51 protein-coding genes and 2 tRNA genes (1 of these 53 cut by a window edge) are annotated in these 55768 nt (G+C 61.6%); 21 read left to right on the forward strand and 32 right to left on the reverse strand.

Annotated elements, in window-relative coordinates; all coding sequences use genetic code 11:
* Positions 1–747: 747 nt before the first annotated feature.
* Both RG836_RS14420 and RG836_RS14425 read right to left on the reverse strand, forming a co-directional pair.
* Positions 748–2370, reverse strand: a complete 1623-nt coding sequence (locus tag RG836_RS14420; protein WP_310846562.1) for an MFS transporter — start codon at positions 2368–2370, stop codon at positions 748–750.
* A 105-nt stretch (positions 2371–2475) separates the two neighbouring features.
* On the reverse strand, positions 2476–4122 hold the full coding sequence (locus tag RG836_RS14425; protein ID WP_310846563.1) for a GMC family oxidoreductase: 1647 nt from the start codon (positions 4120–4122) through the stop codon (positions 2476–2478).
* Between the two features lie 136 nt (positions 4123–4258).
* On the opposite strand from RG836_RS14425, the gene RG836_RS14430 reads away from it, so the two are divergent.
* Complete coding sequence (locus tag RG836_RS14430) at positions 4259–5146, forward strand: LysR family transcriptional regulator (protein WP_310846566.1); 888 nt, start codon at positions 4259–4261, stop codon at positions 5144–5146.
* Here the strand turns inward: RG836_RS14430 and RG836_RS14435 are convergent, their stop codons facing one another.
* The gene (locus tag RG836_RS14435; protein ID WP_310846567.1) at positions 5147–6244 is read right to left on the reverse strand and encodes a DNA alkylation repair protein; all 1098 of its coding nucleotides are present in this window, start codon (positions 6242–6244) and stop codon (positions 5147–5149) included.
* A complete protein-coding gene (locus RG836_RS14440) occupies positions 6241–8046 on the reverse strand; it encodes a monovalent cation:proton antiporter-2 (CPA2) family protein (protein ID WP_310846570.1) in 1806 nt (601 codons plus the stop codon). The genes RG836_RS14435 and RG836_RS14440 overlap by 4 nt, the downstream gene beginning before the upstream one ends.
* Before the next feature lie 157 nt (positions 8047–8203).
* On the opposite strand from RG836_RS14440, the gene RG836_RS14445 reads away from it, so the two are divergent.
* Positions 8204–9121: a LysR family transcriptional regulator gene (locus tag RG836_RS14445; RefSeq protein WP_310846573.1), complete on the forward strand. Its 918-nt coding sequence runs from the start codon at positions 8204–8206 to the stop codon at positions 9119–9121.
* On the opposite strand, the gene RG836_RS14450 is transcribed toward RG836_RS14445, so the two are convergent.
* Together RG836_RS14450 and tcuC are read right to left on the reverse strand one after the other, a co-directional pair.
* A complete protein-coding gene (locus RG836_RS14450; RefSeq protein ID WP_310846576.1) occupies positions 9111–9881 on the reverse strand; it encodes a substrate-binding domain-containing protein in 771 nt (256 codons plus the stop codon). The genes RG836_RS14445 and RG836_RS14450 overlap by 11 nt on opposite strands.
* Before the next feature lie 22 nt (positions 9882–9903).
* Positions 9904–11205, reverse strand: coding sequence for an MFS transporter (gene tcuC / locus RG836_RS14455; protein WP_310846578.1), 1302 nt, complete (start codon positions 11203–11205; stop codon positions 9904–9906).
* Positions 11206–11427: 222 nt separating this feature from the next.
* Here tcuC and RG836_RS14460 point away from each other — a divergent pair, with 222 nt between their 5' ends.
* From RG836_RS14460 to RG836_RS14470, 3 genes are all read left to right on the forward strand, one after another.
* A complete protein-coding gene (locus RG836_RS14460) occupies positions 11428–11736 on the forward strand; it encodes an RcnB family protein (protein ID WP_310846580.1) in 309 nt (102 codons plus the stop codon).
* Between the two features lie 82 nt (positions 11737–11818).
* Positions 11819–12157: an FKBP-type peptidyl-prolyl cis-trans isomerase gene (locus RG836_RS14465; protein ID WP_310846583.1), complete on the forward strand. Its 339-nt coding sequence runs from the start codon at positions 11819–11821 to the stop codon at positions 12155–12157.
* Between the two features lie 608 nt (positions 12158–12765).
* Complete coding sequence (locus RG836_RS14470; RefSeq protein ID WP_310846586.1) at positions 12766–14214, forward strand: catalase; 1449 nt, start codon at positions 12766–12768, stop codon at positions 14212–14214.
* A gap of 72 nt (positions 14215–14286) precedes the next feature.
* On the opposite strand, the gene RG836_RS14475 is transcribed toward RG836_RS14470, so the two are convergent.
* On the reverse strand, positions 14287–14928 hold the full coding sequence (locus RG836_RS14475) for a paraquat-inducible protein A (RefSeq protein WP_310846588.1): 642 nt from the start codon (positions 14926–14928) through the stop codon (positions 14287–14289).
* Positions 14929–15274: 346 nt separating this feature from the next.
* On the opposite strand from RG836_RS14475, the gene RG836_RS14480 reads away from it, so the two are divergent.
* From RG836_RS14480 to RG836_RS14495, 4 genes are all read left to right on the forward strand, one after another.
* Complete coding sequence (locus tag RG836_RS14480) at positions 15275–16426, forward strand: epoxide hydrolase family protein (protein WP_310846589.1); 1152 nt, start codon at positions 15275–15277, stop codon at positions 16424–16426.
* A gap of 117 nt (positions 16427–16543) precedes the next feature.
* Complete coding sequence (locus RG836_RS14485) at positions 16544–17389, forward strand: methylenetetrahydrofolate reductase (protein WP_310846590.1); 846 nt, start codon at positions 16544–16546, stop codon at positions 17387–17389.
* 122 nt (positions 17390–17511) lie between these two features.
* Positions 17512–18885, forward strand: coding sequence for an iron-containing redox enzyme family protein (locus RG836_RS14490; RefSeq protein ID WP_310846592.1), 1374 nt, complete (start codon positions 17512–17514; stop codon positions 18883–18885).
* An 11-nt stretch (positions 18886–18896) separates the two neighbouring features.
* Positions 18897–19850 (forward strand): class I SAM-dependent methyltransferase, encoded by a 954-nt coding sequence (locus RG836_RS14495; protein WP_310846595.1) that lies wholly within the window; start codon positions 18897–18899, stop codon positions 19848–19850.
* A gap of 55 nt (positions 19851–19905) precedes the next feature.
* On the opposite strand, the gene RG836_RS14500 is transcribed toward RG836_RS14495, so the two are convergent.
* The 4 genes from RG836_RS14500 to RG836_RS14515 form a co-directional block, all read right to left on the reverse strand.
* Entirely contained in the window at positions 19906–21306 is a 1401-nt protein-coding gene (locus RG836_RS14500) for a heavy metal sensor histidine kinase (protein WP_310846596.1), read from the reverse strand.
* A complete protein-coding gene (locus RG836_RS14505; RefSeq protein ID WP_310846599.1) occupies positions 21303–21974 on the reverse strand; it encodes a heavy metal response regulator transcription factor in 672 nt (223 codons plus the stop codon). Before RG836_RS14505 ends, RG836_RS14500 begins: the two co-directional genes overlap by 4 nt.
* Before the next feature lie 53 nt (positions 21975–22027).
* Positions 22028–22285 carry a DUF2790 domain-containing protein gene (locus RG836_RS14510; RefSeq protein ID WP_310846601.1) on the reverse strand — a complete coding sequence of 86 codons (258 nt, stop codon included), beginning with the start codon at positions 22283–22285 and terminating at the stop codon, positions 22028–22030.
* A gap of 132 nt (positions 22286–22417) precedes the next feature.
* Positions 22418–23188: an alpha/beta hydrolase gene (locus RG836_RS14515; RefSeq protein ID WP_310846604.1), complete on the reverse strand. Its 771-nt coding sequence runs from the start codon at positions 23186–23188 to the stop codon at positions 22418–22420.
* A gap of 628 nt (positions 23189–23816) precedes the next feature.
* On the opposite strand from RG836_RS14515, the gene RG836_RS14520 reads away from it, so the two are divergent.
* Positions 23817–25040: a methyl-accepting chemotaxis protein gene (locus RG836_RS14520; protein WP_409078087.1), complete on the forward strand. Its 1224-nt coding sequence runs from the start codon at positions 23817–23819 to the stop codon at positions 25038–25040.
* A gap of 54 nt (positions 25041–25094) precedes the next feature.
* Here RG836_RS14520 and RG836_RS14525 read toward each other — a convergent pair whose 3' ends face one another.
* From RG836_RS14525 to RG836_RS14535, 3 genes are all read right to left on the reverse strand, one after another.
* Positions 25095–25337: a DUF2789 domain-containing protein gene (locus tag RG836_RS14525; RefSeq protein ID WP_310846607.1), complete on the reverse strand. Its 243-nt coding sequence runs from the start codon at positions 25335–25337 to the stop codon at positions 25095–25097.
* An 89-nt stretch (positions 25338–25426) separates the two neighbouring features.
* Complete coding sequence (locus RG836_RS14530) at positions 25427–25657, reverse strand: hypothetical protein (RefSeq protein WP_310846608.1); 231 nt, start codon at positions 25655–25657, stop codon at positions 25427–25429.
* 319 nt (positions 25658–25976) lie between these two features.
* Positions 25977–26183, reverse strand: a complete 207-nt coding sequence (locus tag RG836_RS14535) for a hypothetical protein (RefSeq protein WP_310846610.1) — start codon at positions 26181–26183, stop codon at positions 25977–25979.
* Between RG836_RS14535 and RG836_RS14540 the strand changes: the two genes are divergently transcribed.
* Together RG836_RS14540 and RG836_RS14545 are read left to right on the forward strand one after the other, a co-directional pair.
* Positions 26178–26627 carry a hypothetical protein gene (locus RG836_RS14540; protein ID WP_310846611.1) on the forward strand — a complete coding sequence of 150 codons (450 nt, stop codon included), beginning with the start codon at positions 26178–26180 and terminating at the stop codon, positions 26625–26627. The two genes, RG836_RS14535 and RG836_RS14540, sit on opposite strands and share 6 nt — an antisense overlap.
* A 164-nt stretch (positions 26628–26791) precedes the next feature.
* Positions 26792–27808, forward strand: coding sequence for an ABC transporter substrate-binding protein (locus tag RG836_RS14545; protein ID WP_310846613.1), 1017 nt, complete (start codon positions 26792–26794; stop codon positions 27806–27808).
* A 157-nt stretch (positions 27809–27965) separates the two neighbouring features.
* On the opposite strand, the gene RG836_RS14550 is transcribed toward RG836_RS14545, so the two are convergent.
* Both RG836_RS14550 and RG836_RS14555 read right to left on the reverse strand, forming a co-directional pair.
* Entirely contained in the window at positions 27966–29234 is a 1269-nt protein-coding gene (locus RG836_RS14550) for an OprD family porin (protein WP_310846925.1), read from the reverse strand.
* 154 nt (positions 29235–29388) lie between these two features.
* Positions 29389–30102: a murein L,D-transpeptidase catalytic domain family protein gene (locus RG836_RS14555; RefSeq protein WP_310846615.1), complete on the reverse strand. Its 714-nt coding sequence runs from the start codon at positions 30100–30102 to the stop codon at positions 29389–29391.
* Positions 30103–30247: 145 nt separating this feature from the next.
* Between RG836_RS14555 and RG836_RS14560 the strand changes: the two genes are divergently transcribed.
* Complete coding sequence (locus RG836_RS14560) at positions 30248–31819, forward strand: L,D-transpeptidase family protein (protein ID WP_310846617.1); 1572 nt, start codon at positions 30248–30250, stop codon at positions 31817–31819.
* Between the two features lie 612 nt (positions 31820–32431).
* Here RG836_RS14560 and RG836_RS14565 read toward each other — a convergent pair.
* Positions 32432–33283 carry a CAP domain-containing protein gene (locus tag RG836_RS14565; protein WP_310846620.1) on the reverse strand — a complete coding sequence of 284 codons (852 nt, stop codon included), beginning with the start codon at positions 33281–33283 and terminating at the stop codon, positions 32432–32434.
* 109 nt (positions 33284–33392) lie between these two features.
* Between RG836_RS14565 and RG836_RS14570 the strand changes: the two genes are divergently transcribed.
* Complete coding sequence (locus RG836_RS14570) at positions 33393–34049, forward strand: cell wall hydrolase (protein ID WP_310846622.1); 657 nt, start codon at positions 33393–33395, stop codon at positions 34047–34049.
* Between the two features lie 83 nt (positions 34050–34132).
* Here the strand turns inward: RG836_RS14570 and RG836_RS14575 are convergent, their stop codons facing one another.
* The 4 genes from RG836_RS14575 to RG836_RS14590 form a co-directional block, all read right to left on the reverse strand.
* Positions 34133–34756, reverse strand: coding sequence for a glutathione S-transferase family protein (locus tag RG836_RS14575; RefSeq protein ID WP_310846623.1), 624 nt, complete (start codon positions 34754–34756; stop codon positions 34133–34135).
* Between the two features lie 41 nt (positions 34757–34797).
* Positions 34798–35313 (reverse strand): HvfX family Cu-binding RiPP maturation protein, encoded by a 516-nt coding sequence (locus RG836_RS14580; RefSeq protein WP_310846625.1) that lies wholly within the window; start codon positions 35311–35313, stop codon positions 34798–34800.
* An 85-nt stretch (positions 35314–35398) separates the two neighbouring features.
* Positions 35399–35614 carry an HvfA family oxazolone/thioamide-modified RiPP metallophore gene (locus tag RG836_RS14585; RefSeq protein WP_310846628.1) on the reverse strand — a complete coding sequence of 72 codons (216 nt, stop codon included), beginning with the start codon at positions 35612–35614 and terminating at the stop codon, positions 35399–35401.
* A 310-nt stretch (positions 35615–35924) separates the two neighbouring features.
* Positions 35925–36863, reverse strand: a complete 939-nt coding sequence (locus tag RG836_RS14590; protein ID WP_310846631.1) for a class I SAM-dependent methyltransferase — start codon at positions 36861–36863, stop codon at positions 35925–35927.
* Between the two features lie 301 nt (positions 36864–37164).
* Here RG836_RS14590 and RG836_RS14595 point away from each other — a divergent pair, with 301 nt between their 5' ends.
* A complete protein-coding gene (locus tag RG836_RS14595) occupies positions 37165–38427 on the forward strand; it encodes a 2-aminoadipate transaminase (RefSeq protein WP_310846633.1) in 1263 nt (420 codons plus the stop codon).
* Positions 38428–38561: 134 nt separating this feature from the next.
* Here the strand turns inward: RG836_RS14595 and RG836_RS14600 are convergent, their stop codons facing one another.
* Positions 38562–39128 (reverse strand): RrF2 family transcriptional regulator, encoded by a 567-nt coding sequence (locus RG836_RS14600; RefSeq protein ID WP_310846635.1) that lies wholly within the window; start codon positions 39126–39128, stop codon positions 38562–38564.
* Between the two features lie 335 nt (positions 39129–39463).
* On the opposite strand from RG836_RS14600, the gene RG836_RS14605 reads away from it, so the two are divergent.
* Positions 39464–40666, forward strand: a complete 1203-nt coding sequence (locus tag RG836_RS14605) for an NAD(P)/FAD-dependent oxidoreductase (RefSeq protein WP_310846637.1) — start codon at positions 39464–39466, stop codon at positions 40664–40666.
* 62 nt (positions 40667–40728) lie between these two features.
* On the opposite strand, the gene RG836_RS14610 is transcribed toward RG836_RS14605, so the two are convergent.
* The 7 genes from RG836_RS14610 to gcvA form a co-directional block, all read right to left on the reverse strand.
* Positions 40729–41928 carry a CaiB/BaiF CoA transferase family protein gene (locus RG836_RS14610; RefSeq protein ID WP_310846639.1) on the reverse strand — a complete coding sequence of 400 codons (1200 nt, stop codon included), beginning with the start codon at positions 41926–41928 and terminating at the stop codon, positions 40729–40731.
* A gap of 72 nt (positions 41929–42000) precedes the next feature.
* Positions 42001–42807, reverse strand: a complete 807-nt coding sequence (locus RG836_RS14615; RefSeq protein ID WP_310846642.1) for an enoyl-CoA hydratase/isomerase family protein — start codon at positions 42805–42807, stop codon at positions 42001–42003.
* A gap of 10 nt (positions 42808–42817) precedes the next feature.
* Positions 42818–43582: an SDR family NAD(P)-dependent oxidoreductase gene (locus RG836_RS14620; protein WP_310846645.1), complete on the reverse strand. Its 765-nt coding sequence runs from the start codon at positions 43580–43582 to the stop codon at positions 42818–42820.
* A gap of 2 nt (positions 43583–43584) precedes the next feature.
* Positions 43585–44730: a thiolase family protein gene (locus RG836_RS14625; protein ID WP_310846648.1), complete on the reverse strand. Its 1146-nt coding sequence runs from the start codon at positions 44728–44730 to the stop codon at positions 43585–43587.
* Positions 44727–45086 (reverse strand): Zn-ribbon domain-containing OB-fold protein, encoded by a 360-nt coding sequence (locus tag RG836_RS14630; RefSeq protein WP_310846650.1) that lies wholly within the window; start codon positions 45084–45086, stop codon positions 44727–44729. Before RG836_RS14630 ends, RG836_RS14625 begins: the two co-directional genes overlap by 4 nt.
* A 167-nt stretch (positions 45087–45253) precedes the next feature.
* Positions 45254–46165 (reverse strand): NAD(P)-dependent oxidoreductase, encoded by a 912-nt coding sequence (locus RG836_RS14635; RefSeq protein ID WP_310846652.1) that lies wholly within the window; start codon positions 46163–46165, stop codon positions 45254–45256.
* A 95-nt stretch (positions 46166–46260) separates the two neighbouring features.
* Positions 46261–47166, reverse strand: a complete 906-nt coding sequence (gcvA, locus tag RG836_RS14640; protein WP_310846655.1) for a transcriptional regulator GcvA — start codon at positions 47164–47166, stop codon at positions 46261–46263.
* Between the two features lie 196 nt (positions 47167–47362).
* On the opposite strand from gcvA, the gene RG836_RS14645 reads away from it, so the two are divergent.
* A complete protein-coding gene (locus RG836_RS14645; RefSeq protein WP_310846658.1) occupies positions 47363–48649 on the forward strand; it encodes an OprD family porin in 1287 nt (428 codons plus the stop codon).
* A 252-nt stretch (positions 48650–48901) separates the two neighbouring features.
* On the opposite strand, the gene RG836_RS14650 is transcribed toward RG836_RS14645, so the two are convergent.
* The gene (locus RG836_RS14650) at positions 48902–50335 is read right to left on the reverse strand and encodes an aldehyde dehydrogenase family protein (protein ID WP_310846661.1); all 1434 of its coding nucleotides are present in this window, start codon (positions 50333–50335) and stop codon (positions 48902–48904) included.
* Positions 50336–50625: 290 nt separating this feature from the next.
* Between RG836_RS14650 and RG836_RS14655 the strand changes: the two genes are divergently transcribed.
* Positions 50626–51969 carry an MFS transporter gene (locus RG836_RS14655; protein WP_310846664.1) on the forward strand — a complete coding sequence of 448 codons (1344 nt, stop codon included), beginning with the start codon at positions 50626–50628 and terminating at the stop codon, positions 51967–51969.
* Between the two features lie 53 nt (positions 51970–52022).
* Here RG836_RS14655 and RG836_RS14660 read toward each other — a convergent pair whose 3' ends face one another.
* Complete coding sequence (locus RG836_RS14660; protein ID WP_310846667.1) at positions 52023–53195, reverse strand: MFS transporter; 1173 nt, start codon at positions 53193–53195, stop codon at positions 52023–52025.
* Between the two features lie 353 nt (positions 53196–53548).
* On the opposite strand from RG836_RS14660, the gene RG836_RS14665 reads away from it, so the two are divergent.
* Both RG836_RS14665 and RG836_RS14670 read left to right on the forward strand, forming a co-directional pair.
* Positions 53549–53622, forward strand: a tRNA-Cys gene (locus RG836_RS14665).
* Between the two features lie 314 nt (positions 53623–53936).
* Positions 53937–54023, forward strand: a tRNA-Leu gene (locus tag RG836_RS14670).
* Positions 54024–54117: 94 nt separating this feature from the next.
* On the opposite strand, the gene RG836_RS14675 is transcribed toward RG836_RS14670, so the two are convergent.
* Positions 54118–55542: an aminotransferase-like domain-containing protein gene (locus RG836_RS14675; protein ID WP_310846670.1), complete on the reverse strand. Its 1425-nt coding sequence runs from the start codon at positions 55540–55542 to the stop codon at positions 54118–54120.
* Positions 55543–55765: 223 nt separating this feature from the next.
* Between RG836_RS14675 and ehuB the strand changes: the two genes are divergently transcribed.
* Positions 55766–55768 carry the 5' portion of an ectoine/hydroxyectoine ABC transporter substrate-binding protein EhuB gene (ehuB, locus tag RG836_RS14680; RefSeq protein WP_310846673.1) on the forward strand. Its footprint extends 852 nt past the window's final position, so the window shows 3 of its 855 coding nt (coding positions 1–3); the start codon lies at positions 55766–55768; its stop codon lies beyond the right edge, outside the window.

A 55768-nucleotide genomic window follows, 5' to 3' on the forward strand; every position in this document is an offset into this window, starting at 1 on the left:
CGTTCAGCCTCTGGTTAACGGGGCAGAGCAGATCAAAAGCCAGATCAAAAGCTATGCGCCGAGGCGGCCTAGTAGCCGACCTGGTCTCGGGCGGTACGCGCCCCTCTGTGGGAGTGAGCCTGCTCGCGAAGGCGTACTGTCAGGCAATACATCTCTATGGCTAGTTCGGGCCTCATGGCTGGCAAGTCGGATCGTCGCACCGCAGCTCCCACAGTGTTTTGGGGTGGGTGATGTTTCTGTGCACGACGCAGAACCCTATGGGAGCTTGGCTTGCCAGCGATGACTTCTGCTTAGTTACTAGAGATTTTGCAGGTGTACATATCCATGTCTCTAATGATGGCTGAAATAGGTTCCGCTTTTACAGCGGGTCACTTTGAAAAGCCCAAAGTAACCAAAGGCTTTCATCCCCTCCATTCGGTGTCTCGCCTAGGCTCGGCATGCCCTCACTCCGGCCTTGCTCCGTGGGCCCGCCGCCATCGGCCATCCCTGGCCGTGGGCGGCTAACCCGGCGTCCTGCCGGGTTGCCCACTGCGCAAGACCTGCGTTCAGCCTCCGGTTAACGGGGCAGAACAGATCAAAAGCCAGATCAAAAGCGATTCGCCGAGGCGGCCTATTAGCCGACCTGGCTTCGGGGTACGCATTTTCCCTGTGTGCGAGCCTGCTCGCGAAAGCGGAGTCACCTTCAACACCTAGGTTGAGGCTGATGCACTCTTCGCGAGCAGGCTCGCTCCCACAAAGGCAGAACGGTCAGTTGGTCTCCAGATCCACGTTCTTGGTCTCACGCAGGCAAATCAAACCGACCACCAGGCTGACCCCGGTCACCAGCACCGGATACCACAGGCCGTAGAAAATATCCCCGGTGTAGACCACCAGCGCAAACGACACGGTGGGCAGGAAGCCGCCGAACCAGCCGTTGCCGATATGGTAGGGCAAGGACATCGAGGTGTAGCGGATGCGGGTTGGGAACAGTTCGACCATCAACGCTGCCAGGGGGCCGTAGCACATTGCCGAGATCACGATCAGCAGCACGATGAGGGCTACGATCATCGGTTTGTTGATCTGCTGCATATCGGCTTTTTGTGGGTAGCCGGCCAGCGTCACGGCGCCGCGCAGGGCGGCTTCGTCGTAGCCATCGAGTTTCACGTCGCCCACGCTGACCTGCACGTTGCTGCCGGCCGGGGCGGCGACGCTGGAGTAGGGCAGGCCTTGCTTGACCAGGAAGGTCTTGACCTTGTCGCACGGGCTGTCGAAACGCGCCTTGCCCACCGGGTCGAACTGGAAGGTGCAAGTGGCCGGATCGGCAATCACGCTGATCGGCGCCTGTTTACTCGCCATGTCGATCGCCGGGTTGGCGTAATGGGCGATGCTTTTGAAGATCGGGAAGTACAGCGCGGTGGCCAGCAACAGGCCGATCATCAGCACCGGTTTCCGCCCGACCTTATCCGACAGCCAGCCGAACAGAATGAAGAACGGCGCGCCGATGATCACGCTGACAATCAGCAGGCTGTTGGCCAGCGCCGGGTCCATCTTCAGGAATTGTGTAAGAAAGAACAGCACGTAGAACTGCGCCGCGTAGAAGGTCACGGCTTGCCCGGCATTGATGCTGAACAGGGCGATCAGCACCACTTTGAGATTTTCCCATTTGCCGAAGGAGTCGCGGATCGGCGCTTTGGACAATTTGCCTTCGTCTTTCATTTTCAGGAAGGCCGGCGATTCGTGGAGCTTCAGGCGAATCCAGGTGGAAATGCCCAGCAGCACGATCGACAGCAGGAACGGAATGCGCCAGCCCCAGACTTCAAACTGGTCGCCGGTGAAGTAGCGGCAACCGAGCACCACCAGCAACGACAGCAGCAGGCCGAGGGTCGCGGTGGACTGAATCCAACTGGTGTGGAAACCGCGTTTGCCAATCGGCGCGTGTTCGGCGACGTAGGTCGCGGCGCCACCGTATTCACCGCCCAGCGCCAGGCCTTGCAGCATGCGCAGCACCACCAGGATGATTGGCGCGGCGATGCCAATGCTGGCGTACGTCGGCAGCAACCCGACAGCGAAGGTCGCCAGGCCCATCAGGACGATGGTGGCGAGAAAGGTGTATTTGCGCCCGATCATGTCACCCAGCCGCCCGAACACCAGCGCGCCGAACGGCCGCACGATGAACCCGGCAGCGAATGCCATCAACGCGAAGATGAACGCCGTGGTGTCGTTGACCCCGGCGAAGAACTGTTTACTGATGACTGCCGCCAGGGCGCCGTAAAGGAAGAAGTCGTACCACTCGAACACCGTCCCGAGGGACGAGGCGAAAATGACTTTCTGGGTATCCTGGCTGGTGGCACCACTGCGCGTGGCTTCCAGCGGTTGAACATGCTCTGACATCGGGTAGTCCTCACAGTGATTGTTTTTTTTGTTCCACTGTCGGTACCGGCCTTTTGGGCGGGTACCGCGTTTGCCTTTGGTCTTTAAAGCGTGATCGCGCAATACTCAAAACACTGTAGCCAGTTCTTCCTGTTGTGCGGGGCTCCTTAAGCCAGTACCGAGCAGCAGTTGCGCAGCTTTCTCGGCGATCATCAAGGTTGGTGAGCAGGTGTTGCCCGATGTGATGCGTGGCATGATCGAGGCATCGGCAATGCGCAGCCCCGGAATGCCATGCACCCTGAGTTGCGCATCGACCACCGCGTCCGCGTCCTGGCCCATGCGGCAAGTGCCCACCGGGTGAAAAATCGTGGTGCCAATTCGTGCGGCGGCTTCCTGCAATTGCTCATCGCTTTGCAGGGCGCTGCCGGGCAGGTATTCCACCGGTTTGAAAGCTTGCAGCGCCGGGGCGCTGACGATGCGCCGGGTCAGGCGGATGGCATCGGCAGCGACCCTCAGGTCGTCCGGATGGCTGAGGTAATTGGGCTGGATCAGCGGTGCGTCCTGGGGATCGGCCGAGCGAATGTCGATGCGGCCACGGCTGTGCGGCCGCAGATCGCAGACCGAAGCGGTGAACGCCGGGAAACTGTGCAGCGGCTCGCCGAAACGCTCCAGCGATAGCGGCTGCACATGGTATTCAAGGTTGGCCGAGGTCTGTTCCGGGCCGGAACGGGCGAAGGCGCCGAGTTGGCTCGGGGCCATGGACAGCGGGCCGCTGCGGTTGTACAGGTACTGCATGCCCATGCCCATCTTGCCCCAGACACTGCCGGCAATCTGGTTCAGGGTGCGGGCGTTTTCCAGTTGATAGATCAGCCGCAGTTGCAGGTGATCCTGCAAGTTGCCGCCGACGCCATTGAGCTCGTGTTTCACACCGATGCCCAATGATTGCAGCAGGGTGCGCGGACCTATGCCCGAGCGTTGCAAGATCCCTGGCGAACCCACCGAACCGGCGCACAAGACGATTTCCTTGCGCGCCTTGAACTGCCGAGCCTGACCTTGCCAGCGAGCGCTGACCGCCGAAGCGCGGCCGTCTTCGAGCAGGACGCGATCAACTTCGACCTCGGTCAACACGGTCAGGTTAGGGCGCTTGCGGATCGGTTTGAGGAACGCTTTGGCGGCGTTCCAGCGTACTCCGGCTTTCTGATTGACCTGGAAATAGCCGCAGCCTTCGTTGTCGCCGCTGTTGAAGTCGTCGACGCTGGCGATTCCGCTCTGTTCGGCGGCGGTGCGGAAGGCATTGAGGATCGGCCATGACAGGCGCTGCTGTTCCACCCGCCATTCGCCGGCGCTGTTATGGAATTCGGAATCGCCGGCGAAGTGGTTTTCGCTTTGCTTGAACAACGGCAGCACATCTTTCCAGGCCCAGCCTGGGTTGCCTTCCGCCGCCCAGCCATCGTAATCGCCGGACTGGCCGCGCATGTAGATCATGCCGTTGATTGACGAGCAGCCGCCGAGCACCTTGCCTCGCGGGTAGCTCAGGGCACGCCCTTGCAGGCCGGGTTGTGCTTCGGTCTTGAAGCACCAGTCAGTGCGCGGGTTGCCGATGCAGAACAGGTAGCCGACGGGTATGTGAATCCAGGGGTAGTTATCGCGTCCGCCGGCTTCGAGCAGCAATACGCGGTGTTGCGGGTTGGCCGACAACCGATTGGCCAGCAGGCACCCGGCGGGTCCGGCGCCGACCACGACATAGTCGTATTCATCACTGGCAGGCAACATAAAAGAAACCTCGCATTTTTTATTGTTGGTTTTCTCTTGTGGCGCTTACATCCTAGTTGTTAGTTTTCGTGAGAAGAATGTTAGTTTTTGCGCAGCCGCTGTGCGTTTTCAGACAGCCTGCATCGAAGGAGACGGAATGTTCGACTGGAATGACATGCGGTTCTTTCTCGAGTTGCAGCGCAGCGGTCGCCTGCTCACCGCTGCCAAGCGTTTGAACACCACCCACGCCACCGTGGCGCGCCACATCGAGGCTATCGAAACCAGCCTCGGCACCGCGCTGTTCGTCCAGCACGCCCAGGGGTATGAGCTGACACCGGCCGGCGAAGCGTTGCTCAAGCATGCCGAGTCCATGGAAAACGTTGCGTTGCTGGCGCAGGAGGAAATCACCCAGTCCACCGCGCCGCTGGGCAAGATCCGCGTCGGCGTCACCGAAGGTTTGGGCATCATGTTTCTCGCCAGCCGTATGAATGGCCTGTTCGAGCGTTATCCGGGGCTGGAGGTGGAATTGGTCGCGGTGCCGCGCTTTGTCAGCATCCTCAACCGCGAGGCGGAAATCAGCATCCACCTGGAGCGACCGTCCGCCGACATGCTGGTCACCCGCAAACTCACTGACTATCGCCTGGCACTCTATGCCAGCCAGGCCTACCTCGACCGCGCGCCGCCGTTGCGCAGCCGCGAAGACCTGGCCCGGCATGCGTGGATCGGTTATGTCGATGACCTGCTGTTCAGCCAGGAATTGATGTTCCTCACCAGTTTTTGCCGCAATCCGCAGGTGATCTTCCGCAGCACCAGCGTCATCGCCCAACAGCAAGCGGCCAGTGCCGGGCTGGGTATCGCGGTGTTGCCGTGCTACATGGCCGACCGCGAGCCGCAACTGGTGCCGCTGTTGCCCAACGACAGCATCCAGCGCAGCTATTGGATCAGCACCCGCCGCGAGCTGCACAAATCGGTGCGGCTGCGGGTGGTGTGGGATTACGTGGTGCAGTTGTGTGAAACCGAGCAGGGCATGTTGCTCGGGCCGTGATTACTCGACGATGTCGAACGCCGTGCTGCCCAGATGCTCGCCGTTGACCATCACATACACCGCGTGGCGGCCGAGGTAGTGCTTGCGAGTCGTCAGCTCGCGGATCTGCTGGCCACGGCTGACCCGTTCACGCCCGTTGCCCGGCAAAGTCAGGGCCTTGAGCTTGAAGACCTTGGCCGAGGTGCTGCCGTTGGCTTTCACATAATCGATGGCGTAGTCGATCACCAGGCGCTGGCTCTCGGCGACCGTGGATTGCACCGTGAAGTTGAGGTTGATGCTGTCGCCCAGGCGAATCACTGCCGGGGTCACTTGCAGGTCGAGCAAGCGCACTTGCGCTTTACTGCCGGCACCAATAATCGCCAGCGCCCGTTGATTGCCCTGTTTGATCAAGCTGCGCAGTGCGTGTTTGGCGATCCACGCGGTGTGCTTGTTGTCCAGCGACCAGCCTTCGATCAGGTCCAGCACCCAGTCCGGGTGATCCTTGGTGATGTCGTTGAGGTGGTTGGCCACCGATTTGCGCACGTACAGGCTCGGGTCGGCCTTGAGGTTGTCGAGGATGCCCGCCGCCAGCGTCGGGTCGGCCTGGATCGCTTCCAGGCGAAACGACCACGGCAAGCGTGGCCGGCTACCTTCGCTGGCGAGGCGGCGCACGTGTTCGTTTTCATCCAGCGACCATTCCAGCATCAGCTCGAGCGAGCGCTCGAGGTCACTGCGCAGGAAGTAACGGATGGCGAATTCCGAGGAACCAAACACTGTGAAATATTTGAGCGCGTCCATCGAAGTGTCGAACGCATGGCTGCCGTAGGTGGCAACGTAATGCGGCAGCGACAGGGTGACGAACGCGCTGTTCAGCCGCGGCGCGACTTGGCGCAGCACGTCCAGCGACGCTTCGTAATCGAGCGGCAGCACCGCGTGCAAGCAGTCAGCGACGTGGGCCATACGCTGCATGATCGAGCGCTCGGCCAGGCCTGCATTGACCTGCTTGAGGAAGGCCTTGCTGTCGAAGTCCGGGTACACCGCCTTGACCTGTTCGGCGATGTGCTTGAGACGCTCGGGGTTGAAGATTTCCTTCAGGGCCGGGGCCGGTTGGTCGCTCATTTGTTGTTCCTCTCTTGCAACTCATCCGACTCGAACAATTTCGCCAGTTCCGCCCGGGCATCCTGTGCCGATTGCAGGAGTTTGGCCGCGTCGTCGTACACCGCGTGTTGCGCTTCCAGCACCTGTTCGTCGTGGTGCTTGAAGCGCTTGATCCGAGCGTCGGCCTGGGCCTGTGTCAAACCGAGGCCGACCAGGGTGCGGCGGGTCATTTCCAGGCTGGAATAGTAGGTCTCGCGCACCGCGTCGGCGCCGATGTCCACCAACCGGTGGACGTGTTGGCGGTTACGGGCGCGGGCGATGATTTTGATGTGCGGGTACAGCCGATGCACCAGCTCGGCAGTCTTGATGTTGGTTTCCGGGTCGTCGGTGGCGATGACGAAATATTCCGCCTGCTCGACCTTGGCCGCGTTGAGGATTTCCGGGCGCATGGGGTCGCCGTAGAACACCGGCACGCCGCCGAAGCTACGGGACAATTCGATGGTTTCCACCGAAGTGTCCAGCGCCACGAACTTGATGTTCTGCGCCCGCAGGATCCGCGCAACGATCTGGCCCATCCGGCCCATGCCGGCAATCACCACCCGTGGCTCATCGGTGTCGATCTCGCGGAATTTCTCCGGCACCACCACCGGTTGCACTTTGGGGCTGACCAGCCGCGCGCACAGCAACAGCAGCAACGGTGTGACCGCCATCGACAGGGTGATGGTCAGCACCAGCAGGTCATAGAGGTTGGCCTCGAACAGGCCCTGGTCGCGGCCGATCTTGAACACCACGAAGGCGAATTCACCTCCGGCCGCCAAGACGATACCGAGGCGAATCGCATTGACCTTGCCCAGGCCACCGGCCAGGCGCCCGACCACAAACAGCAGCGGCAGCTTGATCGCGATCAGCAGCAGCGTCAGGCCGAGCACAGTGATCGGCGCGCTGATCAGCAAACTCAGGTTGGCGCCCATGCCGACGCTGATAAAGAACAGGCCCAGCAACAGGCCCTTGAACGGTTCGATCTGCGCTTCCAGTTCGTGGCGATATTCCGAATCCGCCAGCAGCAACCCGGCGAGGAACGCCCCCAGCGCCATCGACACGCCGACTTCTTCCATCAACCACGCAGTGCCAATCACCACCAGCAGCGCGGTGGCGGTGGACACTTCCGGCAAACCGGTGCGCGCCACGATGCGGAACACCGGACGCAACAGATAGCGCCCGCCGATCACCACCACGGCGATACTGCCCAACACTCGCAGGCCATGGTTGAGGTTGTCCGCCGAGCTGCTGGCGTGATCGCTGCCGGCGAGTAACGGCACCATGGCGATCAGCGGGATCGCCGCGATGTCCTGGAACAACAGGATCGCGAAGGCGAGGCGACCATGGGGGCTGGTCAGTTCCTTGCGCTCGGCCAGGCTTTGCAGGCCGAAAGCAGTGGAGGAGAGCGCCAGGCCCAGGCCCAGGACAATCGCGCTGTTCAGCGGCTGGCCGAACAGGAACAGCGCCAGCACGCCGATGGTCGCGGCGGTCAGCAGCACCTGCGCCAGACCGACGCCGAACACCGATTTGCGCATCACCCACAGCCGTCGCGGTGACAACTCCAGACCGATGATGAACAGCAGCAACACCACGCCGAGTTCGGAGATATGGCTGACACTTTGCGGGTTGCCGATCAGGCCCAGCACTGATGGGCCGATGATCACCCCGGCGAACAGATAACCCAGCACCGCGCCCAATTGCAGGCGCTTGGCCAGGGGCACGGTGAGGACCGCTGCGAGCAGAAAAACAACGGCGGCTTGCAACAGGCTGCCTTCGTGGGGCATGAGAAAACTCCAGGGATACGGTGCGGCGGGGCGCACAGGATAAAGGCTGACGCCCGGATCGTCAGCCTCGGTGGCGTTAATCGTTGTTACAATCTGCATCAATTAGTTACATTCATGCCCCGAGCGGATTAATTCGCCGGTTGCCCGAGTACTCGCAATGGCCATCAATTTCGACCTCAACGACTTGCAAGCTTTCCGCGCGGTAGTCGAGCAAGGCAGCTTTCGCAAGGCTGCCGACGCGGTGCGCATCTCGCAACCTGCGTTGAGCCGGCGCATCGAAAAGCTCGAAGACGCGCTGGGCGTGCGGCTGTTCGAGCGCACCACGCGCAAGGTCAGCCTGACCCAGGCCGGACGCGGCTTCATGCCCAGTGTCGAGCGCTTGCTGGATGATCTGGACGTGGCGCTGCTGGGCATCAGCGAAGTGGCGTCGAATCGCATGGGCCATGTCACGGTCGCCTGCGTGCCCTCGGCGGCTTACTACTTTATGCCGAGCGTGGTGGCCCGCTATCACCGGCAGTTTCCGCGGATCAAGGTCAAGGTGCTCGACGCCAGCGCCCATGATGTATTGACCGCCGTGGTCAGCGGCGAAGCGGATTTCGGCTTGAGTTTCCTCGGCAGGCTGGAGCCTGAAGTCGAGTTCGAGCCGCTGGTGCAGGAAGGCTACGTGGTGGCCTGCCGGCGCGATCATCCGTTGGCCGCTCGGGCCAGTGTGACCTGGGCCGAACTGTACCAGCAGGATTACATCTCGTTGGACAAGACCTCGGGCAATCGCTTCTTGCTTGATCAGGCGCTGACCGGGGTGGTGCCGCAGCGTCCGAGTATTTGTGAGACGCGCCACGTCACTACCATGATCGGCCTGGTGGAGGCCGGGCTGGGCGTCGCGGCAGTGCCATCGATGGCGATGCCGGCGGGGGAGCATCCAACCCTGACGCAGGTGCCGTTGACCGAGCCGCAAGTGATGCGCAGCGTCGGCCTGATCAAGCGCCGGGGCCGGACCCTGACCCCGGCGGCGCTGGAACTGGAGCGCTTGATCGTCGAGATGAAAATCCAGCCGCGGGCGGCGCTCAGCGAGTGACCGAGTCCAGCCCGGTGGCCTTTATATCAGCCTGGGCGGCGGGCGCAGCGAGATAGCTGAGCAACGCCTTGGCCTCGGCCGGGTGTTGCGCGCCCACCGGAATCCCGGCGGCGAAGCGTGTCACTGACTGCACGGACTCGGGGATCTTGCCGACGTACGTCACGCCCGGCACCGGCAGCAGTTCGCTGACTTGCTGGAAGCCCAATTGGTAATCACCGCTGGCAACCACTGACGCCACTGGGATCTTCGGCACCATGCTCGCCTTCGGCTTGAGCTGCGCCTCAATGCCCAGGCGTTTGAACAGCTCCTGCTCGATGTACACGCCACTGGCGCTGTCGGAGTAGGCCACCGATTGCGCGTGCAGCAAGGTCTGTTTGAGGTTGTCGACCGAGCTGATGTCAGGTTTCGCCGCGCCGTCACGCACCACCAGGCCGATCCGCGAATCCGCCAATTCAACCCGCGACGCCGGGTCCACCTTACCTTGTTTGATCAACTCGTCGAGGGCATAGCCGACCATGATCACCACGTCCGCCGGTTCGCCACGGGCCAGTCGATTGGGGATCGCTTCCGGCGCCTTACCCATGGATGGGCCGAGCTGGGTGTCGAGGGTGTTGCCAGTGGCGGCGGCAAATTTCGGGCCGAGGACTTTATAGGCCGCGGTGAAACCGCCGGAGGTCATCACGCGAATGTCTTGCGCCTGGGCCACGCTGCTCAGGGCGAGGGTGGCGAGCAGGGCAGCAGCGTTGAATAGCTTATTCATCAAGGGTTCTCCGAGGCAGGGTTCAGGCGATGGCCGGTTGCAGGCGGCCGCTGGAGCGGCGATACAGGTAAAGCGTGGCGACCAGCGCACAGAGCGCGGCGAAACTCATCCAGTAACCCGGCGCGGCCTTGTCACCGGTGTACTGGATCAGCAAGGTCGACACCGCCGGGGTGAAACCGCCGAACACCGCAGTCGCCAGGCTGTAGGCCAGGGAAAACCCGGCGACGCGCACTTCCATCGGCATGATCTCGGTCAGCGCCGCGATCATCGCGCCGTTGTACATGCCGTAGATAAACGACAGCCACAGCAGCACCAGCAGCATGTGCAGGAAACTTGGCGCATTCACCAGGTAAGTCAGGCTGGGGTAAGTGCTCGCCAATGCCAGCAACGCCATGGCGATCAGCATCGGGCGGCGGCCAATGCGGTCCGACAGCGCGCCGCCGATCGGCAGCCAGAAGAAGTTCGACACGCCCACCAGCAGGGTCACCAGCAACGCGTCAGAGGTGCTTAAGTGCAGCACGCTTTTGCCGAAAGTCGGCGCGTATACAGTGATCAGGTAGAACGCGGTGGTGGTCAACGCCACCATCAGCATCCCGGCGAACACCACCCGCCAATTTTGCCCGAGTGTGCGGAACACCTCTTTCATCGTCGGCCGATGCTTGCGCGCGGCGAATTCTTCGGTTTCCTGCAGATTGCGCCGCAGCAGGAAGATAAACGGCACGATCAGGCAACCAACGAAAAACGGAATCCGCCAGCCCCAGTCGGCGACCACCGCCGGCGCCATCCATTGGTTCAATGCGTAACCGAGGGCAGCCGCGACGATGATCGCCACTTGCTGGCTGGCGGACTGCCAACTGGTGAAAAAACCTTTGCGCCCCGGCAGGGCGATTTCCGCCAGGTACACCGAGACGCCGCCCAGTTCCGCGCCGGCTGAGAAGCCTTGCAGCAGGCGGCCGACCAGCACCAGGGCCGGAGCCGCCAGGCCGATGGTTTCGTAACCCGGCACCAGCACAATCAGAATCGTGCCGCTGGCCATGATCGACAGCGTGACGATCAGCCCTTTGCGTCGCCCGACATCGTCGATGTAGGCACCCAGCACCACTGCGCCAAGCGGCCGCATCAAGAACCCGGCGCCGAACACGGCGAAGGTCATCATTAGCGAGGCGAATTCACTGCTGGCCGGGAAGAATACGGCCGCGATCTGGCTGGCGTAAAAGCCGAAGAGGAAGAAGTCGAATTGTTCAAGGAAGTTGCCCGAGGTCACTCGGAATATTGCGCTGGCCCGTGCTCGACGCGTGGTCAGGGGCCCGTGGGAAGCGTGCATCGTCTGGTTCTCCGCTTTTTATGACACGGGAAGGTGCAGCCCGTGGTTGTTATTGGGGCGGATACTGGCCCAGGGTGTCGCCGATGATAAGTGCATAGTTGGCATGCATTGATGCACCGCTATTATCAATCCGCGTGCCGGGGCATTTTTCACGTGGAATGAATGATTTAGCCGCCGCGCAGTCGGAGTTCAGGACGCACATCATCACTGGAGGATTACCCCATGAACAGCAAAACCCTACTCGCCGCCCTGGCCATTGCCGCCAGCGTCGCTGGTATCAGTCCTCTGGTCCAGGCAGCGGAATCGCCGGACAAAACTGTGCAGCCCGGCGTCAATAACACCCGTGAACTGAACGTCGGCGACCGCGCCCCGGACGTCTACCAACGCTCGGACAAGGCAATTTCCAACTGGAAGCAAAAAGGCCTCAAAGCCCCGGCGGAGCAGGCGCAATGGGTTCAGATCAATGACAAGTACATGATGGTCATGATCACCAACGGCACGATCAGAGACATCACCCCGGTCGAACGTTGAGTCGCGGTTGAATTGTCCGGCGATTTCTGGGAAAACGGCCGCCAGATCGGCTTTGGTGGCCGTGGATGACGAGCGTGAACCCATGAATGATGAACTGCAGGTGATTGACCTTCAGCCCGGCGACGGCAAAACCGTGGTCAAAGGTGCTTTGATTACCACCCAATACCGTGGCTGGCTGGAGGACGGCAGCGAGTTCGATTCCTCCTACAGTCGCGGCAAACCGTTCCAGTGCGTGATCGGCACTCGCCGGGTGATCAAGGGCTGGGACTTGGGACTGATGGGCATGCAGGTGGGCGGCAAACGCAAACTGCTGGTGCCTGCGCACCTGGGGTATGGCGAACGCAGCATGGCGGCGATCCCGCCGAATTCGAACCTGATCTTCGAGATCGAACTGCTGGAAGTGCTGACGCGGGATGACTGAGTAACTGCCCGCCCAAATACTGTGGGAGCGAGCCTGCTCGCGAAGAGGCCAGCACACTCAACATCACTGCTGGCTGCACCACTGCTTTCGCGAGCAGGCTCGCTCCCACGTTTTGTGTGCCTGACCTCAGCATCTTCGCCACCGCTGAACCTGTTGGCTGATATCCGACGCTTTTTGGCTGGATTCGAAGCCATGAGCGACTGGCCAATACCCGGCGTTGTTCGCATACTTACGCCATACAGCAGTAATAGAAAATATCTGATTAATCATCGATAGATTTTCCTGCTGCGCTCAAATTAGTTTGTTCAGGTATTTGAAAGTTTGCGCCTTATTGAATAAAGATCAGCTCATCAGCGCGCAACTAAAACAACTCTTCAGTCGAGCCCGCGCTCGGCATTATGGCCCATGGGGCCGGCGGGTTGGGAGAAGCTAAGACTCCCCTCTCGCCTTTTTTTTTGCCTGTTATTCAGTCATTGAAAAGTTATATGCGTGTTGATTGAAAACACAATGGGACGCTGGAAAGTTGCTGAATTAAGGTGAGTCCGTTGCTGCGCAAGTTGTCGAGTGATTCGCAGTTTTTTATGTTTGATAAAAGGAAATAGTTCACCATGAGTAATAATAAGCTGACTACCGCGTTTGGCGCTCCAGTTGTCGATAACCAGAATATTCAAACTGCCGGGCCGCGTGGTCCGGCGTTATTGCAGGACATTTGGCTCCTGGAGAAACTGGCCCATTTCGACCGCGAAGTCATTCCAGAGCGGCGCATGCATGCCAAGGGCGCTGGCGCCTTCGGCACCTTCACCGTGACGCACGACATCACGCAGTTCACTCGGGCGAAAATCTTCTCCGAAGTGGGCAAGCAAACCGAGATGTTCGCCCGCTTTTCCAGTGTGGCGGGTGAGCGCGGCGCAGCGGATGCCGAGCGCGATATCCGCGGATTCGCCCTGAAGTTCTATACTGAAGAAGGCAACTGGGACCTGGTGGGCAACAACACACCGGTGTTCTTCCTGCGCGATCCGCTGAAATTTCCTGACCTCAACCACGCGATCAAACGCGACCCGCGCACCGGGATGCGCAGCGCCGACAGCCAATGGGACTTCTGGACGCAACTGCCGGAAGCGTTCCACCAGGTCACGATCGTCATGAGCGAACGCGGCATCCCGCGCAGCTTCCGCCACATGCACGGTTTCGGCAGCCACACCTACAGCTTTCTCAACCACGACAACCAGCGCTTCTGGGTCAAGTTTCACTTCGTCACCCAGCAAGGTGTGGCCAACCTGACCGACGCCGAAGCGCAGGAATTGGTGGGCAAGGACCGTGAATCGAACCAGCGTGACCTGTACGAGAACATCGAAAGCGGCAATTTCCCGCGCTGGAAACTGTTTGTGCAGATCATGCAGGAAAATGAGGCCGGCACTTACCACATCAACCCGTTCGACCTGACCAAGGTCTGGCCTAAGGGCGATTACCCGCTGATCGAAGTCGGAGTGATGGAGCTGAACCGCAACCCGGACAACTTCTTCGCCGACGTCGAGCAAGCCGCGTTCGCCCCCACGAGCATCGTGCCGGGTATCAGCTTCTCGCCGGACAAGATGCTCCAGGGCCGCTTGTTCTCCTACGGCGACGCCCAGCGCTATCGGTTAAGCGTCAACTACCACCAGATTCCGGTGAACGCGCCGCGCGGCGCATTGAACGTCAACAGCTACCATCGCGACGGCTTGATGCGGGTCAACGGCAATGCCGGCGGCACCACCTCCTACGAGCCCAATACCCGTGGCGCCTGGCAGGAACAGCCGGACTTCCGAGAACCACCGCTGTCGATCGAAGGCGCGGCGGGGCACTGGAACCACCGCGAGGACGACGACTACTTCAGCCAGCCGGGCAACCTGTTCCGCAACATGAACCCGGCCCAGCAGCAGGCCTTGTTCGACAACACCGCCCGCGCGCTGCAAGGGGTTTCGACGCCGGTTCAGCAGTTGCACCTCAAGCACTGCTACCTCGCTGACCCGGCGTATGGTGCCGGAGTGGAACAGGCCCTGGCGACGCTGGCCGGCTGAGTCTCTCACCCATCACGAATAATCCCCGGTGCAGGCATCGGGGATTTTTTATGCGGCGGGAACGCTCCGGGTTCAGTGCTCGGGCACTTGATCCAGCGTTCGCTCGGCCTGGTCTTCCCAGATCAGCCGCGGGTCAAAACTCATGGCCGCGAGCATGGTGAACACCACCACCAGCCCGAAAAACAGAATCCCCGGTCGCGGTTCGATGTCGCCCAGGGACTGGAACTTGACCAACGCGGCAACCAGCGCCACCACCAGCACATCGAGCATCGACCAGTAGCCGATCAGCTCGACGAAGCGGTACAACTTCGAACGCTGCACCCGCGCCCACTGACTACCGCGCTGCACCGTGACCAGCAGCAAGGTCAGCGCCACAAACTTGATCCCGGGCACCGCAATACTGGCGATGAAAATAATCAGCGCAATGTCCCAGGCTCCACCCTCCCAGAACTCCAGCACGCCGCTCATGATCGTGCTGTCGGCGCCATTACCGAGCATGGTGGTGTTCATCACCGGCAGCAGATTCGCCGGAATGTAAAACACCAGCGATGCCAGCAGGTACGCCCAGGTCCGGGTCAGCGAATTGACTTTGCGCCGATGCAACGGCGCCTCGCAGCGCTGGCAAACAGTCGGCTCGTCGCGCATATCACACGCCATACCGCAGCTGTGGCACAGGCACAGGTTCAAATCACTGGCTAAGGGTGGGGTGGTCATTGGTGCGGTTACCGAGTGGTGCAGAGTGAGTGGGCAGAGTAGGGCATTGGTTGACTGACTATAGCGTAAGCGAGATCGGCTCCGCTGGATGCTGTGGGAGCGAGCCTGCTCGCGAAAGCGGTGTGTCAGACCACATCAATATGGAATGTGCCTGCCCCTTCGCGAGCAAGCCGCTCCCACATTTGATCTCTAATGAACACAATTCTGCGACACCCAGAAAACCTGTGGGAGCTGGCTTGCCAGCGATGGCATCGGTCTGGCACCAAGTTTTGCCGGTGGACATAGAATCCCCACCACAGGATCTGCGTAAACTCACAACTCACCGTCAACGCCGGAACGCAATCCCATGCACATCGAGCCATTCAACATCGCCATCGCCCAAGACGCCCTCGACGACTTGCACAATCGTCTGCGCCGCACACGGCGGTTAATCGCGATCGATGGCCAAGGCTGGAGCGAAGGCGTTGATCTGGAGTTTCTCGATCGCCTGCTGGACCATTGGCTCAACCACTTCGACTGGCCAACCCGGCAAGCGCAGCTCAATCGTTTGCCGCAGTACCGGGCCACTGTCGGTGAGCAGCAGATTCATTTTATCCATCAACCCGGCACTGGCCCGGCGCCGATGCCGTTGGTGCTGACCCACGGCTGGCCCGGTTCGTTTGTGGAAATGGAAAAACTCATCCCGCTGCTGGCCGACCCCGCCAGCCACGGCGGCGAGGCGGAAGATGCGTTCCATGTGGTGGTGCCCTCGCTGCCCGGCTACACCTTCTCGCCCGCACCGCTGCACAAGGGCACCGGGCCGTTCGAAGTCGCCGGGCTCTGGGCCGAGCTGATGACTGGCCTCGGCTACCCACGGTTTGGCGCCCAGGGCGGTGACCTCGGGGCCGGGGTGTCCAGTTGGCTGGGCCGGCGCTTTGCCGAACGTCTGACGGGTATCCATCTGAACTACATTCCCGGCTCTTATCGGCCGTCACTGGGCCCCGATCAACCGACCGTCAACGCGCAGGAGCAGGCGTTCCTCGACCGCTCGGCACACTTCGCCGAGACCCAAGGGGCTTACGCCAAGGTCCAGGGCACCAAGCCGCAATCCCTGGCGGTCGGGCTCAACGACTCGCCGGCCGGGCTGGCGGCCTGGATTGTCGAGAAATTCCAGGCCTGGACCGATCACGACAGCAACCTCGAACAGGCGATCGAACTGGATGCGCTGCTGACCAACATCAGCCTGTACTGGTTTACCGGTTGCATCGGTTCGTCGTTCCGCCCCTACGTAGAAGGTCGTGCGCGGCCATTAGCGTTTGCGGCGGGCGAGCGGGTGACGGTGCCTATGGGCGTGGCGCTGTTCCCGGCGGAACTGCCCATGCCGCCGCGCAGTTGGGTCGAGCGCAGCTTCAATGTGCAGCGCTGGACGTCGATGCCCAAGGGCGGGCATTTCGCCGCGATGGAGCAGCCGCAGTTACTGGCCGAAGACATCCGTGCCTTTTTCCGCCCGCTGCGGTGAGCGGCGCGACACGGCGCCGCATCCGAATCCGCCGCTGCGGTGCCTGATCGCGACACAGGCCTGACGTCGCGCCGCGAACTGAGGCAGATTAGGCAAAACCCAGCCAAGGGGCCGTTGATGAACGCCGCACCGTCCAACCTGTTCGACGCTTTCACCCTGGAGACCACTGCCCGCGACTCAGCGCAGTTTCACCGCGACGGCGCGCTGTTGCCTCCGGGCACGCGGGTCAATATTGCTTACCTCAGCAGCGAAACCCTCGAGCAACGCCTGGAGGCAGTGTCGACCCTGGTGCAGCAAGGGCTCAGCCCGTTCCCGATCATTTCCTCGCGGCGCCTCGGCTCGGTCGATGTGCTGGAGCGTTACCTCAGCGAAGCCATCCGCCTCGCCGATATCCGCGGAATTCTATTGGTGGGTGGCGACCCGGCGACGCCGCAAGGGCCGTTCAATGATTCGTTGGAAGTGATCAACAGCGGGCTGCTGCAACGCTTCAAGCTGCAAAGCGTAAGCATCGCCGGTTACCCGCAAGGTCACCCGAAGATCGCCGATGAAGTGCTGTGGCGTTACCTCGAACAGAAAGTGCGGGCGCTGCAGGATCAGGGCTGTGCGGTGGATATCACCACGCAACTGACATTTGACGCCGAGGCGGTGGTGGCCTGGATCGAGCAGGTGCGGCGGGCCGGCATTCAGGCGCCGATCCACATTGGCGTGCCGAGCCCGAGTACGCTGCCGGGGCTGCTCAAGTTCGCCAGCCAGTGCCGGGTCGGGGTGTCCATGGCGATGATCAAACAATATGGCTGGAAGGCCACGTCCTTGCTCAGCAACGTCGGCCCTGAGGCATTCCTCGCAGTGTTGCAGCAAGCCGTTGCTCAGCGGGATCTGGGCGATGTGCGCCTGCATGTGTTCCCGTTGACCGGCCTGCCGACCATGATGCACTGGATCAACGGCTACTCGGACGGTCGTTAAACAGCCGCTGATCCGTGCCTGCGCAAACTCAATGGAATTAATTTCAGTGCCGCCTGCTCTGTTGAATAGAGACGTGCTGCACAGCGTCCTGACATTGGGCGTTAATGAAAGAGAGACCATTTATGACTGCGCTGACACAGCTACATTCCCAGGCCGTACATCCCCATTCCATGAGCGGTGGCGGGTTGCGGGAAATCTACCAGCAACTGCTCGGCGCATCGGCGGATCAATCGCGCCGTGAGTGGGCGGCGGGTTTTCTGCGCGACCATTTGGAAGCGGCGTCAGCGTTGCAGGACGAATTGCCTGAAACTATCGCGCAATTGCCGGACTGGGTCGAGCAACGTTGCCACGCGGTGGCCACGCAATACGCTGCCTATCTAAAGGCACGCCAGGCCGGCGGCCCGCGTCAGTACTTCCGCAGCAAAGCCCAGGCTTTGTTCTTTCTCCAAGCCGTGGCCCCGACTAAATTGGTGGACGGCGCTTGGCTTAACGGCACGCTGGCGCACTGGCACGACCACCGTTTTGATGGCTTGCTGCGCACCTATCTGGAAGAGCTCGGCGACGGCAATCCGGCGCAAAACCACGTGGTACTGTATCGAAAGTTGCTCGCCGAACATGACCTCGACACCCACGCGTTGGCGGATGAGCATTTTCTGCAAGGCGCGATCCAACTAGCGCTCGGCGAGTGCCTGGATGAGTTTCTGCCAGAAGTCATCGGCTATAACCTCGGTTATGAGCAATTGCCTTTGCACTTGTTGATCACCGCTTATGAGCTCAGTGAACTGGGCATTGACCCGTACTATTTCACCTTGCACGTCACTATCGACAACGCCAGCACCGGCCACGCGCAGAAGGCCGTGCAAGCCTTGATGCAGTTGCTGCCGGTGGAAGCGGATCGCGACGAGTTTCTGCGCCGGGTCAGCCTGGGTTATCGGCTGAATGACCTGGGGCAGGGCAGCCAGGCCGTGATCGAGTCCTTCGATCTGGACGATGAGCTGTTAAGCATGCTCGAACGCAAGCGGCCCTTTGGCCAACATATGCACTCGGACTATTGCCGTTTCGAGGGCAAGACCGTCAACCAATGGCTGGCGGAACCAGACTCGATGCCGGGGTTCCTGGCAGCCATGGAAAACAAGGGCTGGATCAAGCGTCATCAGGACCCGCAGCAGAGTCGCTTCTGGACCCTGATCGACGGCGACGGCGCGGCGATGTTCGGGGTGTTCAGCCCTTACGAAAAGCAGTTGCTGCATGACTGGATTGCTGGCGACTGGGCAGCGCCAAAAGCCGCGTCCAGGCGCCGTAATAAAATCGCTGCGACGAACACCGAGCAGCCCATCGATGCTGATCAGCGTGCACTTGAGCAGTCGCTGCAAGGTTTGTCGGCCGAGCAACAGATGCCGCTGTTGATGCCGTGGCTGGGCGCCGAACGTCACGCGCTGCCGGCCGGGTTGTTTGCCACCCGCCGCTTTATCGAACTCAAATCCCGTTTGCGCTAGGAAGATATTTCATGAATCAGGAAGAGCACTTGAGTGCCAATGACGTGACCCTGTTGCAACTTGGCCGGCGCTTGCAGGCCGATGGTTACCATTTCATCACCCCGACGCCGTTGACCCACAAGTGGGTCAACCAGCGTTCGGGTCAGCACCACGCAAAATGCCTGAGGGATGTATTTGGCTGGTCGCGACCTTTCGCCACCGGCCTGATCGACGTGGATGAACAACGTCAGTTGCAGGATGCCGGCGTTCTGGAGTGTGAGGGCGGCCTGCTCAAAAGCCGTGTGCGCTGGTCGAGCCTGGATGACCTGTTGCTGGTGCATTCCGGGTTTCCCACCGATTCGCAGGACGCAGTTTTCTTCGGACCCGACAGTTATCGGTTTGCGCAAGTTATCCAGCGTCATTTGCAAGACAGCTTCGCGCCGATCCGTCGTGCGGCGGATGTAGGCTGCGGCAGCGGCGTGGGTGCGATTCTGATTGCCCGCGCGCGCCGCGATGCCGAGGTGCTGGCTCTGGACATCAACGCCAACGCCCTGCGCTTGACCACCGTGAATGCTGCGCTGGCGGGCGTCAGCAATCTCACTGCCCGGCACAGCGACGTGCTGCAGGATGTGGAAGGCGAGTTTGATTTGATCGTCGCCAATCCGCCGTACATGGCCGACCCGGCCGCCCGCACGTACCGCGATGGCGGCGGTGCGTTCGGCGCCGAACTGTCGTTGCGCATCGTCGAGGAATCCCTCGGCCGACTGGCGCAAGGTGGCTCGCTGGTGCTATACACCGGCGTCGCCATGGTCGAAGGCCGCGACGCCTTCCTCGACGCCCTGCGGCCGATGCTGGATCGGCCGGACTTTGGCTGGACCTACCGGGAAATTGATCCGGATGTATTTGGCGAGGAATTGCTGACCGCCGGGTATCAGCGGGTGGAGCGCATTGCCGTGGTGGCGCTGATCGTCACGCGGATGGTCTGAATTCACATACAACTGAAATCACTGTGGGAGCGAGCCTGCTCGCGAAGGCGATAGCTCAGTCACCCTGTTGTCGCGCCGGGAAGAACAGTTCAAAGCAAGTAACGCCATCAGCGCTGCTGACGCTGTAGCCACCGTTGTGCAGCTGCATGATGGTGGCGACGATGGACAAACCGAGGCCGTTGGAGTGGGTGGAACGTTCGCGGGATTCGTCCACACGATAGAACCGCTCGAACAATCGCGGCAGGTGTTCGGCGGCGATGGTCGGGCCCCTGTTGGTCACGCGCAGGCGAGTACCGTCGGCCGATGGCAAGGCGCTGACGCTCAGTTCTGAATGCGCAGCCCCATACTTGATCGCGTTGGCGCACAAGTTGGCCAGCGCGCGGCGCAATAGCATCGGTTCGGCCCAGATCAACCCGCTGCCCTGGGCGCTGATGCTGATCCCGACATCCGCCGCCGGGCCTTCGAAGTAGTCCGCGATGCGCTCCATTTCGTCGCTCGCATCCAGTTCCTGGCGTTGGCTCAGGGCACTGGCCGGGTCCGTGCGGGCGAGGAACAGCATGTTGTCGAGCATTCGCGCCAAGCGTTCCAGTTCTTCGACATTCGAGGCCAGCAGCTGCTGATAGTCCTCGATGCTGCGGTTCTGTTGCAGCGCCACTTGGGTCTCCCCGAGCAAGTTATTGATCGGTGTGCGCAGCTCATGGGCCATATCCGTCGAGACTTGCCCCAACTGCACAAAGCCTTTGCCGAGGCGATCGAGCATGGCGTTGAACGCCTCGATCATCGGCAGCAATTCCCGGGGCGCGCCATCGCTGGCCAGGCGTTCGTTGAGGTTGCCAACCCCGATGCCATGGGCATGCCGCGCCAGGTGGCGCATCGGCCGCAAGCCCCGGTACACCAGCAAGTAGCCGCATAGCGCCAGAATCAGCGCCGCCATGCCGGCCATCACGAAAACGCTCATCCGATAATTGGCAAGCACGGCAGTGCGCTCGGTCATCAGCTTGCCGGTGACCACTTGCAGGCTGCCCATGTCATCGGAATTGATGGTCGCCGCCAGCGCCGAAAACGGCACGCCATCGATGCTTGGATAATGTTGCACGTCCGCCAGGGTCAGGTTGTGATCCATCGCCACCGGCGCCAGGGACGGCATCGCCAGGTTGCCGGGATTGACCACCAGCAGTGGCGGCTGCCCGGCACTGCCGATGGTCAGCAGGGCCTCGCGGTTGCCCATCATGTTCTGGAACAGCGCCGGCTTGCTCTTGATTAAGTCCAGCGTGTTGCCGTCGTTGAGCAGCGTGCGCAGTTGATCGATGCGGTTGACCAGCGCAGCGTCATCGCGGCGGATCAATTCGCGCTCGAGGTCGCGGTACAGCGCCACGCCGAGGGTCGCCAACGAAGCAAAGGCGAGCAGGGCGAACAGCAGCGCCAGGCGCAGCGTCAGGGAGTGGCGGCCATTCATGGCTGAGTGTCAAAGCGATAGCCGATGCCGCGCACGCTGTGGATCAGCTTGAGCTGGAACGGGTCGTCGATCTTCAGGCGCAAGCGCCGCACCGCGACGTCCACCACGTTGGTGTCGCTGTCGAAATTCATGTCCCAGACCCGCGAGGCAATCAGCGAGCGCGACAACACTTGGCCCTGATGGGTGGCAAACAAGTGCAGCAGGGCGAATTCCTTGTTGGTCAACGTGATGCGCGCGCCATCGCGGGTGACCCGACGCTTGAGCACGTCGATTTGCAGGTCGGCGACGTGCAATTGCTCTTCTTCGCGGGTCGGACCACGGCGGGTCAGGGTGCGCAGACGCGCCACCAGTTCAGCGAAGGAAAACGGCTTGATCAGGTAATCGTCGGCGCCCAGTTCCAGGCCCTTGATGCGGTCGGCAATGTCGTCGCGGGCGGTGAGGAACAGCACCGGGGTATCGGCTTCCTTGCGCAGCCGGCGCAGTACTTCCCAGCCATCCATTTTCGGCATCATCACGTCCAGCACGATCACGTCGAATTCGTTCTCCAGGGCCTGGTGCAGGCCGTCAACGCCGTCCCGCGCCAGGCTGACGGAATAACCCAGTTCCTGCAGGCCGTTAAGCAGGTAATTGCCGGCCTTGGGTTCGTCTTCGACTACAAGAATGTTCATGGACGTCTGCCCTGGTTCTAGGTCAAGCATGCGGTGGCGCCAGTTTAGCCGGATCAATGATCGTTCGTGCAACCGGAGCCTTCGACCTGGTAATCCAGGACGTGGGTCTGGCCACTGTGGTCGAGGTATTTGAGCTCCGCCGGGACGATGCCGCAGCGCTGCGAGATGTCGGTGCTGGCCAGGACTTTGTCGACGTCCAGATGCGTAAAGAAACCAGGCTTGTCATGAATCACCGAGGTGTCGGGCATGTTCGAGGCGAACACCGAACCGGTGGCGAGGAGGGCGGCGCAAGCAAGGATCAGATTTTTCATGGGAAGACTCTCTATCAAGGGTTTTTTTGGAAGGCTGCCGCAGCGGTTAGCCAGTGAGTACAGGTTAACCAGTGGATACCGACAGCCCACCAACAGAAGGATTACAAAGCTGTAATGAACGGGCTCGCGGACTCAGGGCTGACGGCCGGAGGCTTCGAGGATCAGGTCGGCGATTTCCTTGGAATGCGACACCAGCGACAAGTGACTCGACGGCAATTCAATCGTGTTGGCGTTCATGCGCTTGGCGAGGAAGCGTTCCAGGTCCGGGTTGATGGTCTGGTCCTGGCTGGACACCGCATACCAGGACGGTTTGGTGTGCCAGGCGGCGTTGACCGTGCGCCCGCTGAACAGGGTCTTGGTGATCGGTTGTTGCACGGCGAACAGCGCCATGGCCTTGTCATGCGGCACGTCGGCGGCGAAGTATTTGAGGAACGCGTCCTGGTTGAGGGTCAGCCAACCGTCGTGTTCGACCACGCCGGCGCGCACCGGCATGCTCGGGTATTTCGCGGACAGCGCGACAAAGTCTTCGTTGGCATCCGGGGCGCGGGCCGCGACATACACCAGGGAGCTGACTTTCGGGTTGGCCCCGGCGTCGCTGACCACGGTCCCGGCGTAGGAGTGGCCGACCAGCACGGTCGGGCCGTCCTGTTGATCGAGGACGCGGTTGGTCGCGGCGACGTCATCGGCCACCGAGGTCAGCGGGTTTTGCACCGCCGTGACGTGCAGGCCGGCGGCTTGCAGGCGGGTGATGACATCGGTCCAGCTCGAGCCATCGGCCCACGAGCCGTGCACCAGCACCACGTTGTTGGCCTTGACCGGCGCGATGGTCGCGGCCATGGCGGAGCCGGTACCGAGCATCAACAGGCTGGCGGCGATCAGGCAGAGTTTATTCAATGGTTTCATGAGGACGACCCTTCTTCAGTTGGGAAAACCCGCCACCCGGTGTGGGCGGCTGTTGGGTTCACTCTACGAAGCGAGGGTGCTGCCTACGCTGACAACTCCATGACAAAGTTGTAATGCTTCAGGGCCAAATAACCTGAAGAGGGCCCGACCAATGAAGCCCAAACCAACCAGGCGTAGATAATGGCGTTGTAGTGGCGTTTAATGCTCAAACAATAATGACAAGCGGCCTGGGGTAAACGACATGACAAGAGACGGATCTCTGGCGCACGCGCCATCCTCGGCAACGCTGACCGCGCGGCCATCCCGGCGCTGGCTGGCGCCGACCCTGCAAAGCGTTGCGCTGATGCTGTTGCTCTGCGGCATGAGCCTCGATCAATGGTCCCTGTACCTTGGCCTGCCAGTGGCCGTGCTGATCATCTGGCTGCCGCGCCTGCGCACTCGCGTCAGTCCCAGCCACGTTAGCGATGACAAAGCCGACGCCATGGGGCAACTGACTCGCGATCTGTCCTACACCACCAGCCACAACGCGCTGTCAGCCGCTGGCGTAGCGTATTCGGTCAAGCAACTGGCGACCAGGGTGCAATCGCAACTGGACGCCGCCGCGCAGATCGTCAGTAATGCCGAAGTCATGATCACCACCGAACACGCCACGTCCAAGCTCAGTCAGGCAGCCTTGGGCGCCGCCAGCGAAGCGCATCACAGCAGCGTTGCCGGCAGCAGCGAACTGGCAGAGTCGATCAGCCGCATGCACCAGCTCAGTCAGAGGGCCAGCGACAGTCGCCAGTTGATCGAAGCCCTGAGCCTGCGCAGCGATGACATTCAGCGGGTGACTCTGGTGATCCAGTCGATCGCCAGCCAGACCAACCTGCTGGCGCTGAATGCCGCGATCGAGGCGGCGCGTGCCGGTGAACACGGCCGTGGTTTTGCGGTGGTGGCCGACGAAGTTCGCGGCCTGGCCGGGCGCACGGCCACGGCCACCGGCGAAGTCGGGGTGATGGTCGCCGACATCCAGCAGCGCACCGCGCAAGTGGTTGAGCAGATCCGCCAGTTGTCCGCCGACCTGGAAACCGGCGTGGCCCAGGTCGAGCACACTGGCGAGCACCTGCAAAACATCGCTCGGCTGGCGGCGGGGGTCGAAGGCCAGGTTGGCGAAATTGCCCAAGGCGCGGAAACCAACCGCGCGCAACTCGACAGCCTGTTTCAGGCGATCGAGCAAATGCGCAGTGACTTGGCAATCAGTGATGAACAGACCCGACGCCTTGCCGACGCAGCGGTGCAGATGGAAGGCCAGGCCGAAACCATCAGCGAACGCTTGGCGGAGGTCGGACTGGATGACTATCACCAGCGGATTTATGACCTGGCCAAGGAAGGGGCGAGTCAGATCGGTCAGCGTTTCGAGTCGGACATCGAGCAGGGCCGTGTCAGCCTGGATGACTTGTTCGATCGCAATTACCAGGCAATCCCCAACACCTCGCCCGCCAAGTTTCAGACCCGCTTCGACCGCTACACCGATCAGGTGCTGCCATCGATTCAGGAACCGCTGTTGCCGCGTCATGAAGGCCTGGTGTTCGCCATCGCCTGCACCCAGCAGGGCTATGTGCCGACCCACAATGTGGTGTTCAGCCAACCACTGACCGGCGATCCGCAACTGGATACGGTGCATAACCGCACCAAGCGCAAGTTTTCCGATCGCACTGGGATTCGCTGCGGGAGCCACCAGCAACCGGTGCTGTTGCAGACCTACACCCGCGACACCGGCGAACTGATGCACGACCTGTCGGTGCCGATCATGGTCAAGGGAAGGCATTGGGGTGGTTTGCGCTTGGGCTATCGGCCGGAACAGCCTCGCTGAGAGGTGCGGCCAACCGTGCAGGGCAGGCAGCCTGCCTGCACGGTTTAATGGGGCTTATTGCGTCTTCTGATGCATCCGCAGATTCAGCTCATCAACTACCCGCGCCCAATCGGCGTCTTCACGCAATTGTTCCTTGAGGAACGCCGCTTGTTGCGGGCTCCAGAAGTCGGCGTCGATCAGCTTTTTATCGTCCGGCAGTGGCGAGTTAGCGGCGATGAAGCCGTCGATCCCGGCTTCGCTGGAGTCCAGGCCGAGCTGGTCGAACAGCCCTTGCAAATCATGTGTCGGCGAATCCATGTGTCTCTCCTTGCCGGTGGTTGGGCTTGCCCGTGCGAGCCGGGTTCACTGCATCTGAGCGGCGAAGGCCGGCGAGAGTTCGATATTCCTCAGGCTTTCAGCGCGCCTTCGTCCACCGCCAGCTTCAATGCCGCGGCCGATTCCTTGGCGGCCACGGCGGCCACTTCCGAGGTTTTGAACCAGCGGTCTTTCTCGACCTGGTGATAGGTCACCGTGGTCAGCGGTGGCTTGGCGCGCATCACAATGACGGCCTGAAACTCGCCGTCCACTTCTCTGGCTTCGCCGCGAATAAAAAACTCGCCGATATCAAATTCCGTCACGTAGCAGCCTTCCCTTGAAAAGTGTTTTATTGTCTTGAACGCCGTCCTGGGTAAGCGTGGGCTTCAATGGGCGGGCAGTATGGCAGTAGTTGCCCACCCGTGGCGGGTTAAGGTGGGCTTGTTCATCGGTTTAAGTGGGCGCGGGCCCCGTGGCTGCTCTAGAATCCGGTGCACGCACTGCCTAGCGCGGTGCAATTGCACCGGTTTTTCTGTCGATACACCGATAAAACTGCTTGTATTAGTGTGTGTTCGCCCTGAAGTTAATGGGTGTAGGGTTAATCCGGACGACAGAAGCGTCTTTTCCTTCAACTTCTGGCGACTACAAAGTGCAGACGGCGCAGGGCATGTTCCAGTAGTCTTCCCTGACCTCGCAACGTACGAGCACCGCGCTCACTTCAGGATTCGACTTGGGCTCTAGAGCGACACCAACGGCATGGCCGCTTTTTCTGCTGTGCGCTGTTCCTGCGCGCAGCACCATTTCAGATGTGGGGATGTTTCCTTGGCAGTAAGTAATCTCGATATGCATGCTTTGTTCGTGCTGGGTGATTTGCGCGCAAAGCTGGTTAAGCAGTTCCAGTCCCGTTTCGTCTACATCACCGAGCAGAACGCGGAAGGCATTTACATTGCCGAAATCGACACCGAAGCGGCGTTGGTGGTGGATGACAAGCCCGGGCTGAAACTCAAGGTCGGCGATCACTTCAGCGCTTCGGTATTGCCCAGCCGTGAAGGCGGCAAGCTGGACATCAAGTTTCGCGACATCAAGCTGACGGTTTACGGCATCGGCGACTATGCCTTTGTCAGCACCGTCGACGGTGAGGGCATCGTCTTCAAGGAAGGCCACAGCGTGGTTCTGGTGTTCGCCGCCCATGCGCAGTTGCAGGAAGGCCTGACCAAAACCCTGAAAGCAGTGACTGGCAAAGCCGCCAAGTGGCGCAAGGGTGAACTGGTGACGTTCAAGGCCAGCGAGTAACGCCCGGTGATTGCGCCGCAGTAATGAACCAGTCCGATCAATCAGTGTGTCCCCTCGAAAGCAGGAACCTCTACTACAGTGAGTTGACTGAGTATTCAGAGGCTTGCAGCGTTTGCCGCCAGGCCCATTTTCGCTATCGCTGTGACACGCATGAGGTGCATCGCATGAAGGGACTTCGACTGTTGTTGGCCAGCCTGTTGGCCACATTCGGTTTGTGGGCATCACCGCTGACGGCGTCAGCCGCGCCGGCGCCGATCCACTTCGCCGATCTGAACTGGGAGAGTGGCAGCCTGATCACCGATATCCTGCGGGTGATCGTCGAAAAGGGTTATGGCTTGCCGACCGACACGTTGCCTGGTACGACCATTACCCTGGAGACCGCGCTGGCCAACAATGACATTCAGGTGATCGGCGAGGAGTGGGCTGGCCGCAGCCCGGTGTGGGTCAAGGCAGAAGCCGAAGGCAAGGTCATCAGCCTCGGCGATACCGTCAAAGGTGCCACCGAAGGCTGGTGGGTACCGGAATATGTGATCAAGGGCGACCCGGCCAAAGGCATCAAGCCCCTGGCCCCGGACCTGCGCAGCGTTACCGACCTGCCACGCTACAAGGACGTGTTCAGCGATCCGGAAAGCCCAGGCAAGGGCCGTTTCCTCAACAGCCCGATCGGCTGGACCTCGGAAGTGGTCAACGCACAGAAACTCAAGGCCTACGGCCTGACCAATGATTACGTGAACTTCCGTAGCGGTTCGGGCGCGGCGCTGGACGCGGAGATCAGTTCGTCGATCCGTCGTGGCAAACCGGTGTTGTTCTATTACTGGTCGCCAACGCCATTGCTGGGCAAGTTCAAACTGATCCAGTTGGAAGAACCCGCGTTCGACGCCGAGGCCTGGAAAACCCTGACCGACGCCGACAACCCTAATCCGAAGCCGACCCGTTCCTTGCCGTCGAAATTGTCAATTGGCGTTTCGACGCCGTTCCACAAGCAATACCCGCAGATTGCCGAGTTCTTCAGCAAGGTCGATTTCCCGATCGAACCGCTGAACAAGGCCCTGGCCGAGATGAGCGAAAAACACACCGCCCCTCGGCAAGCAGCCCAAGCCTTTATGAAGGCACATCCGGATGTGTGGCAGGCGTGGGTGCCGAAGGATGTGGCGGAAAAGGTGTCGGCGAGTTTGCAGTAAGACTCGGCCATCCAAACCCTGTGGGAGCTGCGGTGCGACGATTCGACTTGCCAGCGAAGGCATACTGACAGGCATCTTTATTGCCCGTGCTGGCCCCATCGCTGGCAAGCCAGCTCCCACAGTTTTTCTGGTGAGCTCATCCCGCCCAAACCTTCAATCACAGTCGCTTAAAGTCCAGCGGATACTCCACCACCACATACACCCGATCAATATCATCTCCGGCCTGGGCGCTGTTGGCGCGGTGCGAAACATGCGAGACCTGCACCGACAGGTCCTTCGCCGCCCCCGTCTGCACCACGTAGCGCAGATCGATGTCGCGCTCCCAATGCTTGCCGCCGTTCCCTTGCTGCGGCACATAGTCGCCGGCATCCCCGTCGAACCGATTGTAGGCACCCCCCTTGGACGCATGGGTCCCGTCAATGGCGCGGCCCGTGACGTAGCGCGTCATGAACTTCAGCCCCGGCACGCCGAGTGTGGCGAAATCAAAGTCATAACGAACCTGCCACGAGCGCTCATGGGCGCCGTTAAAGTCGGCGTATTTGATCGAGTTGGCGAGGTAGATCGAGTCGCCGCCGACAAAATCGAACGGCGTGTCGCCATTGATCTGTTGATAGGCCAGGGTCAGGCCATGGCCGTTGCGGCTGTACTTGCCCGCCAGGCTGTACGCGGTGTTATCGATGTCACCGGCCAGCGCCTGGCCCTGATCTCGCGTGTGATAGAGGTTGGCATCCAGCACCACGCCCGACTGCTTGTAATGCAGGTTGCCGTAGTACTGGCGCCAAGTGTCGCTCAGTTCCGAGGCATAGAGCGCGCCGCCAATCGGGCTGTCGGTGAACAGATCCGCCCCCAGCAGACTCATGGATTGCCCGCGGGTCGTTGCGCCGTAGCCGGAAAAGTCTGACCGGCCCGATGAGTTGTCCTGATTCTTGAACGCGGTGAAATGCCCGGCCACCAGGTTCATGCCGTCCCACTCGCGGCTATTGAGCAGGAAACCCGTGGCGTATTCCGGTTGCAGGCGTTTGTCGGCGGTGTCGAGCACCGGGGTTTCCACCAGCATTTCACCGAACGCCAGGGTGGTGCGCGAGGCGCGGATTTTCAGCGCTGCGCCGGCGCTCGAATAGTTGTCCTCGGCGCGGCCGTCAGCGTCCACCGGCAACAGCCCGGTGCCGGAATGCCCGCGTCCGCCATCCAGTTTCACCCCTAGAAAGCCATGGGCATCGATCCCGACCCCCAAGGTGCCCGGTGTGAACCCGGAACTGAACGACGTGATAAAACCCTGGGCCCATTCCTCTTTATAGCTTTTGCCTGTGGAGGAGGGCGTGCGGTAGTCGCTGTTGAGGTAGAAGTTGCGGCTTAGCACCTGCAGCGTCGAATCCTCGACAAAACTCGGAGGTGACTGCGCGGACGCGGCCCCGGCGGCCAGCATCAGTATGCCCGGCACGCACTGCGCAGTGGGTCTTCTGGACAAAACACTCATGGGGCAATCACCACCGCGCGACGCTGTTCAAGAAGATGACAGCGTGGCGCAGTCCGGCGGGCGGCGATTGAGCGGATGTGCTGTGTTGGTGCTGGTTGGCCGGTCAGCCGTTGCTGGCTTGGACGATGCTCGCCACTTGCCGGGGCTGGCAATTCAGGTAAGGCGAGGACTTTAACCAGCGCTGGTCCGGGTACCAGGAAAACATGAACTGGCCGTCCTTGAGTTTGTCGATCACTTTGCGCGCCACTTGCGGGCGCACCGCCGGGCAGCCAAGGCTGCGGCCGATGCGGCCCTGGCGTTGGCTCCACAGCGGGTTCACATAGTCGGCGGCGTGGATCACGATGGCGCGGTCGCGGGCCCGATCATTGAAGCCCGGTTCCAGGCCATCCATGCGCAGCGAGTAGCCGTGGCTGCCTTCGTAGCTTTCCTGAGTACGGAACAGCCCCAGGCTGGACTGGAAGCTGCCTTCGGTGTTGGAAAACTGGGTGGCGAAGTTTTCTCCGGATTTTTGTCCATGGGCCACCAAATCCCGTAGCACTAATGACTTGCGTCGCAGGTCGAAGATCCACAAGCGACGTGCGGTAGATGGCTGCGAATAGTCGATCACCGCCAGATGGCTGGCGGGTCGGGCACCGCTGTTGACTGCGCACTGCATGGCGCTCAAGGCACTTTTTAGCGCTTGGGGATTGAGTTCCGGGGCGGCGTGGGTGAGGCTGTTGAAGAGAATAGGATTCTGGGTGCCGGCGGCGAACGCCGGGCCGGATAAAGCGCCAAGGGTGGCAGCGGCCAGACAGAGTCGGCGCAAAATGTTGAGCATGGGTAAACCGTCTCCACAATAACGTTGCTCTCGACTCCCTGTTGTTACCCCTGACAGACCCTTTTTTTGTGTTGGGCTGATGACTGGCCACACCGGCTGCAGAGGCTGACCGTCAGCGAGACGGCCATGGATTGGAGTAAAGCAGTTGTTCAAAAAGTGTGCATCTTACTTGAGCATTTGCCTGCTCGCTGCGCCATTGGTCGCGACCGCCGATGAGCTGCCGGCTAACCCCGAAAGCCCATTGCAATTGGCGCTGGTGCAATTATCGGTCAGTTGCCCGACCGTGGCCGCGCGCGTCAACGAGCCGGCGCAGGCGCTGCTGCAGGCGTTTTACTTGCAACAGAACTACGCCGAGGTCTGGCGAGTAGATGGTCGTGCGGCAGCGTTGCAGGCTCAATTGCAGCTGTTAGCCGACGATGGCCTCGATCCGGTGCGCTACAGCGTTTCATCCGACGCAGCGGCCAGCGGAGACCAGTGCGCTGATATCGACATCAGCCAGCACTACTTACAAGCCCTGCAGGATTTGCATTACGGCCGGCTGCAGCAATCTCGCTTCGAGCCGTTGTGGCACGCGCAGGACGACCTGCGTGACCGCCAAGCCGATCTGCTGGCCATCGCCAGCCCGGGTTTGCAGGACATTCCCGGCGCTTTCGCCCAGGCGCGACCGAGCCTGGCACAGTATCAGGCCCTGCGCCAGGTCTACGCCCAGCAACGGTTGCTCGCCTTGCCAAACTGGCAACCACTGCCCGCCGGCCCATTGCTGCGCCCCGACATGGACGACCCGCGCGTGCCTGAACTGGCCCAGCGTTTATTCAGTGAAGGCTATCTGAGTCAGCTGCCGCCCGAGTTGGGGACGCTGTATACGGAGGAGTTGGCCAGCGCGGTAAAAACCTTCCAGATCAACCACTCGTTGCAGTCCGACGGCGTAATCGGCCCTGGCACCTTGGCCGAGTTGAACATCAGCCCGGCGCAGCGCCGCGAGCAATTGCGGATCAACCTGGAACGCTTTCGCTGGATGGCCCAGGACCTGGAGCCCACCAGTTTGCTGGTGAATGTCGCGGCGGCCGAGTTGACGGTCTATCAGGCCGGGTTGCCGGTGTGGCAGACCCGTACCCAGGTTGGTCGCGCCGAACGGCAAACGCCGCTGCTCAAGTCCCACATCACGCGCCTGACCCTCAACCCGACCTGGACCATTCCACCGACCATCCTCAAGGAAGACAAATTGCCGGAGATCCGCAAGGACGCGGCATTCCTTGCTCGTCATGGTTTGCAGGTGCTGGACCACGAAGGTCAACCGATGGCCACCGAAGACATCGACTGGGAACACCCCGGCAACATCATGCTGCGCCAGGACGCCGGACCGAAAAACCCGCTGGGGCAAATGGTCGTACGCTTCCCCAATCCGTACTCGGTGTACCTGCATGACACGCCGAGCCAGTCACTGTTTGCCAAAGGCCCGCGGGCGTTCAGCTCGGGGTGTGTGCGCATCGAGCATGCCCTGCAACTGCGCGACCTGCTGCTGAGCCCGGCCGAACTGGCCCGCACCGACATCCTGCTCGCCACCAAACTGACCCACGAATATCGCTTGACCAAGCCAATGCCGATCCTCATGACCTACTGGACCGCCCAGGCCGATAGCCGCGGACAAGTGATGTATGCGCCGGATATCTACGGCCGGGATACTGCGCTGGTGGCAGCAATGGGCGATGCGCTGTAACCCACAGGTTTTGTGTTCGGACTCCAATCCAAATCACACCGCAAAACCCTGTGGGAGCGGGCTTGCCCGCGAAGGCGTCAGCCCAGTCAACACATCATTGCCTGATCCAATGCCATCGCTGGCAAGCCAGCTCCCACAGGTTCTGCGGCCAGCCTCACCATCACCAACCACCGCTAAACCCGTGGGAGCGAGCCTGCTCGCGAATGCGTCAGTCCAGTCAGCACATCATTGCCTGATCCAATGCCATCGCTGGCAAGCCAGCTCCCACAGGTTCTGCGGCCAGCCTCAACATCACCAACCACCGCCAAACCCGTGGGAGCGAGCCTGCCCGCGAATGCGTCAGCCCAGTCAGCACATCATTGCCTGATCCAATGCCATCGCTGGCAAGCCCGCTCCCACAGGTTCTGCGGCCAGCCTCACCATCACCAACCACCGCAAATCCCTGTGGGAGCGGGCTTGCCCGCGAAGGCGTCAGCCCAGTCAACACATCATTGCCTGATCCAATGCCATCGCTGGCAAGCCAGCTCCCACAGGTTCTGCGGCCAGGCTCACCATCACCAACCACCGCAAATCCCACAATGAATCGGTCCGGCCGCAGCGGTTTCATTTACTTCACTGCGCACCAAACATTGCCGTCCAGTAGATCGCAGCATCGCTTTTCGGGTCGGTGGCGTAGGCGGCGCCGAGTTCGCGGAATTGTGGGTTCATCAGGTTGGCGCAGTGGCCGGGGCTGGCGATCCAGCCGTCAACCACTTTGCGCACACTGTCCTGGCCGGCGGCGATGTTTTCGCCGATTTGCTGGTAGTCATAACCGGCCAGTTCCGCACGGTCGCCTGGGGTGCGGCCGTCGCGGTCCTTATGGTCAAAAAAATTATTGTTGGCCATCGAGCGCGTATGGCTTTCGGCGGCGCTCGCCAGTGTCGTGTTCCAGGCCAGCGGCGGGGCGGCGCTGAAGGCCTGGCTGCCGCATTGGCGTGGTTGCGCACGGGCGCTATTAAGAGTGGCCAGGAGTTTTTGCCCTTCGGACGCCGAGTCACCTAGGCGCGCGGTCAGCAGGGGACGCGCCAGCACGATGCGCCAGTTGAGGCCGCTGCGGCTCACACCCACATCGACAAACTGCGGATTCAGCACCACCTGGCAAAAGCTCTCCTGCACGGCGGCCATGGCCGAGGCCACGTCCTTTGGCCCGGCGAGGGTGATCGCCTGCACGTTGGCCATCGGGTAACTCGCCCGCGCCATGGCTTGCTGCAAATCCACCGCGCCCGTGGCCGGCAGCACCAGGCGTGGGTCGAGCGCCAGCGGCGGCAGTTCTGCTGATACTTGCTTGCCACAGTTCTGCGGCACGCTGCGGAACGCGTTGAGCGAATCGACCAGCTGCGACTCATCGCTGGCCATCGCGCCAGTGGCGAACGACAGCCCCAGCGACAACGCGGCAACACGCACGGCGAATGGTGTGAAACCCATGAATTTCTCCCTTGAGCGGACTGCGCCCATCATGCTTGATGTTGTCCGCCTGATGAAATGATTTGACGACTATAGTGTTTAGCACCTCAGGTCTCGGAAAGGTTCCACCATGCGCCGTTATTGGATAGCAGCTTGCTTTGCTCTCGTTGTTGTTCAGGGTCAGGCGTTCGCCGTCGACCCCACTCCCAATACCCCCAAAGATCCAGTCAATAACCCACAAACCGGAAAGGTCGCCGAAGACAAGGCCGAAGTGCTGGAACAGAAAGCCGCGGCGGTCAAGGAAGGCGAGGCGACACCGGCCAAGGCCGAGCCGATCAGTTCCGTGGAAGTCCAGGCGGTCGACCCGGCTGGCGCGGCGCCGGTCGACGATCCCATCACTTGCATGGCCCGCACCATCTACTGGGAAGCCAAGGGTGCGAAGGACGCCGACATGGAAGCGGTAGCCAGCGTAGTGATGAACCGCCTCGGCCACGACGGCTTTCCTGACACCGTGTGCGGCGTGGTCAAGCAGGGCTCGGAGAAGAAGGCCTGCCAGTTTTCCTGGTGGTGTGACGGGCGATCGGATCAGGTGCAAGAAGCCGTGGAGTACGACGTCGCCAAGGAAATCGCGCGCAAGGCGCTGAACAAATCACTGCCCGATCGCACCAAGGGCGCGATGTATTTCCACGACCGCAACGTTAAACCGGACTGGGCCAAGGAATACATCCGGACCACCGAAACGGGCAAGTTCATGTTCTACAAACCCCGCGATGGCGCGGCGAAGTAGCGGCCTGCTGAACGTTGCTGTTGTGGTGAAGGGACTTGCTCCCCTCACCACAACAGACTGTCCTCTATCAACGCATGGCGGTATTACTGCGGCGGCGTGGCCTTGAAGCTGTCCAGTGCCTGAATGCGTTCCCACCACTGCGCGAGGCCAGGGACTTTCAGCAGCTCCTCGGCATCAGGCGTCATCGACAGGTAAGCAATGGCCGGCGCCAGGTAGAAGTCGGCGATGGTCTGGCTGTCGCCGGCGATGAATGGATCGTCCCCCTTGATTTGCATCAGGTAGCCAAGAACCTTTTTCGAGTCCTCGATGCCTTTGCGGTGCGCCGCGTCGTTCTGGCCCCCGAGGAAATCCGGGAACAGGTGGTAGCCGAACACCTGCACCAGCGCACCATAGCCGTAGGAGTCGTAGACACTGATCGCCATCAACGCCCGCGCACGGTCCCGGGCGTTGTCCGGCATCAGGTCGGGGCCGGGCAGTACCTCGTTGAGGTAAGCGTTGACCGCCGAGCTTTCGATGATGCGAAAACCGTCGTGATCGATCACCGGCACTTTGCCGAACGGGTGCCGCGCCAGGTGTTCCGGCATCAGCGGCTCACCCTTCATGACGTTGACTTGGACCTGGTCGAAATCGGCATTTTTCTCCGCCAGCAGCATCTTCACTGTGCGCACGTAAGTGCTGCCGTCAAATCCGTAGAGGGTAAGGCTCATGGTCGTCGCTCCAATCGTCTAGGGGTTGAGTGCCACCGCAATCAGCGGTTGTTGCGCTTCCAGAACAGCCGTTGCAGCAGCGCATCCAGGCTCAGTTTGCCGGGGCCGCAGAGCAACAGGGGTACCAGGGTCGCGAGGTAGATCAGCGGCAATTTGAAATTGCCATGACCTTTGTTGGTAATCGCATAACCCTGGGCAAGCTCACTCAATGTAGACCAATCGGCGGGCCAGTGAACGGCGGCGGTAGCGACTACCGTGACCACCATCAGGCTGATCGCCGACAACCGCGTACCGAGGCCGACCAGAATCGCCAGTGCGCAGATCAGCTCGGCCCACATCGACAGTTCCCAGTTGAGGTTGGCGGACAGGTGATTGAAGGGAAAGGGGAAGGCGTCCTGGATGTCGGCGAACCAGTTCTCGCCGTTCCATTTCTCCAGGCCCGACTCGAAAAACTCCCAGGCGATGAACACACGCAAGGTCAGCGGTGCGATCCAGCTGCCGGCGCGGTCTAGCGCCTCGTGGACGGTTTGGGTGGCGCGAGAAAGGGTGAGTTGCATGGGGAAGTGCTCCGTCGTTCCAGCGGTGTCAGGTAAGAGGTGAGTGAAGCGAGCAGGGGCACCGCGGTGCCCCAGGGCGCAGCGGTTACTCGCCGGCCGAGCCGCACTTGCCTTCGCCGCATTTGCCTTCGGCTTCTTTCGGCGCCGAATCACTGCTGGCCTGCGCGTAGCCTTGGGCCAGTTCGGTGGAACTGAACGCTTTTGCACTGCTTGGGGTGGACGCGGACGCCACGTTGGCCAGGGCCATGCCGCCGGCGAGGATCAGGCCGAGGGTCAGGGAGGTGCTGTTGAATTTGATCATAGGGGTTACTCCGGTGAGTTTGCAGTTTTGATCGGCTTGGCCAATCGACAGGTGCATTTGAACCGGAGGGTGTATCCGTGATGTGTCGCGGGTGGGGGCTTTTGAGGACGGGGTGTATCGAGGGAGGGCTTGTACACAGAGCGATACAAACTGGCGATAAAACCTTGTGGTGAGGGAGTCAGTGCGCGGTGGCTCTTGCTTCTGCTGTTGTGGCGAGGGAGCTTGCTCCCGCTGGGCTGCGCAGCAGACCCGCACTCAGGGCCGCTTCGCGCCCCAGCGCGAGCAAGCTTGCTCGCCACAGGGGATTGCGTTAGTTCTGACGGAATACCAACGCCTTCAGGCCGCTCTCGACATCCACATCCGGAAACTCTGGCGGATTCTCCAGCCGTTGTTCGAAGTGCAGGCTCGGGGCTTCACGCAAGATGCCGTCGATCAGGAAATCCGAGCCAATGGACGGATCATTCATGCACGCCAGTACAATGCCGTGCGCGGTCAGCAATTCCGGCAGGCGGCGCAGGACGCGGGGGTAGTCCTTGGTCAGCAGGAAGCTGCCTTTCTGGAAGGATGGCGGGTCGATGATCACCAGATCGTAGGGGCCGCCGCTCTTGACCTTGCTCCAGGACTTGAACAGGTCGTGGCCGAGAAAGCTGACCTTGCTCAAGTCATGGCCATTCAACCGGTGGTTGTCACGACCACGGCTGAGGGCGGCACGGGACATGTCGAGGTTGACCACGCCGCTGGCGCCACCGGCCATTGCCGCCACGGAGAAGCCGCAGGTGTAGGCGAACAGGTTCAGCACCCGTTTGCCCGCGGCGTTGGCCCGCACCCAGTTGCGCCCGTAGCGCATGTCGAGGAACAGGCCGGTGTTCTGTTTCTGCCCCAGATCGATCTCGTAGCGCAAGCCTTCTTCGGTCAGGGTCCAGCCGTCGACCACTTCGCCCAGCAACCATTCGGTAGTGCTCTGCGGCAGGTAACGATGCTGCAGCAGCAAAGTATGAGCGCCGCTGGCGGTCCATTGCTCGGTGCTGGTCAGCGCCATCAGCAGGGCCTTCAACGCCTCGAGCTGAGCTGGCTCCGGCTCTTTGAACAGCGACACCAGCACCACGCCCTGCAACCAGTCCACCGTCAGTTGTTCCAGACCCGGCCAGCAACGGCCGCGACCATGGAACAGACGACGGGTTTCGGCAGGCGCGGCGGCCAGGGCTGGCAGCAGGAAGTGGTGCAGGGTGACGAGAGCTTCAGAATTCATCGAGCGGGACCGGCGGTGTGCAAAGGCGGGCATTTAACCACAGTGATCCGGCTGACCACATGCACCACTAAACCTTGTGGGAGCGAGCCTGCTCGCGAAAGGGCCATAACGCCCAACATCGTTGCTGCGAGGCAGACTGCATTCGCGAGCAGGTTCGCGCCCACAGGGATTAAAGCTAGCCATCCCACCGCACAGACTTCGGGAATTTGTGGAATAACCCGGCGCCTTTATTTCGCTTGTAGGTCACCCGTGATCATCGCTTATATAGGCGCCATTCCCACTGTCCGCAGGATCATCGAGCATGGCCCATTCTTCTATCAGCGCGTCCATTTCCGTGGTGCACCCGATCAGCCTCAGCCATGGCAAGAACGCTGAAGTCTGGGACGTGAACGGCCGGCGTTACATCGACTTTGTTGGCGGCATCGGCGTGCTCAACCTCGGCCACTGCTACCCGCCGGTGGTGGCGGCGATTTGCGAGCAGGCTCAACGCTTAACCCATTACGCCTTTAACGCCGCGCCACACTTGCCTTACCAGCAATTCATCGAGCGCCTGGCTGCGTTCATTCCGGTGTCGTTCCCGGTCAGCGGCATGCTCACCAACAGCGGCGCGGAAGCCGCGGAAAACGCCTTGAAAATCGTCCGCGGCCACACCGGTAAAAGCGCGGTGATCGCTTTCGACGGTGCTTTCCACGGACGCACCCTGGCCACCCTCAACCTCAATGGCAAAGTCGCGCCGTACAAACAGAAAGTCGGCGTGCTCCCGGGCCCGGTCTACCACTTGCCATACCCGAGCGCGGACAACGGTGTCACCACCGCCGAAGCGTTGAAAGCCATGGACCGCTTGTTCAGCGTTGAAATCGATATCGACGAAGTGGCCTGTTTCATCATCGAGCCGGTGCAGGGCGAGGCGGGTTTCCTGGCGCTGGATGTCGAATTTGCCCAAGCCTTGCGCAAGCTCTGTGATGACAAAGGCATCCTGCTGATCATCGACGAAATCCAGTCCGGTTTTGGCCGTACCGGGCAACGTTTCGCCTTCAGCCGCCTGGGCATCGAACCGGATTTGCTGCTGCTCGGCAAAAGCATCGCCGGCGGCGTGCCGCTGGGCGCGGTGGTCGGGCGCCAGGCGTTGATGGACACGTTGCCCAAGGGCGGCCTCGGCGGCACGTATTCCGGCAACCCGATCGCCTGCGCCGCTGGCCTGGCGACCCTCGACGCCATGAGCGACGCCAACCTCTCGGCCTGGGGCGAGCAACAGGCCAACGCCCTGGAAACCCGTTACGCCCGCTGGAAGTCTGAAGGCCTGACGCCCTATCTCGGGCGCCTGACCGGCGTCGGCGCCATGCGCGGCATCGAGCTGCTGACCCCGCACGGCAAACCCGCCACCGCGCAACTGGCCCAAGTGCTGCAAGCCGCCCGCGACCGCGGCCTGTTGCTGATGCCCAGCGGCAAGGCACGGCACATCATTCGCCTGTTGGCGCCACTGACCACTGAGCCGGCGATACTCGACGAAGGCCTGGATATTCTGGAACAGTGCCTGGCCGAGCTGGCGGTGGAGGAGGCCTGAGTCATCAAGCACTGGCAATCGCCGTACTGTTCCTCGTCTCCCAGGAGAGCGGTTTTATCACCGGCATCGATTTGAGCGCTGATGGCGGGATTGCGCAGATCTAACGGTTAATCCGGCTGAGCCGTGGATGCGGTTCAGCTGGTGACCGGGCTCAGCGGAATCATCTGATCATCATCGATTACCGCCGCACTGGCCTTGCGCTCACGACGCTCATTCAACCAACCATCGACTTGCCCGGAAAACCCCGCCGGCGCCTTGCGCCCCAGTTTGCGGCCAATGTCGAGAATGGTCGTTTGGGAGAGGGCTTCTTCCATGCGTTTTTGCGCGACCATCATGGCGCCGTGGATCGCGCAGTGGCCGGCCAGTGCCCAGTCTGGCGCGTCGCCCTCGAACAAGGCGCAGCGGCCACGGATTTCGCGGCAGTCGAAGATCTGCTTGTGGCCGTCGATGGCGCAGACGATGTCGAGCAGAGTGATTTCATCCGCCGGGCGCCCCAGACGGAAACCGCCACGCACGCCTTCGGTGGCGACGACGATTTTCGCCTTGGCCAGTTTGGTGAAAATTTTCGCTAGGTAATCCAGGGGCACACCTTGCAGCTCCGCGAGGTCGCGCACGCTGGCTTCGCGGCTTTCGGCGCAGTCGCCTACCAGAAAGACCAGGCAATGAATTCCGTATTCCACGCCGGCGCTATAAAGAGCCATAACAATCTCCGACTAAATCAGTCGTCAGTTTAGCCGTGATCGCCAAGGCTGGCAACGCGGTTGTCCGTTGAGTCTGTTGCTCAGGAAAACCCTAAAAACGCCGTGCTTAAGACCTGCAGGCCATAAGCCCGCGGCTGGCTAGCGCAGTTCTTCGCCTCCAGGTATCAAAGTCATCGATACCAACCAATGAAAAACATGTGTTGTACTGGTTTGCGGCGATCAATATAGTCGTAGTTACCGGGTTGGCAGCGCTCTCCGCTTCTTCAAAATACCACTACCTGTGGCGCGCCCCCTGACAACAATATTTATCACTGGATCTTTCCTCGGAGCTCGACATGAAACAGCACATTCTGGTTATTGGCGCAGGTTTTGGTGGCATGTGGACCGCAATCAGCGCAATGCGCTTGTTCGACATTCATGGCCACACCGACGCCGAAGTGACGGTTTTGGCGCCTCAGGCGGAATTGCGCGTGCGTCCACGCTTCTATGAGCCCGATGCGCACACCCTGGCGGCGCCGCTGGGTGAGCTGTTCGATGCGGTCGGCGTGAAGTTCCTGAAAGGCGCGGCCAACGAGATCAATGTGCAGGCCAAACAGGTCGGCTACACCGACGCCAGTGGCGCGCAACAGGTGATCAGCTACGACAAACTCGTTCTGGCCACCGGCAGCCGCCTCGCCACTTCGGGCACTCCCGGCGTCAAGGAATTTGCCTTCGACGTTGACCAGATTGAAAACGCCATGCGCCTGGAAAACCACCTCAAGGGTCTGGCCAGTCAGCCCGAAAGCAAGAGCCGCAACACCGTAATCGTCGCCGGTGGCGGCTTCACCGGTATCGAAACCGCGACCGAAATGCCCAAGCGCCTGCGGGCCATCTTCGGCGAGAACGCCAAGGTCAATGTGATCGTGGTCGATCGCGGCGACAAGATTGGCGGCTCCATGGGTGAAGCGATCGCTGAAAAAATCGTTGAAGCCAGCCAGCAACTGGGCGTGACCTGGCAACTGAAAGCCTCGGTCAGCAGCGTCGACGCCAAAGGCGTGACCCTCGACAATGGCCAGCGCATCGATGCCAGCACCGTGATCTGGACCACCGGTGTACAGGCCAGCTCGCTGACCGAGCAAATTCCCGCCGAGCGTGATCGCCAAGGCCGTTTGCACGTCGACAGCAGCATGAAAGTGATCGGCCAGGACGACATCTTCGCCACCGGCGACGTGGCTTATGCCGCCAGTGATGACATCGGTAACTACGCGTTGATGACCTGCCAGCACGCCATCTCTCTGGGCCGGCACGCGGGGAACAACGTCGCGGCGCAGATCCTTGGCGTCGAGCCAAGACCGTACAGCCAGCCGAAATACGTGACCTGCCTGGACCTCGGCGGCTGGGGCGCGGTGTACACCGAAGGTTGGGACCGTCAGGTCAAACTGGTGAAGGAAGAGGGCAAAAACCTCAAGACCCAAATCAACACTGTATGGATTTACCCACCAGCGGCTGATCGCACCGCGGCCTTTGCAGCCGGTGATCCGTCGATCCCGGTCGCCTAAACCGTCAACAAAAAATCCCGCCCAAGTGACCCTGGGCGGGATTTTTTGTGCCTGGCGAATGCCTAGGCCGGGCAGCGCAGGGCGTCCTTCGCCAACAGCGCCTCGATCTCGACGTCGGAAAAGGCGAAATCCCGCAGCACCGACCGTGAATGCTCTCCCTTGGCCGGCGCCGGTGCGTAGGGCGTCTGCGCGGCTTCGCGGCTGTTCACCGGGAAACCCGGTACCCGCACGGCGCCGTGGCGAGGATCGCTGAGTTGCACCAGCATGCCGTTATCGGCGATCTGCGGGTGGCGCAGCAGGTCGCTGTAGTCGGCGACTTTCGAGCACAGAATGTCAGCGTCGTACAACACCTTCAGCCAATGGCTCACCGGTTGTGTGCGGAACACTTCGGTCAAGGCCTCGACCATCGCCGTGCGATTCACCACCCGTTGTGCCGAACTGACGAAGCGCGGATCGTCGATCCATTCCGGATGGCCGAGCACACCGCACAGCACCGCCCAGCGATTGCCGTTGTAGGCCGCCACCATCAGCCAGCCATCCGCCGCTTCGAAGGCTTCGTTGGGGGCCGAGTAGGGCGCCGCGCTGCCGATGCGCGTCGGCAATTTGCCGTCGCACAGGTAACTGCTGAGCGACGCCTGTTGCAACGAAAGCGCCGAGTTCATCAGGCTCACGTCGAGGTGGCCGCCCTGGCCATCGCGGGTACGCGCGTGCAGTTTGGCCAGCACCGCCATGCACGCCATGTAACCGGTGACCACATCCACCACCGGCGCCTGGACCTTGGACGGCGCCGCGCCCGGCGTGCCGATCAGGCTCATCAACCCGGAATCGGCTTGCAAAATCCCGTCGACTCCGGCGCGATCAGCGTAAGGCCCTTGCTGACCGTAGGCGGAAATCGAGCAATAGATCAGGTCCGGTTTCAGCGCCGACAACGCTTCGTAACCCAGGCCCAACCGGGCCATGACTCCCGGTCGCATGCTTTCCACCAGCACATCGGCCTGCAACACCAGGCGTCGGACGACGGCAACGCTGTCCGGGTGTTTGAGGTCGAGGCTGATCCCTTGCTTGCCGCGGTTGAAACCGTGGTAGAGCGCGCTGTCGTCGCCGACCCAGGCCGGGCCGAGGGTGCGCCCGAGTTCGCCTTCATGGGGTTCGACCTTGATCACCCGTGCACCCATGTCGGCCATCAACATAGTCGCGGTGGGGCCGGCGGCGATCTGGGTGAAATCGAGGACGGTCAGGCCGTCCAGTGCCTTACGTAACATCATGGCCTCCGCGCCGGGCAGCCCGGCCGTAGACAGTCAAAAAGTGCGATTGCATCGTCTATCCTCGGGCGCTTAGCGGCCCTTGTAGTGCGGTGCACGTTTTTCCGCGAACGCCTGGCGCCCTTCGATCCGATCCTCGGTATCGCGCAGCGCGCCCCAGTACAGTTCGGTCAGGCGCTGGGCGTCGGCATCGCTCAGGTGCGCGGTGCTGCGCGACAAGGTCTGCAAGGCCTGGATCGCCAACGGCGCCTGGCGGGCAATCGACTGCGCCAGTTCCAGCGCGCGGTCGAGCAAGGCCTGGCGGTCGCCGAGGCGCTCGCTGATCAAGCCGATACGCTCGGCGTGGGCGGCGTCGATGCGACTGGCGGTCAGGGCCATTTGCAGCGCGTGGGCCGACGGCACGGCGCGCATCAGGCGATGCAAACCGCTGACCGCCGGGATCGAGCCGACCGCCGCTTCCGGCAGGCCGAAGCTGGCGTTGTCGCTGGCCAGGCGCAGTTCGCACTGCAACGCCAGTTCCAGGCCACCGCCCAGGCAGTGGCCGTTGATCGCGGCGATCAGCGGTTTGTGCAGGCCGATGTCGCTGAGGTCCATCAGGCGGATGTACAAACCAGCGTCCGCCGCCGGCTCGCTGGCGAGAAACAACGCCTCGGCGTAAGACGCTGAAGACGCGCGGGTGCTCTTTAAGTCGGCACCGACGCAAAATGCCCGCTCGCCGCTGCCGGTGATCACCGCCACCCGCACTTGCGGGTTGTCCCGCACCTCGACCAGATGCTTGCGCAACACTTGCAGGGATTCGAGGTCCAGCGCATTCAGCGCCTGCGGCCGATCAAGGGTGATCAGTGCGACTGCGTCACGGATTTCCAGGGAAACTGACATGGCGCGACCCTCAGACACTGGCCGATGACAGACTGCGTCCGCCACAGACATACAGGGTTTGCCCGGTGACATAGCTGCTGGCCGGGGCGAGGAAAAACTCCACGGCGTTGGCGATGTCGTCCGGGGTGCCGATGCGTTTCACCGGCACGGTGTTTTTCAGCTTGTCCTGCACGTCACTGGCGAAACTCTGGAACAGCGGCGTGTCGACAATCCCTGGGGCAATGGCGTTGACCGTAATGCCCTTGGCTGCAAATTCGATTGCCAGGCTGCGGGTCAGGCTGACCACGCCGCCCTTGGCCGCCGAGTAGTTGGCCTGGCCAAAACCGCCGAGCCAGGCCCGCGAGGACATGTTGACGATGCGCCCGAAGCCTTGCTCCAGCATCAGCGGGATCGCGCCCTTGCAGCAGAGAAATTGCGCCCGCAGGTTGGTGTCGACCACCAGGTCCCAGTCGGCTTCGCTCATGTTGAGGAAGCGTTTGTCGCGGACCACGCCGGCGTTGTTGACCAGGAAATCCAGGCGCCCCTGTTCTTCACGAATCTGCTCGAACGCGGCGTTGACCGCCGCACCTTCGGTCAGGTCGAGAGCGATGCCGGCGACCGGCAGCTCCTCACTGCGCAGCGCATCCACGCTGGCGTTCAAAGCTTGTTCATCGCGGTCCAGCAGGTAGACGAAGACGTTGTGCGCAGCCAGGCGCCGGGCGATGCCCAGGCCGATGCCCCGGGCGGCGCCAGTGATCACGGCCACTTGGCCGGCGGCGAAGGTTGAATGGCTCATATTCAGACTCCCAGGATGTGCACGGCGGACGCCGCGTGGTCGACCCCGGCGATGCCGCCGCCGGTGCATTGCGCCAGGCCGAGCAACGGCGTGCCGGCCTGGCGATCGCCGGCGCGACCTTGCAGTTGCCACATCAATTCGACCATTTGCGCGACGCCGGTGGCGCCCAAAGGGTGCCCCTTGGCCAGCAAACCGCCGCTCGGATTCACCGGTACGCGGCCACCCAGCGCGGTGGCGCCGGAGTGCAGCAGCGCCACGGCTTCACCCGGTGCCGCCAGGCCGAGGGCTTCGTAGTAGAGCAGTTCGGCGATGGTGAAGGCGTCGTGCAGCTCGACCACGCCTAGGTCGGCCGGCGCCACACCGGCCTGCTCATAAGCCAGGCGCGCGGCACGGGCGGTGATTTCGGCGTCGAGGATGTTGTCGTCGCCGTGTTCACGCAGGCCGGACACGATGATCGAACCCAGCACTTTGACGTCCTTGGCGTGGGGCCCCGGTTTGGTCCCGAGCACCAGCGCAGCGGCGCCGTCGACCTGGGACGGGCAGCACTGCAGCAGGGTCAGTGGGTCGGCAATCATCCGCGAGTTCAGCACCTCGTCGAGGGTGACTTCGCTGCGTTGCTGGGCAAACGGGTTGAGCGAGCCGTGATGACGGTTTTTCACCGCGACGGCGGCGAGGTCTTCAGGCTTGGCGCCGCGCTCGTGGATGAAGCGGGTGCCGCGCATGGCATACACCGCCGGCAAAACCATGCCGGCCGTGGCGTACAGGTCGGTCATGCGGTCGTTGCGCTGCATCGGGATGGTGCCGCCGCCGAGGGCGGTCAGTTGCTCGATGCCGAACACCAGCACTCGTTCGTATTGCTGGGCCAGCAGCGCGTGCTTGGCCAGGTGCACGGCAGTCGCGCCGCTGGCACAGGCGTTTTCGATGTTGTAGACCGGGATGCCTTGCAAGCCCAGGTCACGCAGGATCACCTGGCCAAGGATCATTCCGCCCAGCACGTTGGCGCAGTACACCGCTTGAATGTCCGCCAGTTGCAGGCCGGCATCGGCCACTGCGTCGAGGATCGCCCGTTGCGCCAGTTCCGGCGCCATCACCCCTGGATGACGACCGAACACGGTCATCGCGCCGCCCATTACATGCATCTGGCTCATGCTTGTGCCTCCAGGGATTCAAATACGTAGCCGTAGGTGTCGTCGGCGACCACCCGGCATTTTTCGCCGATGACCGGACGGCCAGGGCTGTTGCGCAAGCGACCGAACAGACGCACCGGGCCGGGCAGGTCGACATAGGCCAGGACGAAGGGCGGCAGGCCGCTTTTCGGGCTCGGGTGCATGATGGTGAAGCTGTAGACCCGGCCCTCGACATCGAGGTGGGTGTCGACGAATTGCGCGCTCAATGGCGACTGGTCGGTAACGCTCGGGAAGAAGATCTCGCCGCTGTTCGCGTGGCGTGAGGCGAGCAGGCTCGGCGGTGTGGTGGCGGCCCAGACGGGCGTGGAAAGACTCATGGTGACCTCCTGTTGTTATGGGCTCGCAAGCAAGCGCTGGAGGTCATGGTCGGGCAGGGCGCCGGGTCCGACAAACGATATAAAAACCCGGTTGGCTTGAGAAAAAATCAAATCATCGGGTGTAAGCCTGCGTTCCCGGCCGAGACCGGAAACGCTCGCCGAGCCGCTTAACCTTGCAGATTGACGCCGGCCAGTTGCTCCAGCACTTGCACCACGTGGGACATGTCCCGCGCCGGGTCGCCCTCGCTCAGTGCCTGGTCGAAGAACTGTTTGACCACCGCGCTGGTGAACGCCGGCACGCCGCTGTTTTCGGCTTCCGCGAGGAACAGCCGCACGTCCTTGCGCATCAGGTCGAGGCGAAAACCGAAATCGAACTCACGGCGCATCACCGTGCCGGCGAGGATGTGCTCGCTGGTGAAGCTGCGCGCGGTGCTGACGTTGAGCATGTCGATCATCTGCCGTGGGTCGAGCCCGGCCTTGACCCCGAACAACATCGCTTCGCTGCTGGCGACGAGGGTGGAGGCGACGATCATGTTGTTGACCAGTTTCAGGGTCTGGCCGAGGCCGGGCTCGCTGCCCAAATGTTCGACAGTTTTGCCGAACGCCCGAAAGGCCGGTAGGCAACGTTCGAAGGCGCGTTTCTCGCCGCCAACCATCACCGACAACGTGCCGGCCTGCGCTCCGGCGGCGCCACCGGCCAGCGGTGCGTCGAGGGCGTCGATGCCGCGTTCTTCCAACTCGCGGTGCAGTTGCCGGGCGAGGCTCGGGCCGGTGGTGGAGTGGTCGACCAGAATCTTCACCTGCTGGCCATGGATCACGCCATCGGCGCCGAGCACCACTTGCTCGACAATCGCCGGGGTCGGCACGCACACCAGCACAATGGCCGCGTGATCGGCGACCTCTCGCGGCGTGGCATAGACCTGCGCGCCGCGCTCACGCAGCGGCGCCAGGGCCTCGGGATTGGGGTCGGACAGGGCCAGATTGAAGCCGTGATCAAGCAGGTGCCCGGCCATTTTCTGGCCCATGGCGCCGAGGCCGATAAAACCGATGGTGTCGCCAGCCGCAGGGGAAGTGGTCATAGTGAAGGTCTCGTGTTTATTGTTCGAGACCCATGCTAGTCACCCCGGTGAAAGCCGGACAAAGCAGTTTTATGGCAGATCGCGTTGAGGAAAGCTCAACCCAACTGGCGGGTGATCTGCGCCTGCTCCAGAATCCATTCGCGGAAGATTCGCAGATCGTCGCTTTCCTGCCGGTGCTTGGGAGTCAGCAGGTAGTAGGTGTAGGCACCCATGTCCACCACTTGCTCGAACGGCTGGATCAGGCTGCCGTCCTGCAGCTCCTTGCGCACCAGGAACAGCTGCGCCATGGCGATGCCCTGGCCGCCGACCGCCGCCGCGTAAACCATCGACGAACTCTGGTAGGTCATGCCAGCGTGGGCGTCGACCTCGCGGCTGACGTCGCAGGCTTCCAGCCAATAGCGCCAGTCTTCGAGGCGGGCGATGGAGTGCAGCATGGTGTAGTCGGCAATGTTGGCGGGGGTTTCCAGGCCAGGACCGTGTTGCAGCAATGACGGGCTGCAAACCGGGGCCAGCAGGTTGTCGCTGAGCACATCACAATTGCAGTTCGGCCACTCGCCGGAGCCCAGGCGAATTGCTGCGTCGATGTCTTCCTTGTAAAAGTCCACCGGTTCGAGGGAGGCGGTCAGCAGCACTTCAATCTTCGGGTTTTGCGCATGGAAACTGGCCAGGCGCGGGATCAGCCATTGCATGGCGAAGGTGGTATAGGCGCGCACTTTGAGCTGCCGGCGCAGGGGCGGCGACATGAGTTTCTTGGTCGCCCCGCGCAGGTCTTCGACTACCCGGGCGACGGCGCGGAAATACTGCTCGCCGGCGGCGGTCAAGGTGATTTGCCGATGGCCGCGAACGAACAGTTCGAGCTTGAGGAATTCTTCCAGCGTGCGGATCTGCCGGCTGACCGCGCCGGGGGTCACGCTCAACTCGTCAGCGGCGTGGGTGATGCTCAAATGCCGGGCGACGGCTTCGAATGCGCGGATGGCATTCAGGGGCGGCAGGCGATCCATGGGATTTCTCTAGTTTTTATCGGAAGGACGGCGGGGCGGAAGTGTACTAAAGCTGAGCCTAACCCCAGTTGATAAAAACTCAAGCGCGCGAACTGTTTTTCTCGATTGTCGGGTGCCCGCCAGGCTTTCAGGATCGGCCCGTCACGGTTCCTCTGGGCACGCGACGATCCTTACAACAATAAGAGAAAGACCCTCGATGAACATCTTTTCCGCCAAGCCCCGCGCACGGCTCACGCTGGCCGCGCGCCTGGTGATCTGTGGCACCGCCAGCGCTGCACTGACGCCCGCGCATGCCGACTTTCTAAAGGACAGCAAAAGCACGCTGGACCTGCGCAACTATTATTTCAATCGTGATTTCCGCCAGTCCGGTGTCCCCCAGAGCAAGGCTGAGGAGTGGGCGCAGGGGTTTATCCTGCGCGCCGAATCCGGCTACACCGAAGGGCTGATCGGCTTCGGCCTGGATGCGTCGGCACTGGTCGGCGTCAAACTTGACTCGGCGCCGGACCGCACCGGCACCGGGTTGCTCAACACCGCGCGCGGGCCGGGTGGTCGCGCCGAGGACAGCTACGGCGAACTCGGCCTCACCGGCAAAATGCGCCTGGCCCGCAGTACGTTGAAGGTCGGCACCTTGCTGCCGAAAATGCCGGTGGTGCTGTACAACGATTCGCGACTTTTGCCGCAGACCTTTCGCGGTGCCTGGCTCAACAGCGCCGACATCGATCAACTGTCGTTGGACCTTGGGCGGCTGGACCAGACCAATCTGCGCAACTCCTCCGACAACGAAGACATGAGCGTCTATAACGGCGTGGCGCGCAACATCCGCCTCGGCCGCCACGCCACCAGCGACCGTTTCGATTTTGCCGGCGCCACCTACCGCTGGACGCCGGCACTGAGCACGGCTTACCACTATGGCGAGTTGGAGGGGATTTATCGGCAGCATTACCTGACGCTGAATCACAAGTGGGTGCCTGCCGAAGGTCACACCATCAACTCTGACCTACGCTGGGCCCGCAGCCTCGACGAGGGCAGCAGCAACGTCGACAACTCGGCACTGGGCGCGATGTTCAGCTACAACGCCAGCGGCCACACCCTCGGCCTCGGCTACCAGCGCATGAGCGGCGACACCGGTTTTGCCAATCTCAATGGCACCGATGGTTACCTGGTCAACCTGGTGCAGATCAATGACTTCGGCAACCAGGACGAACGCTCCTGGCAAGCACGCTACGACTACAACTTCGCCGCACTCGGAATCCCCGGCCTGACCTTCATGACCCGCTACCTGTCCGGCGACAACGTCACCGTGCGCGGGCGCAGTGATCAAGGCAAGGAGTGGGAACGGGACTCGGAACTGGCCTACGTCATCCAGAGCGGCCCTCTGAAAAACCTCGGCCTCAAATGGAAAAACGCCAGCGCCCGGAGCAATTTTTCCAGCGATATCGATGAGAACCGCTTGATCGTGACTTATGCGTTAGCGTTCTGGTGAGGCCAGACACCACAACATCCCATGGGAGCGAGCCCGCTCGCGAAGAGGCCAGACCAGTCAAAAACGATGTTGACTGACAAACCGCCTTCGCGAGCAGGCTCGCTCCCACAAGTCCTAGGTACAACCTCAATTTTCCTGACCCCCCTCAAACCACTGTGGGAGCGGGCTTGCCCGCGAAGAGGCCAGACCAGTCGACAAGCTGTCGACTGACCAGACGCCTTCGCGAGCAAACAAGCTCCCACGCACCTCAAATCACAACCGGATGATCACCGATTTCAACTGGGTGTAGTGCGACAACGCATCCACACCTTGTTCCCGCCCATACCCACTCTGCTTGAACCCGCCGCACGGGGTTTGCACAAAACCACCGCTGTATTCGTTGACTACGATCCGCCCGGCTTCAAGGCCGGCGGCGACGCGGTGGACGCGGCCGATGTTCTGGCTCCAGATTCCGGCACCGAGGCCGAACTCACTGTCATTGGCGATGCGCAAGGCATCGGCTTCGTCCTTGAACGGGATCACGCACACGATCGGGCCGAAGATTTCTTCTTGGGCGAGGGTCATGTCATTGGTCACGTTCGCGTACACAGTCGGTTCGATGTACCAGCCGTTCTCATGCCCCGGCACGTTCTTGACCTTGCCGCCAATCGCCGGCTTCAAGCCTTCGCGGGCGGCGATATCGAAGTAGCTCTGGATCTTCTCGAACTGCGCCTGCGTGGTGATCGGCCCGGAGGTGGAGTCATCCTGTGGTCCGACTTTCAGCTTGGCGACTTCGCCCACCAGTTTGTCGAGGAAGCGTTCGTAGATGTTCTCCTGCACCAGCAAGCGCGTGCCGGCCGCGCACCATTGGCCGCTGTTCCAGGTGAACGCGGTGGTCGAACCCTTGGCGGCGGCGTCGAGGTCGGCGTCGTCGAACACAATGTTGGCGGACTTGCCGCCCAGTTCCAGGGTCAGCGGCAGAATGCGTTCAGCGGCGATGTGGCCCAGTTCCTGGCCGGCGCGCAGGCCACCGGTGAAGGAAATCTTGCGGATGTGCGGGTTATGCGCCATGGCCGGGCCGATCACGCTGCCCTTGCCGACGATCACGTTGAATACGCCGGCCGGCACCCCGGCCTCGACCGCCAGCCGCGCCAGTTCCACCAGCGATGCCGAGGTGTGTTCCGACGGCTTGGCCACCACCGTGTTGCCGGTCGCCAGGGCCGGGGCGATGGCTCGCGCAGCCTGGTGCAGCGGGGCGTTCCACGGCAGGATTACGCCGATCACCCCGAACGGATCACGGCGGGTATAGACGTGGTAGTTCGGGCCCTGGTTGATGACTTCGCCGTCCATGACATTGACGATGCCACCGTAGAATTCGAAGTACTGCGCCGTCAGGTCCATCAGCGCGGCCATTTCCCGGCCAGGCTTGCCGGTGTCGGCGCGTTCGAGGGCGCCGAGGGTGCTTTCGCTGCTGCGAATCAGCCGACCGAAATCATTGAGAATGCGCCCACGATCGGCTGGTCGCGTATCACGCCAGGCTTGCAGCGCTGCGGCGGCGGAGTCGATGGCGATCGCCACATCCGCCGCTTCGCTGTTGGCGACTTCGCTGAGTTTGGCGCCGGTGCGCGGGTCTATCTTGTCGACGTACTGCGCGCCCAGTGGCGGTGTGTCGCGCCCGTCGATGAAGCTGTTGACCTGGTTGAACATGGCAGGGTTCTCCTCAAAACAATCTTGTTGTAATAACCGTGGTTCTCGGTATTTACCCGCGCCCATGGTGGGATGTTCAACTGACTTTTAGAGCCTGAGGCCTTGAGGAAAACTCACGCAACCCTGGCTATCCTGCGGAAAGGTTGGGGGCTATCCATTGATATTTAATCAATCGAGTGCCCTGAAAAACTCGCTTCACGGAACATCCTCGACGCAGGATATTGACTCCCGTAACACGTCTGAGGCCGCGTCTAAAGGTCAATAATAATAGCGCCTACGGGAGCCGTATCATGAGCAACTACCACACGGTGGAGGGCGACGCGTCGCCAAACGCCACTGCCATTCCAACGCCTGCAATCAACGGCCGCAAACTCACCGGTGCCGAGCGCAAAGCCATCGTCGCCGCGACCCTGGGCACCATCGTCGAGTACACCGACTGGGTGATCTACGCGACCTTTTCCTCGATCCTCGCCAAGCAATTCTTCCCAGCGGGCGACAGCCTGACCGCGCTGTTGTCGGTGCTCGCGGTCTTCGCCGTCGGCTTCATCATGCGCCCCATCGGCGGCGCGGTGCTGGGGCAACTGGCAGACCGATACGGCCGCAAAAAAGGCCTGACCTTGTCGATCCTGTTGATGTCTGTGGCATCGCTGGTAATCGGCATTTGCCCCAACTACGAAAGCATCGGCATCGCCGCGCCGATCATTCTGGTGCTGGCGCGACTGGTTCAGGGCTTTTCCGCAGGCGGCGAGTTTGGCTCGGCCTCAGCGTTCCTGATCGAGTCAGCACCGCCGCATCGCCGGGCGTTCGCCGGGTCGTGGCAATGGTTCGCGATCAACGCCGGGACCCTGGTTTCGTTCCTGCTCGGCTTTGCTTTGGCCTCAATGGGCAGCGATACCGCGCTGTACGACTGGGGCTGGCGCGTGGCGTTCGTGATCGCCGCGCTGATGGGCCTGATTACCCTGTGGATTCGCCTGTCGGTGCGCGAAACGGAAATCTTCAAATCCCGTGTCGCCAGCAGTACCAAGAAACGCCCGATTCGTGAGCTGCTGTTCAGCCACCGCCGCGATGCGCTGCGGGTGATCGGCATCGCTATGGCCGGCAACCTGCTCAACTATGTGTGGATGGTCAGCTACCCGAACCAGGTGCACTTGATCACTGGCATGTCGATCCGCGACACCTTGCTCGCCGGGGTGATTTCGGTGGGTGTGTCGCTGCTGCTGATGCCGTTCGCCGGCAAACTGGCGGACAAAGTAGGGCGGCGTCCGGTGCTGATTGCCTTCGCCATCGCCTCGATTCTCTGGGCTTGGCCGAGCTTCGGTCTGCTGCACGTGGGCATCAGCCTGTGGCAAGTGACGCTGATCCAGACCGTGTCGATGGTCATCATGTGCGGCTTCGGCGCAGCGTCGGCGGTGACCATGGCCGAGCAGTTCCCGGCTGAAGTGCGGGTCACCGGGATCGCCTTGCCCTATGCCTTGTCGGTGACCCTGTTCGGCGGTACCGCGCCGTACCTGATGGCGGCGATGTCGGGCTGGGGTTATGGCGGCTTATTCTGGATCTACCTGGCAGTGATCAGTGCGATCAGCGCCGTGGTCTACCTGCGAATGCCGGAAACCCTCGGTCAGCCGTTGCGCTGAAGCGGGCGGCGGCACAAAAAGGCGCGGAGAGATCCGCGCCTTTTTTATGGGTTTCAGAGAGCACGGCCACGGCCAATCGACAGCAGGCCCGCTACCGCAAACATTCCGCCAACCGCCGCCAGCCCCGGCCACCCATATAAGGCTGCGGCGCTGGCGCCCAACGCGGAACCCAAGGCGCCGCCGGTGAAATAGGTCACCATGAACACCGTGTTCAAGCGGCTGACGGCCTCAGGCGCGAGCGCCAGAATCCGCGCCTGATTCGCCAGTTGGTTGGCGCGGTTGCCGATATCCAGCGCTGTGGCGCACATCAGGATCAGCCACCAAGCGCCCAGCGCGCCGCAAAAATACAGCGCGATGAACGTCAGCAACACCGCGCCGCTGCCCAGATAGCTGAGGCGCAGGCCGTAATGCTGGGCCAGGCGGCCCAGGGACGATGCCGCGACAATCCCGACAATCGCCGACAACCCGAACAGTCCGGCCTGGCCGCTGGAGTATCCGTAGGGCGACTGCGCCAAGAGCGAAGCCATCGAACCCCAGAACACATTCAAGGCGCCGAACAGCAGCCCGCCAGTCAGCGAAGAACGGCGCAGGGTAGGGTGATCGCGCACCAGGGCCCACATCGAGCGCATCAACTCGAGGTACGGCAGATTGCTCGACGGCTTGGTCGCCGGCATCCGCAACGCGATGGCGATAAACAGCAGTACATTGAGCCCTGCTGCGGCCAGAAACATCCCGCGCCAGCCGAGCCAGGTGCTGATGCCGCCACTGACCGCCCGCGCCAGCAAACCTCCGGCCGACAGACCGCTGACCATCATCCCCAACGTGCTGCCCCGTTGTTCGGGCAATGCCAAGGCAGTGGCGGCCGGGATGATGATCTGCGCACTGACCGCCGACAGGCCCAGCACCACGCTGGCCAACAGCAGCCATTCATAACTGGGCGCCGACGCCGAGGCGATCAGGCTGCAGAAATTCAAGCTGAGCATGCCAAGCACCAGCGAGCGGCGCGTGACCCGGTCACCCAGCGGCACGAACAACAGCAAGCCCAGCGCGTAACCCAACTGTGTGAGCATCGCGATCTGCCCGACGTGCGCGGCGGACACGCCAAATGTCAGCCCCATCAGTGGCAACATGGTCTGGTTGTAGTAAACAGTCGCGACAGAGAAGCCGCAACACAGCGCCAGCGTGATCGCGAGGCTGGTGTGCAAGCCGGATTTTTCGACAGCCATGGAATGGACTCCAGGAAAAGACAAGACGCTGCTGTTGTAGGCGGCTCGCGGACAAAGGGTCAAAGGACAAAAAATGCTGACTCGCTTGATCTGCGCTCACGTGGCACTCTGTTTGTCAGTGGCCGTGGCCCATAATGCCTGCGCGGCGGGCGGCATTTGCCGCGCCGTGGATTATTTTTTTTGAAATCAAGGGGTTGCCACTGCCCGTAAATCAGTACATAATTCACGCCATCGAAAGCACTGAGCGCTGAAAAAGTTCAATGTTTTCAATGGGATAGAACAGGAATCGAGTTCTAGTCCATGTTCCGGGTTTGTACGCATTGGATGTCGCAGGTTGGGCATCGGATGTTTGAGGCCGAGTAGCAAAATGGTTATGCAGTGGATTGCAAATCCACCTACGCCGGTTCGATTCCGACCTCGGCCTCCATTATCAAACCCCGTAGATCAATGATCTGCGGGGTTTTTTATTGCTTGCGCAAATGTGGGCGCTTGCTTCGCATGTTTGCAATGGCTGCTCTTGGTCGTGGAGCAGATGCGGGTCACGAGCCGTTCTAGAATTAATCCGTAGCTTGCTGATTTACCGACCTTTTGTCCGTAGGCCCTCGCAAGATTTAGTGGTGAAAAACCCGTCTATGACCTTGCTTCGAGAGGGGTGGGTGTATATATTCCCCACCTCTGTTGCGCGGGTCATCGACATCTGGATATCACAGCATGCGCCGCCGACCGCTACACCGCGCTACCGCCCGAATGGCGAAACTGGTAGACGCATGGGACTTAAAATCCCCCGCTCGTAAGGGCGTGCCGGTTCGATTCCGGCTTCGGGCACCATACAAATCCTGTTGATCAGGTACCTGAAAAGGCCTCCAGTGGAGGCCTTTTTTGTGGGCGCTGATTTTTCGCAGCGACTGCTGCAACATGCCGCTCACACCATCGCGTGATAAAACGACTGCGGTTGATCCAATATTCCGCGCAGTTTCTGCAAGCCTTCCAGCAGTACCGAGCGGTTTTCGGCGGCGCCGAGTGAGATTCGTACCGCTTCGCGGGTTTCCCGCCCGGGGATCGGTGAGAAGCTGGAGGCGGGCAGCAGGCGGATGTGTTGGCGTTCCGCTTGATGAGCGAAGTCCAGCGCTTGCCAGGGGGCGGGCAGTGGCAGCCAGATGTGTGAGCCTTGTGCCGGCACGCTGAAGTCCAGGCCTTCGAATGCCTGTTGCGCCAGTTGCAGGCGTGCGCTGTTTTCCTCACGAATGGTGCGGGTCATGTTCGCCAGTAGCCCGTTGTGAATCCATTGCGACGCCAGTTCGGCAAATAGCGGCGAGACCATCATGGTCATGGCCTGCATGGTGGCGGCGGCTCGCTGGGCGCCGTCGATATCGGGCGCGACCAGGTACGCCAGGCGCAAGGCCGGGGTGGCGCATTTGGACAGGGTTGCGATGTGCCAGGTCAGTTCCGGTGCGAGGTCGGCGAGCGCGGTTTGGGTGGTGGCGGCGATCTCGTAATACGGGTCGTCCTCGATCAGGCTCACGCCATATTCGCGGGCAATGTGCGCCAGCCGTTGGCGCCGCGCCAGCGGCAGCGTGGCGGTGGTGGGGTTGTCGATATTCGGCACCACGTACAGCGCGCACAGGCTGTGTTGCTGGCAGGCGCGTTCGAAATGCTCGGGGATCAAGCCATCCGCGTCCATGGCGATGGGGATCAGTTGCAAATCCAGTTGCCGGGCGATGGTGTGAATCCCCGGATAGCAGAACTGCCCGACGGCCAGTTGTTTCGATTGGCGGCTGAGCAAATGGCAAATGGCGAACAGCGCACTTTGCGCGCCAGACGTCAGGATCAACTGCTCGACCTCGACCTGTTCCAGGCGCGTGCCCAGCCAGGCGGCGCCCGCCAGACGATTGCGCAAATTGCCGCCGGTCTCCTGGTAATTAAAGCTCGACACATAACCGGGGCCGGCGAAGGCACGGCTGATTTCCTGGGCGATCAGCGTATTGATGTTTTGCCCGTCGGGGCGCGGTGGGCTGTTTTTACTCAGGTCGAGCACGTCTGGCTGAGCCCCGGCAGCGCTGCCGGTTTCCCGCACGCCGGCGACGCACGTGCCGCTGCCGCTGCGGGTCTCGATCAAGCCTTCGGCCCGCGCCAGGCCGTAGGCCTTGGTGACAGTGGTCAAGTCGACCCCCAGCCGCGCGGCCAAGACGCGCTGTGGCGGCAAGGGGTCGCCGGGTTGCAGGCGGCCGTTGGCAATATCGGCGGCGATCGCGTTGTAAATGCCTTGGTACTTATAAGTGGCCGAAGGGTCCAGCCAGGCTTGCCAGAGTGTCTGTGTGGAGGACGGGCTGCGCGGGGCCGATGACATCAGGAATTACCGGGAAGTGTATGGTTATTCGTGAAGTGTATGGCTGTTCTGAGCATCTGGCAATTCTATTAACCGCTAAAATGCATCATCGGAGCGCAAAAACACGGACTGACGAAGACTTGCCTGAAAATAAAAGCATACGTTCATAAGTTTTTGGTATTAAGCGTATGGGTAAGCGTATGCTAATTTTTCCTCACCGTTCAGGAACTTTGGGGAATTGCTCATG

Source organism: Pseudomonas rhizozeae, from assembly GCF_031583775.1.
Taxonomy (GTDB): Bacteria; Pseudomonadota; Gammaproteobacteria; order Pseudomonadales; family Pseudomonadaceae; genus Aquipseudomonas.

Excerpts from the sequence above, each read along its gene's own strand:
- RG836_RS14420 (WP_310846562.1), bottom strand. The coding sequence starts at position 2,370 with ATGTCAGAGCATGTTCAACCGCTGGAAGCCACGCGCAGTGGTGCCACC.
- RG836_RS14425 (WP_310846563.1), bottom strand. The coding sequence starts at position 4,122 with ATGTTGCCTGCCAGTGATGAATACGACTATGTCGTGGTCGGCGCCGGA.
- RG836_RS14430 (WP_310846566.1), top strand. The coding sequence starts at position 4,259 with ATGTTCGACTGGAATGACATGCGGTTCTTTCTCGAGTTGCAGCGCAGC.
- RG836_RS14435 (WP_310846567.1), bottom strand. The coding sequence starts at position 6,244 with ATGAGCGACCAACCGGCCCCGGCCCTGAAGGAAATCTTCAACCCCGAG.
- RG836_RS14440 (WP_310846570.1), bottom strand. The coding sequence starts at position 8,046 with ATGCCCCACGAAGGCAGCCTGTTGCAAGCCGCCGTTGTTTTTCTGCTC.
- RG836_RS14445 (WP_310846573.1), top strand. The coding sequence starts at position 8,204 with ATGGCCATCAATTTCGACCTCAACGACTTGCAAGCTTTCCGCGCGGTA.
- RG836_RS14450 (WP_310846576.1), bottom strand. The coding sequence starts at position 9,881 with ATGAATAAGCTATTCAACGCTGCTGCCCTGCTCGCCACCCTCGCCCTG.
- tcuC (WP_310846578.1), bottom strand. The coding sequence starts at position 11,205 with ATGCACGCTTCCCACGGGCCCCTGACCACGCGTCGAGCACGGGCCAGC.
- RG836_RS14460 (WP_310846580.1), top strand. The coding sequence starts at position 11,428 with ATGAACAGCAAAACCCTACTCGCCGCCCTGGCCATTGCCGCCAGCGTC.
- RG836_RS14465 (WP_310846583.1), top strand. The coding sequence starts at position 11,819 with ATGAATGATGAACTGCAGGTGATTGACCTTCAGCCCGGCGACGGCAAA.
- RG836_RS14470 (WP_310846586.1), top strand. The coding sequence starts at position 12,766 with ATGAGTAATAATAAGCTGACTACCGCGTTTGGCGCTCCAGTTGTCGAT.
- RG836_RS14475 (WP_310846588.1), bottom strand. The coding sequence starts at position 14,928 with ATGACCACCCCACCCTTAGCCAGTGATTTGAACCTGTGCCTGTGCCAC.
- RG836_RS14480 (WP_310846589.1), top strand. The coding sequence starts at position 15,275 with ATGCACATCGAGCCATTCAACATCGCCATCGCCCAAGACGCCCTCGAC.
- RG836_RS14485 (WP_310846590.1), top strand. The coding sequence starts at position 16,544 with ATGAACGCCGCACCGTCCAACCTGTTCGACGCTTTCACCCTGGAGACC.
- RG836_RS14490 (WP_310846592.1), top strand. The coding sequence starts at position 17,512 with ATGACTGCGCTGACACAGCTACATTCCCAGGCCGTACATCCCCATTCC.
- RG836_RS14495 (WP_310846595.1), top strand. The coding sequence starts at position 18,897 with ATGAATCAGGAAGAGCACTTGAGTGCCAATGACGTGACCCTGTTGCAA.
- RG836_RS14500 (WP_310846596.1), bottom strand. The coding sequence starts at position 21,306 with ATGAATGGCCGCCACTCCCTGACGCTGCGCCTGGCGCTGCTGTTCGCC.
- RG836_RS14505 (WP_310846599.1), bottom strand. The coding sequence starts at position 21,974 with ATGAACATTCTTGTAGTCGAAGACGAACCCAAGGCCGGCAATTACCTG.
- RG836_RS14510 (WP_310846601.1), bottom strand. The coding sequence starts at position 22,285 with ATGAAAAATCTGATCCTTGCTTGCGCCGCCCTCCTCGCCACCGGTTCG.
- RG836_RS14515 (WP_310846604.1), bottom strand. The coding sequence starts at position 23,188 with ATGAAACCATTGAATAAACTCTGCCTGATCGCCGCCAGCCTGTTGATG.
- RG836_RS14520 (WP_409078087.1), top strand. The coding sequence starts at position 23,817 with ATGATCACCACCGAACACGCCACGTCCAAGCTCAGTCAGGCAGCCTTG.
- RG836_RS14525 (WP_310846607.1), bottom strand. The coding sequence starts at position 25,337 with ATGGATTCGCCGACACATGATTTGCAAGGGCTGTTCGACCAGCTCGGC.
- RG836_RS14540 (WP_310846611.1), top strand. The coding sequence starts at position 26,178 with ATGCATGCTTTGTTCGTGCTGGGTGATTTGCGCGCAAAGCTGGTTAAG.
- RG836_RS14535 (WP_310846610.1), bottom strand. The coding sequence starts at position 26,183 with ATGCATATCGAGATTACTTACTGCCAAGGAAACATCCCCACATCTGAA.
- RG836_RS14545 (WP_310846613.1), top strand. The coding sequence starts at position 26,792 with ATGAAGGGACTTCGACTGTTGTTGGCCAGCCTGTTGGCCACATTCGGT.
- RG836_RS14550 (WP_310846925.1), bottom strand. The coding sequence starts at position 29,234 with ATGCTGGCCGCCGGGGCCGCGTCCGCGCAGTCACCTCCGAGTTTTGTC.
- RG836_RS14555 (WP_310846615.1), bottom strand. The coding sequence starts at position 30,102 with ATGCTCAACATTTTGCGCCGACTCTGTCTGGCCGCTGCCACCCTTGGC.
- RG836_RS14565 (WP_310846620.1), bottom strand. The coding sequence starts at position 33,283 with ATGGGTTTCACACCATTCGCCGTGCGTGTTGCCGCGTTGTCGCTGGGG.
- RG836_RS14570 (WP_310846622.1), top strand. The coding sequence starts at position 33,393 with ATGCGCCGTTATTGGATAGCAGCTTGCTTTGCTCTCGTTGTTGTTCAG.
- RG836_RS14575 (WP_310846623.1), bottom strand. The coding sequence starts at position 34,756 with ATGAGCCTTACCCTCTACGGATTTGACGGCAGCACTTACGTGCGCACA.
- RG836_RS14580 (WP_310846625.1), bottom strand. The coding sequence starts at position 35,313 with ATGCAACTCACCCTTTCTCGCGCCACCCAAACCGTCCACGAGGCGCTA.
- RG836_RS14585 (WP_310846628.1), bottom strand. The coding sequence starts at position 35,614 with ATGATCAAATTCAACAGCACCTCCCTGACCCTCGGCCTGATCCTCGCC.
- RG836_RS14590 (WP_310846631.1), bottom strand. The coding sequence starts at position 36,863 with ATGAATTCTGAAGCTCTCGTCACCCTGCACCACTTCCTGCTGCCAGCC.
- RG836_RS14595 (WP_310846633.1), top strand. The coding sequence starts at position 37,165 with ATGGCCCATTCTTCTATCAGCGCGTCCATTTCCGTGGTGCACCCGATC.
- RG836_RS14600 (WP_310846635.1), bottom strand. The coding sequence starts at position 39,128 with ATGGCTCTTTATAGCGCCGGCGTGGAATACGGAATTCATTGCCTGGTC.
- RG836_RS14605 (WP_310846637.1), top strand. The coding sequence starts at position 39,464 with ATGAAACAGCACATTCTGGTTATTGGCGCAGGTTTTGGTGGCATGTGG.
- RG836_RS14610 (WP_310846639.1), bottom strand. The coding sequence starts at position 41,928 with ATGTTACGTAAGGCACTGGACGGCCTGACCGTCCTCGATTTCACCCAG.
- RG836_RS14615 (WP_310846642.1), bottom strand. The coding sequence starts at position 42,807 with ATGTCAGTTTCCCTGGAAATCCGTGACGCAGTCGCACTGATCACCCTT.
- RG836_RS14620 (WP_310846645.1), bottom strand. The coding sequence starts at position 43,582 with ATGAGCCATTCAACCTTCGCCGCCGGCCAAGTGGCCGTGATCACTGGC.
- RG836_RS14625 (WP_310846648.1), bottom strand. The coding sequence starts at position 44,730 with ATGAGCCAGATGCATGTAATGGGCGGCGCGATGACCGTGTTCGGTCGT.
- RG836_RS14630 (WP_310846650.1), bottom strand. The coding sequence starts at position 45,086 with ATGAGTCTTTCCACGCCCGTCTGGGCCGCCACCACACCGCCGAGCCTG.
- RG836_RS14635 (WP_310846652.1), bottom strand. The coding sequence starts at position 46,165 with ATGACCACTTCCCCTGCGGCTGGCGACACCATCGGTTTTATCGGCCTC.
- gcvA (WP_310846655.1), bottom strand. The coding sequence starts at position 47,166 with ATGGATCGCCTGCCGCCCCTGAATGCCATCCGCGCATTCGAAGCCGTC.
- RG836_RS14645 (WP_310846658.1), top strand. The coding sequence starts at position 47,363 with ATGAACATCTTTTCCGCCAAGCCCCGCGCACGGCTCACGCTGGCCGCG.
- RG836_RS14650 (WP_310846661.1), bottom strand. The coding sequence starts at position 50,335 with ATGTTCAACCAGGTCAACAGCTTCATCGACGGGCGCGACACACCGCCA.
- RG836_RS14655 (WP_310846664.1), top strand. The coding sequence starts at position 50,626 with ATGAGCAACTACCACACGGTGGAGGGCGACGCGTCGCCAAACGCCACT.
- RG836_RS14660 (WP_310846667.1), bottom strand. The coding sequence starts at position 53,195 with ATGGCTGTCGAAAAATCCGGCTTGCACACCAGCCTCGCGATCACGCTG.
- RG836_RS14675 (WP_310846670.1), bottom strand. The coding sequence starts at position 55,542 with ATGTCATCGGCCCCGCGCAGCCCGTCCTCCACACAGACACTCTGGCAA.